This is a genomic window from Micromonospora sp. IBSANI012, from assembly GCF_052814045.1.
In genome coordinates, this window is sequence record NZ_CP199933.1 from 5,160,166 (window position 1) to 5,214,890 (window position 54,725).

59 protein-coding genes (2 of these 59 only partly in view) are annotated in these 54,725 nt (G+C 73.3%); 13 read left to right on the forward strand and 46 right to left on the reverse strand.

Translation table 11 applies throughout. The features are described 5' to 3' along the window. Nucleotides 1-859 carry the 5' portion of a DNA repair protein RecO gene (gene recO, locus ACTWM8_RS23765; RefSeq protein WP_377610522.1) on the reverse strand. Its footprint begins 17 nt before the window's first position, so only the first 859 of its 876 coding nucleotides appear in the window; the start codon lies at nt 857-859; its stop codon lies off the left edge, out of view. A 102-nt stretch (nt 860-961) separates the two neighbouring features. Between recO and ACTWM8_RS23770 the strand changes: the two genes are divergently transcribed. Continuing rightward, on the forward strand, nt 962-1,738 hold the full coding sequence (locus ACTWM8_RS23770) for a DUF4097 family beta strand repeat-containing protein (protein ID WP_446210962.1): 777 nt from the start codon (nt 962-964) through the stop codon (nt 1,736-1,738). Here the strand turns inward: ACTWM8_RS23770 and ACTWM8_RS23775 are convergent. The 8 genes from ACTWM8_RS23775 to ACTWM8_RS23810 form a co-directional block, all read right to left on the reverse strand. Further along, nucleotides 1,725-3,143, reverse strand: a complete 1,419-nt coding sequence (locus tag ACTWM8_RS23775; RefSeq protein ID WP_446210963.1) for an acyltransferase family protein — start codon at nt 3,141-3,143, stop codon at nt 1,725-1,727. The two genes, ACTWM8_RS23770 and ACTWM8_RS23775, sit on opposite strands and share 14 nt — an antisense overlap. 159 nt (nt 3,144-3,302) lie before the next feature. Beyond that, complete coding sequence (era, locus tag ACTWM8_RS23780; RefSeq protein WP_446210964.1) at nt 3,303-4,199, reverse strand: GTPase Era; 897 nt, start codon at nt 4,197-4,199, stop codon at nt 3,303-3,305. Next, entirely contained in the window at nt 4,196-4,582 is a 387-nt protein-coding gene (locus tag ACTWM8_RS23785; protein WP_088960793.1) for a cytidine deaminase, read from the reverse strand. Before ACTWM8_RS23785 ends, era begins: the two co-directional genes overlap by 4 nt. Next, nucleotides 4,575-5,981, reverse strand: coding sequence for a hemolysin family protein (locus ACTWM8_RS23790; RefSeq protein ID WP_172894588.1), 1,407 nt, complete (start codon nt 5,979-5,981; stop codon nt 4,575-4,577). Before ACTWM8_RS23790 ends, ACTWM8_RS23785 begins: the two co-directional genes overlap by 8 nt. Then, complete coding sequence (gene ybeY / locus ACTWM8_RS23795) at nt 5,957-6,430, reverse strand: rRNA maturation RNase YbeY (RefSeq protein ID WP_446210965.1); 474 nt, start codon at nt 6,428-6,430, stop codon at nt 5,957-5,959. The genes ACTWM8_RS23790 and ybeY overlap by 25 nt, the downstream gene beginning before the upstream one ends. A gap of 15 nt (nt 6,431-6,445) precedes the next feature. Continuing rightward, nucleotides 6,446-7,504, reverse strand: coding sequence for a PhoH family protein (locus ACTWM8_RS23800; protein ID WP_154942499.1), 1,059 nt, complete (start codon nt 7,502-7,504; stop codon nt 6,446-6,448). Nucleotides 7,505-7,709: 205 nt separating this feature from the next. Next, on the reverse strand, nt 7,710-9,083 hold the full coding sequence (locus tag ACTWM8_RS23805) for a serine hydrolase domain-containing protein (RefSeq protein WP_446210966.1): 1,374 nt from the start codon (nt 9,081-9,083) through the stop codon (nt 7,710-7,712). Continuing rightward, nucleotides 9,080-9,439 carry a histidine triad nucleotide-binding protein gene (locus ACTWM8_RS23810; RefSeq protein ID WP_446210967.1) on the reverse strand — a complete coding sequence of 120 codons (360 nt, stop codon included), beginning with the start codon at nt 9,437-9,439 and terminating at the stop codon, nt 9,080-9,082. The genes ACTWM8_RS23805 and ACTWM8_RS23810 overlap by 4 nt, the downstream gene beginning before the upstream one ends. Nucleotides 9,440-9,485: 46 nt before the next feature. Here ACTWM8_RS23810 and ACTWM8_RS23815 point away from each other — a divergent pair, with 46 nt between their 5' ends. Further along, a complete protein-coding gene (locus ACTWM8_RS23815) occupies nt 9,486-10,247 on the forward strand; it encodes an SDR family NAD(P)-dependent oxidoreductase (protein WP_446210968.1) in 762 nt (253 codons plus the stop codon). 143 nt (nt 10,248-10,390) lie between these two features. Here ACTWM8_RS23815 and ACTWM8_RS23820 read toward each other — a convergent pair whose 3' ends face one another. The 3 genes from ACTWM8_RS23820 to hrcA all read right to left on the reverse strand — a co-directional run bounded on the left by ACTWM8_RS23820 (nt 10,391) and on the right by hrcA (nt 13,368). Next, complete coding sequence (locus tag ACTWM8_RS23820; RefSeq protein WP_446210969.1) at nt 10,391-11,125, reverse strand: 16S rRNA (uracil(1498)-N(3))-methyltransferase; 735 nt, start codon at nt 11,123-11,125, stop codon at nt 10,391-10,393. A 1-nt stretch (nt 11,126) separates the two neighbouring features. Further along, nucleotides 11,127-12,269, reverse strand: coding sequence for a molecular chaperone DnaJ (dnaJ, locus tag ACTWM8_RS23825; RefSeq protein ID WP_210778231.1), 1,143 nt, complete (start codon nt 12,267-12,269; stop codon nt 11,127-11,129). Between the two features lie 76 nt (nt 12,270-12,345). Continuing rightward, nucleotides 12,346-13,368, reverse strand: coding sequence for a heat-inducible transcriptional repressor HrcA (gene hrcA / locus ACTWM8_RS23830; protein WP_154942492.1), 1,023 nt, complete (start codon nt 13,366-13,368; stop codon nt 12,346-12,348). Between the two features lie 234 nt (nt 13,369-13,602). On the opposite strand from hrcA, the gene ACTWM8_RS23835 reads away from it, so the two are divergent. After that, nucleotides 13,603-14,238, forward strand: a complete 636-nt coding sequence (locus ACTWM8_RS23835; RefSeq protein WP_446210970.1) for a DUF4870 domain-containing protein — start codon at nt 13,603-13,605, stop codon at nt 14,236-14,238. Nucleotides 14,239-14,281: 43 nt separating this feature from the next. Here the strand turns inward: ACTWM8_RS23835 and hemW are convergent, their stop codons facing one another. Further along, entirely contained in the window at nt 14,282-15,505 is a 1,224-nt protein-coding gene (hemW, locus tag ACTWM8_RS23840) for a radical SAM family heme chaperone HemW (protein ID WP_446214648.1), read from the reverse strand. 19 nt (nt 15,506-15,524) lie between these two features. On the opposite strand from hemW, the gene ACTWM8_RS23845 reads away from it, so the two are divergent. Continuing rightward, nucleotides 15,525-16,307: an enoyl-CoA hydratase-related protein gene (locus tag ACTWM8_RS23845; RefSeq protein WP_446210971.1), complete on the forward strand. Its 783-nt coding sequence runs from the start codon at nt 15,525-15,527 to the stop codon at nt 16,305-16,307. 97 nt (nt 16,308-16,404) lie between these two features. After that, nucleotides 16,405-17,268: a hypothetical protein gene (locus tag ACTWM8_RS23850; RefSeq protein WP_446214649.1), complete on the forward strand. Its 864-nt coding sequence runs from the start codon at nt 16,405-16,407 to the stop codon at nt 17,266-17,268. 67 nt (nt 17,269-17,335) lie between these two features. On the opposite strand, the gene ACTWM8_RS23855 is transcribed toward ACTWM8_RS23850, so the two are convergent. The 9 genes from ACTWM8_RS23855 to ACTWM8_RS23895 form a co-directional block, all read right to left on the reverse strand. After that, complete coding sequence (locus tag ACTWM8_RS23855; protein ID WP_446210972.1) at nt 17,336-17,980, reverse strand: MOSC domain-containing protein; 645 nt, start codon at nt 17,978-17,980, stop codon at nt 17,336-17,338. 120 nt (nt 17,981-18,100) lie between these two features. Beyond that, the gene (locus ACTWM8_RS23860; RefSeq protein ID WP_446214650.1) at nt 18,101-18,934 is read right to left on the reverse strand and encodes a carbohydrate ABC transporter permease; all 834 of its coding nucleotides are present in this window, start codon (nt 18,932-18,934) and stop codon (nt 18,101-18,103) included. Nucleotides 18,935-18,945: 11 nt separating this feature from the next. After that, a complete protein-coding gene (locus tag ACTWM8_RS23865) occupies nt 18,946-19,932 on the reverse strand; it encodes a carbohydrate ABC transporter permease (RefSeq protein ID WP_179801357.1) in 987 nt (328 codons plus the stop codon). Beyond that, complete coding sequence (locus ACTWM8_RS23870) at nt 19,929-21,218, reverse strand: sugar ABC transporter substrate-binding protein (RefSeq protein WP_446210973.1); 1,290 nt, start codon at nt 21,216-21,218, stop codon at nt 19,929-19,931. Before ACTWM8_RS23870 ends, ACTWM8_RS23865 begins: the two co-directional genes overlap by 4 nt. A 196-nt stretch (nt 21,219-21,414) precedes the next feature. Continuing rightward, complete coding sequence (locus ACTWM8_RS23875; RefSeq protein WP_446210974.1) at nt 21,415-21,702, reverse strand: GlsB/YeaQ/YmgE family stress response membrane protein; 288 nt, start codon at nt 21,700-21,702, stop codon at nt 21,415-21,417. 256 nt (nt 21,703-21,958) lie between these two features. Continuing rightward, the gene (locus ACTWM8_RS23880) at nt 21,959-22,246 is read right to left on the reverse strand and encodes a GlsB/YeaQ/YmgE family stress response membrane protein (RefSeq protein ID WP_210778207.1); all 288 of its coding nucleotides are present in this window, start codon (nt 22,244-22,246) and stop codon (nt 21,959-21,961) included. A gap of 297 nt (nt 22,247-22,543) precedes the next feature. Further along, nucleotides 22,544-24,421, reverse strand: coding sequence for a translation elongation factor 4 (gene lepA / locus ACTWM8_RS23885; protein ID WP_446210975.1), 1,878 nt, complete (start codon nt 24,419-24,421; stop codon nt 22,544-22,546). A gap of 283 nt (nt 24,422-24,704) precedes the next feature. Next, nucleotides 24,705-25,241 carry a DUF4240 domain-containing protein gene (locus tag ACTWM8_RS23890; protein ID WP_446210976.1) on the reverse strand — a complete coding sequence of 179 codons (537 nt, stop codon included), beginning with the start codon at nt 25,239-25,241 and terminating at the stop codon, nt 24,705-24,707. Further along, nucleotides 25,238-25,843, reverse strand: coding sequence for a DUF4240 domain-containing protein (locus ACTWM8_RS23895; RefSeq protein ID WP_446214651.1), 606 nt, complete (start codon nt 25,841-25,843; stop codon nt 25,238-25,240). The genes ACTWM8_RS23890 and ACTWM8_RS23895 overlap by 4 nt, the downstream gene beginning before the upstream one ends. A gap of 86 nt (nt 25,844-25,929) precedes the next feature. On the opposite strand from ACTWM8_RS23895, the gene ACTWM8_RS23900 reads away from it, so the two are divergent. Continuing rightward, nucleotides 25,930-26,955, forward strand: a complete 1,026-nt coding sequence (locus tag ACTWM8_RS23900; protein WP_446210977.1) for an aminoglycoside phosphotransferase family protein — start codon at nt 25,930-25,932, stop codon at nt 26,953-26,955. Nucleotides 26,956-27,068: 113 nt separating this feature from the next. Continuing rightward, nucleotides 27,069-27,335, forward strand: coding sequence for a 30S ribosomal protein S20 (gene rpsT / locus ACTWM8_RS23905; RefSeq protein WP_238450815.1), 267 nt, complete (start codon nt 27,069-27,071; stop codon nt 27,333-27,335). A gap of 170 nt (nt 27,336-27,505) precedes the next feature. On the opposite strand, the gene ACTWM8_RS23910 is transcribed toward rpsT, so the two are convergent. From ACTWM8_RS23910 to ACTWM8_RS23925, 4 genes are all read right to left on the reverse strand, one after another. Continuing rightward, nucleotides 27,506-27,961: a hypothetical protein gene (locus ACTWM8_RS23910; protein ID WP_446214652.1), complete on the reverse strand. Its 456-nt coding sequence runs from the start codon at nt 27,959-27,961 to the stop codon at nt 27,506-27,508. Nucleotides 27,962-27,975: 14 nt separating this feature from the next. Continuing rightward, nucleotides 27,976-28,956, reverse strand: a complete 981-nt coding sequence (gene holA, locus ACTWM8_RS23915) for a DNA polymerase III subunit delta (RefSeq protein ID WP_446214653.1) — start codon at nt 28,954-28,956, stop codon at nt 27,976-27,978. A gap of 142 nt (nt 28,957-29,098) precedes the next feature. Then, nucleotides 29,099-31,516, reverse strand: a complete 2,418-nt coding sequence (locus ACTWM8_RS23920; RefSeq protein WP_446210978.1) for a ComEC/Rec2 family competence protein — start codon at nt 31,514-31,516, stop codon at nt 29,099-29,101. Nucleotides 31,517-31,533: 17 nt separating this feature from the next. Beyond that, nucleotides 31,534-32,445 (reverse strand): helix-hairpin-helix domain-containing protein, encoded by a 912-nt coding sequence (locus tag ACTWM8_RS23925; RefSeq protein ID WP_446210979.1) that lies wholly within the window; start codon nt 32,443-32,445, stop codon nt 31,534-31,536. Nucleotides 32,446-32,659: 214 nt separating this feature from the next. Here ACTWM8_RS23925 and ACTWM8_RS23930 point away from each other — a divergent pair, with 214 nt between their 5' ends. Further along, complete coding sequence (locus ACTWM8_RS23930; protein ID WP_446210980.1) at nt 32,660-33,211, forward strand: hypothetical protein; 552 nt, start codon at nt 32,660-32,662, stop codon at nt 33,209-33,211. A 552-nt stretch (nt 33,212-33,763) separates the two neighbouring features. Next, the gene (locus ACTWM8_RS23935; protein WP_446210981.1) at nt 33,764-33,988 is read left to right on the forward strand and encodes a GntR family transcriptional regulator; all 225 of its coding nucleotides are present in this window, start codon (nt 33,764-33,766) and stop codon (nt 33,986-33,988) included. A 36-nt stretch (nt 33,989-34,024) separates the two neighbouring features. Here the strand turns inward: ACTWM8_RS23935 and ACTWM8_RS23940 are convergent, their stop codons facing one another. The 6 genes from ACTWM8_RS23940 to pepN form a co-directional block, all read right to left on the reverse strand. Then, the gene (locus ACTWM8_RS23940; protein ID WP_446210982.1) at nt 34,025-34,786 is read right to left on the reverse strand and encodes an SDR family NAD(P)-dependent oxidoreductase; all 762 of its coding nucleotides are present in this window, start codon (nt 34,784-34,786) and stop codon (nt 34,025-34,027) included. Nucleotides 34,787-34,807: 21 nt separating this feature from the next. Further along, entirely contained in the window at nt 34,808-35,656 is an 849-nt protein-coding gene (locus ACTWM8_RS23945; protein WP_446210983.1) for a DegV family protein, read from the reverse strand. A 48-nt stretch (nt 35,657-35,704) separates the two neighbouring features. Next, nucleotides 35,705-36,334 carry a histidine phosphatase family protein gene (locus tag ACTWM8_RS23950; RefSeq protein ID WP_446210984.1) on the reverse strand — a complete coding sequence of 210 codons (630 nt, stop codon included), beginning with the start codon at nt 36,332-36,334 and terminating at the stop codon, nt 35,705-35,707. Further along, a complete protein-coding gene (rsfS, locus tag ACTWM8_RS23955; RefSeq protein WP_446210985.1) occupies nt 36,331-36,741 on the reverse strand; it encodes a ribosome silencing factor in 411 nt (136 codons plus the stop codon). Before rsfS ends, ACTWM8_RS23950 begins: the two co-directional genes overlap by 4 nt. A 110-nt stretch (nt 36,742-36,851) precedes the next feature. Continuing rightward, nucleotides 36,852-37,448 carry a nicotinate-nucleotide adenylyltransferase gene (gene nadD / locus ACTWM8_RS23960; RefSeq protein WP_357921847.1) on the reverse strand — a complete coding sequence of 199 codons (597 nt, stop codon included), beginning with the start codon at nt 37,446-37,448 and terminating at the stop codon, nt 36,852-36,854. Nucleotides 37,449-37,519: 71 nt separating this feature from the next. Beyond that, nucleotides 37,520-40,036: an aminopeptidase N gene (gene pepN, locus ACTWM8_RS23965; RefSeq protein WP_446210986.1), complete on the reverse strand. Its 2,517-nt coding sequence runs from the start codon at nt 40,034-40,036 to the stop codon at nt 37,520-37,522. 66 nt (nt 40,037-40,102) lie between these two features. On the opposite strand from pepN, the gene ACTWM8_RS23970 reads away from it, so the two are divergent. Further along, nucleotides 40,103-40,321, forward strand: coding sequence for a DUF397 domain-containing protein (locus tag ACTWM8_RS23970; protein WP_067312494.1), 219 nt, complete (start codon nt 40,103-40,105; stop codon nt 40,319-40,321). 104 nt (nt 40,322-40,425) lie between these two features. On the opposite strand, the gene ACTWM8_RS23975 is transcribed toward ACTWM8_RS23970, so the two are convergent. Next, entirely contained in the window at nt 40,426-40,827 is a 402-nt protein-coding gene (locus ACTWM8_RS23975; protein ID WP_172894237.1) for a hypothetical protein, read from the reverse strand. A 225-nt stretch (nt 40,828-41,052) separates the two neighbouring features. On the opposite strand from ACTWM8_RS23975, the gene ACTWM8_RS23980 reads away from it, so the two are divergent. Further along, the gene (locus ACTWM8_RS23980) at nt 41,053-42,300 is read left to right on the forward strand and encodes a cytochrome P450 (RefSeq protein WP_446210987.1); all 1,248 of its coding nucleotides are present in this window, start codon (nt 41,053-41,055) and stop codon (nt 42,298-42,300) included. A gap of 23 nt (nt 42,301-42,323) precedes the next feature. Here ACTWM8_RS23980 and ACTWM8_RS23985 read toward each other — a convergent pair whose 3' ends face one another. From ACTWM8_RS23985 to ACTWM8_RS24020, 8 genes are all read right to left on the reverse strand, one after another. Further along, the gene (locus ACTWM8_RS23985; RefSeq protein ID WP_446210988.1) at nt 42,324-42,782 is read right to left on the reverse strand and encodes a hypothetical protein; all 459 of its coding nucleotides are present in this window, start codon (nt 42,780-42,782) and stop codon (nt 42,324-42,326) included. A 1-nt stretch (nt 42,783) separates the two neighbouring features. Next, nucleotides 42,784-45,216, reverse strand: coding sequence for a molybdopterin oxidoreductase family protein (locus tag ACTWM8_RS23990; RefSeq protein ID WP_446210989.1), 2,433 nt, complete (start codon nt 45,214-45,216; stop codon nt 42,784-42,786). Nucleotides 45,217-45,219: 3 nt separating this feature from the next. After that, nucleotides 45,220-45,777: an HPP family protein gene (locus tag ACTWM8_RS23995; protein ID WP_446210990.1), complete on the reverse strand. Its 558-nt coding sequence runs from the start codon at nt 45,775-45,777 to the stop codon at nt 45,220-45,222. 54 nt (nt 45,778-45,831) lie between these two features. Next, entirely contained in the window at nt 45,832-47,010 is a 1,179-nt protein-coding gene (locus ACTWM8_RS24000) for a zinc-dependent alcohol dehydrogenase (RefSeq protein ID WP_446210991.1), read from the reverse strand. After that, nucleotides 47,007-47,648: an SRPBCC family protein gene (locus ACTWM8_RS24005; RefSeq protein WP_446210992.1), complete on the reverse strand. Its 642-nt coding sequence runs from the start codon at nt 47,646-47,648 to the stop codon at nt 47,007-47,009. The genes ACTWM8_RS24000 and ACTWM8_RS24005 overlap by 4 nt, the downstream gene beginning before the upstream one ends. A gap of 418 nt (nt 47,649-48,066) precedes the next feature. Next, nucleotides 48,067-48,750, reverse strand: a complete 684-nt coding sequence (locus ACTWM8_RS24010) for a DUF3618 domain-containing protein (RefSeq protein ID WP_377610450.1) — start codon at nt 48,748-48,750, stop codon at nt 48,067-48,069. Next, complete coding sequence (locus tag ACTWM8_RS24015) at nt 48,747-49,211, reverse strand: phage holin family protein (protein WP_446210993.1); 465 nt, start codon at nt 49,209-49,211, stop codon at nt 48,747-48,749. The genes ACTWM8_RS24010 and ACTWM8_RS24015 overlap by 4 nt, the downstream gene beginning before the upstream one ends. Before the next feature lie 31 nt (nt 49,212-49,242). After that, entirely contained in the window at nt 49,243-50,022 is a 780-nt protein-coding gene (locus ACTWM8_RS24020; protein ID WP_446210994.1) for a hypothetical protein, read from the reverse strand. 196 nt (nt 50,023-50,218) lie between these two features. Between ACTWM8_RS24020 and ACTWM8_RS24025 the strand changes: the two genes are divergently transcribed. Both ACTWM8_RS24025 and ACTWM8_RS24030 read left to right on the forward strand, forming a co-directional pair. Continuing rightward, nucleotides 50,219-50,701, forward strand: coding sequence for a DUF4383 domain-containing protein (locus ACTWM8_RS24025; RefSeq protein ID WP_446210995.1), 483 nt, complete (start codon nt 50,219-50,221; stop codon nt 50,699-50,701). A gap of 90 nt (nt 50,702-50,791) precedes the next feature. After that, nucleotides 50,792-51,451 carry a DUF6766 family protein gene (locus tag ACTWM8_RS24030; protein WP_446210996.1) on the forward strand — a complete coding sequence of 220 codons (660 nt, stop codon included), beginning with the start codon at nt 50,792-50,794 and terminating at the stop codon, nt 51,449-51,451. A 7-nt stretch (nt 51,452-51,458) separates the two neighbouring features. Here the strand turns inward: ACTWM8_RS24030 and ACTWM8_RS24035 are convergent, their stop codons facing one another. The 5 genes from ACTWM8_RS24035 to ACTWM8_RS24055 form a co-directional block, all read right to left on the reverse strand. Next, entirely contained in the window at nt 51,459-51,908 is a 450-nt protein-coding gene (locus ACTWM8_RS24035; protein WP_446210997.1) for a GNAT family N-acetyltransferase, read from the reverse strand. A 70-nt stretch (nt 51,909-51,978) separates the two neighbouring features. Continuing rightward, a complete protein-coding gene (obgE, locus tag ACTWM8_RS24040) occupies nt 51,979-53,454 on the reverse strand; it encodes a GTPase ObgE (protein ID WP_446210998.1) in 1,476 nt (491 codons plus the stop codon). 90 nt (nt 53,455-53,544) lie between these two features. Further along, nucleotides 53,545-53,799 (reverse strand): 50S ribosomal protein L27, encoded by a 255-nt coding sequence (gene rpmA, locus ACTWM8_RS24045; RefSeq protein ID WP_088975624.1) that lies wholly within the window; start codon nt 53,797-53,799, stop codon nt 53,545-53,547. Nucleotides 53,800-53,810: 11 nt separating this feature from the next. Beyond that, complete coding sequence (gene rplU, locus ACTWM8_RS24050) at nt 53,811-54,125, reverse strand: 50S ribosomal protein L21 (protein ID WP_088960746.1); 315 nt, start codon at nt 54,123-54,125, stop codon at nt 53,811-53,813. Between the two features lie 167 nt (nt 54,126-54,292). Further along, nucleotides 54,293-54,725 carry the 3' portion of a hypothetical protein gene (locus ACTWM8_RS24055; RefSeq protein ID WP_346538653.1) on the reverse strand. 68 nt of this gene lie beyond the right edge of the window, so the window shows 433 of its 501 coding nt (coding positions 69-501); the start codon falls outside the window, past its right edge; its stop codon occupies nt 54,293-54,295.

Consider the following 54,725-nt stretch of genomic DNA (forward strand, 5'->3'; position numbering starts at 1 on the left):
TGTCCACGCCGTCCACGCCGGCCCCGACGCCGGGCGGCGACGGAACCGGACCGGCCACGCCACCGCCGGGTGACGGGACCGCGCCGGCCGCCGGGGCACCCCGGTCGACCAGCGGCAGCGAGCGTAGCGCGCGCTCCAGGTGCCACTGCAGGTGCGCCGCGACCAGGCCGCTGCACTCCCGGCGTACGCCGGTCTCGGTGGCGTCGGCGACCCGCCAGTCGCCACTGGTCAGCGCGGACATCAGGTCGATGGTGGCCGGGGCGGGGTGGGCCGCGCCCGGCGGCCGGCAGTCCGGGCAGACGGCGCCGCCGGCCGGCACGGAGAAGGCCCGGTGCCGCCCCGGCGTGCCGCAGACCGCGCAGGCGATCAGCGCCGGCGCCCAGCCCGCCAGCGCCATCCCGCGCAGCAGGTACGCGTCGAGGACCAGCGTGGTGGCGTGGCTCCCGTCGGCCAGCGCCCGCAGCGCGCCGAGGGTGAGCTGGAACAGCCGCAGCGAGGGTTCCCGCTCGACCGGAGTGAGCCGCTCCGCGGTCTCGGCGATCGCGCTGGCCGCGGTGTAGCGGGGGTAGTCGCCGAGGAACCGCTTGCCGTAGAGGTCGATCCCCTCGACCTGGCTGACCGTGTGCAGCGAGCTGCCCAGGTTGCCCTTCGGGTCGCCGGCGAGCTGCACGTCGACGTGGCCGAACGGCTCCAGCCGAGCGCCGAACTTGCTGGTGGTGCGCCGGATGCCCCGGGCCACGGCGCGCAGCCGGCCGTGCCGGCGGGTCAGCAGGGTGATGATCCGGTCGGACTCGCCCAGCTTCTGCACACGCAGGACCACCGCGTCGTCGCGGTAGAGCTGGCGGCGGTACCCGGGCATCGGGCCATTCTCCCTCGGGGTGGGAAATCAGGGTCGGTTCGGGGTGGACCGGCGTCGCGTCCCCGATGTGCGGCGGACGGGGCCGGCCGTAGGTTGCTGACCATGGCTCTTCCCCGCACCGCCGTCGCCCTGGGCGCGGCCGCCACCGTCATCCTCGCCGCCGGGTGCGACACGCTCTCCTTCCGGCGGCTGGACTTCGACCACACCGAGGCGGTGCGGATCAGCACCGTCACCGTACGGCCGGGCGCGGGCGACGTGGTGGTCCGGGCCACCGGGCCGGCCACCGAGGTACGCATCAAGCGGGTGCTGCGCTACCAGGGCGAACAGCCGCGCACCACGTACGAGGTGCGGGGCGACGAGCTGGTGCTGGACGCGGAGTGCGGCCCCCGCTGCTCGGTGTCGTACGAGGTGACCGCCCCGGAGGGGGTCCGGGTGCGGGGCGAGACCGGCTCCGGCGACGTCGAGCTGACCCGGGTCGGTGTGGTGGAGCTGGCCCTCGGCTCGGGCAACATCCGGGTGGCCGGCGCCACCGGCCCGGTACGCGCGACGACCGGCTCCGGGAACATCGAGGTGGAGGACGTGGCCGCCCCGGTCGAGCTGCGCGCCTCGTCGGGCGACATCACCGGGCTGCGGCTGCGGGGCCAGGTGAACGCCGAGGCGGAGTCCGGCAACGTCACGATCGAGCTGGACGAGCCCGCCTCGGCGCGGGCGCACGCCTCCAGCGGCGACGTGGAGGTGCTGGTGCCCGCCGGCCGGTACCGGGTGCGGTCCAGCACCGGGTCGGGCGACAGCGACCTGGGGGTGCCGAACGATCCGGGGGCGTCGCTGGTGCTCGACCTGAGCACCGGCAGCGGGAACGTGCGGGTCAGCCAGCGTTGATCTCGACGGTGGCCAGTTCGGCCACCCGGGGGGCGGGGACCACGGCCCGGCCGGCGGCGCCGACCGTCGACCGCTCGCGCCGCTTTTCGCCGGGCCCGGTGGCCGGCCGTCCGGCCGTACCCGCCGGGCCGGCCGGCACGCCGAGCGTCCGGACCGGGCGGGCCGGCGTCCGGGGGCCGGCCGGCGCGGGGCTCACCGGCACGGCGGGTACGCCCCGGTCGGCGGCCACCGGCGCCGAGCGCGGCACGGGTACGCCTCGGCGGGCGGCCACCGGCGCCGGGCGCGCCGGCCCGGCGGGCTCCTGGCGGTCGTCGCCGTCACCGAGACAGAGGCCGACCGCTCGCGGCGGAAGGGCACCGGCCGTCGGCTCGACGGTGTGGGCCGGCCGGGGTGCCGGCGCACGCCGCCGCCCGCCCGGCACCAGCTCGGGCCGGCGCCGGGCGGCCACGTCCTCCACCCAGCCGACCAGCAGGGTCACCACCCCGACCAGGGCGAAGACCAGCACCACCCGAACGGCCAGGCCGAGCGGGTCCTCGTGCGACCAGCCGACCACGTCGACCAGCGGGGTGAGCAGCACCACGAACGACATGTGCCACAGGTAGACGGTCAGCGCCCGGCGGTTGAGCACGGTGACCGCCCGGCTGAACAGCGGGCTGCGCTCGATCCAGTGCGCCGTGGCCGGAGCCCGGCCCAGCAGGACCAGGATGAACGCCGCGGACCAGAGCGCGTTGCCCAGGTCGATGTCGTTGAGGTCGAAGCCGCGCGGCCCGGGATGGGTGACGATCCAGGCGGCTCCGGCGCCCGCCAGGGCCAGCGCGATCGGCAGCAGCACCCGGTTCGAGAGCCGGCGCAGCAGGCCGTCGTGGTGGGCGAAGCCCAGCAGCCAGGCGCCGAAGTAGACGCCGAACTCGCGCAGCGGGACCGGCGCGGCGGGCAGCAGGCCCAGCTCGATCACCAGCAGCAGCGCGTACGGCAGGGCCAGGGTGGCGACCGGCGCCCGGCGAAACAGCCACAGGGCGACCGGTGAGGCGAGCAGGAACCAGAGGTAGTCGCGCAGGTACCAGATGGGGCTCAACGCCAGCGCGCCCCAGTAGTTGGCCGGCGGGTCGGCGACCGGGAAGAGCCAGAGCAGCACCTTCGGGCCCGGCGGCAGGCCGGTCATCAGCATGGCGGGCACGAGGACGACCGCGACCACCCAGAGCGAGGGCAGCAGGCGACGCAACCGGCGCAGCAGCGCGGCCGGACCGGAGCGGTCCAGCGAGGCGGCCATCAGCGACCCGGCCAGGGCGAACATCACCGCCATCGCCGGGAAGACGAGGGTCAGCGACGCCCACCCGGTGACGTGGTAGACCACGACCCGGATGATGGCCAGGAAGCGGAGCAGGTCCAGGTATCGGTTGCGCATCAGCCTGCATCTATGTCGGGGGCGGCGGAGCAGAAACGCTCCCTACCCTCCGACTTCACCCCGCCAAACGGCCGTCGCCCCCGGCCGGACGTGAACCTTCCCATACCGCCGCCGGACCGGTGACCGACCGGACATCGTCGGTCACCGCCCGCGGTGCGGTCAGAAGCCGAGCTTGCGCAGCTGCTTCGGGTCCCGCTGCCAGTCCTTGGCCACCCGTACGTGCAGGTCCAGGTAGACCCGGCTGCCCAGCAGCTCCTCGATCTGCTTGCGGGCCGCCGTGCCGACCGCCTTCAGCCGGCTGGCCTTGTGACCGATCACGATCGCCTTCTGGCTGGGCCGCTCGACGTAGACGTCGGCGAAGATCTTGATGACCTGGCCCTCGGGGACCATCTCCTCGACGACGACCGCGATCGAGTGCGGCAGCTCGTCCCGGACCCCCTCCAGCGCCGCCTCCCGGATCAGCTCCGCGACCATCACCTGCTCGGGGTCGTCGGTGAGCATGTCGTCCGGGTAGAGCTGCGGCGACGGCGGCAGGTACTTGGTCATCACATCGACCAGGGTGTCCACCTGGTGCCCGGAGACCGCGCTGACCGGCACCACCTCGGCGAACTCGCCCAGCTGGCTGACCGCCAGCAGCTGCTCGGCCAGGCGCTTCTTGTCGACCAGGTCGGTCTTGGTCACCACGGCCAGCACGGTGGCCTTCAGCTCGGCCAGCTCACCGGTGATGAACCGGTCGCCCCGGCCGATCGGCTCGTCCGCCGGGATGCAGAGGCCGATCACGTCGACCTCGCTCCAGGTCGAGCGGACCAGGTCGTTGAGGCGCTCACCGAGCAGCGTCCGGGGGCGGTGCAGGCCGGGGGTGTCCACCAGCACGAGCTGCGACTCCGGGCGGTGCAGCACGGCCCGGATGACGTGCCGGGTGGTCTGCGGCTTGTTGGAGGTGATCGCGATCTTCTGACCGACGATCGCGTTGGTCAGCGTCGACTTGCCCGCGTTGGGCCGCCCGACGAAACAGGCGAACCCGGCCCGGTACGGACGCTCCTCGGTGCCGGTCACTCGACCACCGTGCCGAGGACCGTGCCGTCCGGCGCCGCGACGTGGATCGGCGCGTCGGCGGAGAGGTCGCGCACGGCGGCGTGCCCCGCCCCGTCCAGCGTCGACGCCTCGGTCACCACCACGGCCGCCTCCAGCCGGCTCGCGCCCGCCGCCACGGCGGAGGCGACGGCGAGCTGGAGCGCGGTGATGGTCAGCGAGGGCAGCGAGACGCTCGCCGCGGCGTACGTCCGACCGTCCTGGTCACGCACCGCCGCGCCCTCCACGGCCGCGACCCGGCCACGGGCGCCCCGCGCCAGGACGACCAGCTTGCCGTCCTCGGCGCTCAGTTCGGCCGGGTCGGACGGGGTGGGCCGGGCGGCCGGTACGGCGGGTGACTCAGGCATCGGCGGGTTGCCTCTCCTCGGTTCTGGTCTGGTTGTTGCGGGTCTCGGCCTGCTCGCCGCGCCCCGCCCCGTCCGGCGCGTCACTCGGTTCGACCCGGCTGACCAGCACGGTGTCTATCCGGTTGCGCCGCCCGGTGGTGCCCTCGGCGATCAGCCGCAGCCCGGCCACCTCGGCGCGGGCGCCGGGGATCGGCACCCGGCCCAGGGACTGGGCCAGCAGGCCGCCGACGGTCTCCACCTCGTCGGTGGGGAGCTCGGTGTCGAACAGCTCGCCCAGGTTCTCCACGGGGAGCCGGGCGGTGACCCGCACCGCACCGTCCTCCAGGTGTTCCACCGGCGGGCGTTCGACATCGTACTCGTCGGTGATCTCACCGACGATCTCCTCCAGGATGTCCTCGATCGTCACCAGGCCGCCGGTGCCGCCGTACTCGTCGACGACGATGACCAGGTGGTTGCGGGCGGCCTGCATCTCCGAGAGCAGGTCGTCGACCGGCTTGGACTCGGGCACGAAGGTCGCCGGGCGCATCAGCTCGGAGACCGGACTCTGGTGGGCCCGCAGGTCGCCGCCCCGGGTACGCCGGATGAGGTCCTTGAGGTAGAGCACGCCGAGCACGTCGTCGACGCTCTCGCCGATGACCGGGATGCGGGAGAAGCCGGAGCGCAGGAAGAGCGCCAGCGCCTGGGAGAGCGTCTTGCCCTCCTCTATCCAGACCATCTCCGTGCGGGGCACCATCACCTCGCGGGCGATGGTGTCGCCGAGCGCGAAGACCGAGTGGATCATCTGCCGCTCGCCGTGCTCCACCACGCCGCGCTGCTCGGCCAGGTCGACCAGCTCGCGCAGCTCCACCTGGCTGGCGAACGGCCCCTCGCGGAAGCCGCGCCCCGGGGTGACCGCGTTGCCGATCAGGATCAGCAGCGAGGCGAGCGGGTTCAGCGCCCGGCCCAGCCAGCGGACCAACGGCGCCACCGCCCGGCCCACCGCGTACGCGTGCTGCCGGCCGATGGTGCGCGGCGCCACGCCGACCACGACGAAGCTGACCACGGTCATCGCGCCGGCGGTGACCAGCGCCGCCCGCCAGCCCGCGCCGAAGGTGTCCACCGCGACGAGGGCGACCAGCGTGGTGGCGGTCAGCTCGGCCAGTAGCCGGAGCAGCAGCAGCAGGTTGAGGTGGCGGACCACGTCGCCGGCGACGGCCTGGAGGGTACGCGCGCCGCGCGCCCCGTCCCGGGCCAGCTCGGCGGCCCGGGCCGGGGAGACGGCGGCGAGCGCCGCCTCGGTCATCGCGATCAGACCGGCGAGCACCACCAGCCCCGCCGCGAAGAAGATCAGCTGGAGGTCGGGTAGGCCGGCGGCGGCCGCCGCCTGGGTGGTCATCACCGGGTCCGGGTCGACCGCCAGCTGGCCAGCAGTCGGGCCTGGAGCGTGAACATCTCCCGCTCCTCCTCCGGCTCGGCGTGGTCGTACCCGAGCAGGTGCAGCACGCCGTGCACGGTGAGCAGGTGCAGCTCGTCGGCGGTGGTGTGGCCGGCGGTGACGGCCTGCTTGGCCGCCACCTCCGGGCAGAGCACGATGTCGCCGAGCAGGGCCGGCTCACCGCCGGCCGGGGCGCTCTCCCCCGGACCGTGGTCGACGCTGCCCTCGTCCATCGGGAAGGCGAGCACGTCGGTCGGCCCGTCCCCACCCATCCAGCGGTGGTTCAGCTCGGTCATGTATTCGATGTCGACCAGCAGCACGGAGAGCTCGGCGAGGGGGTTGACCCCCATCTCGTCGAGGGCGTGCCGGGCGACGGCGAGCACGGCGTCGGTGTCGACGTCGACACCGGACTCGTTGGCGATCTCGATGGACAACTGTCTTCCTCTGAGTTAGCGGCGCCGGCCGGCCCGGCCGCCCTGGGCGGTCCGCCCCGGCACGGCGTGCACGCTCTGCGCCTGCTGGTTCTCCCGCTCGGCGTCCCAGCGGGCGTACGCGTCGACGATCTCGCCGACCAGCTTGTGCCGGACCACGTCCGAGCTGGAGAGCTGGGCGAAGTGCACGTCCTCGACGTTCTCCAGGATCTCCCGGACCACCCGCAGACCGCTGGTCGTCCCGCCGGGGAGGTCGACCTGGGTGACGTCACCGGTCACGACGATCTTGGAGTTGAAGCCGAGTCGGGTGAGGAACATCTTCATCTGCTCGGGCGTGGTGTTCTGCGCCTCGTCCAGGATGATGAACGCGTCGTTGAGGGTCCGGCCCCGCATGTACGCCAGCGGCGCGACCTCGATCGTGCCGGCGGCCATCAGCTTGGGGATGGACTCCGGGTCGAGCATGTCGTGCAGCGCGTCGTAGAGCGGCCGCAGGTACGGGTCGATCTTCTCGTTGAGGGTGCCGGGCAGGAAGCCCAGCCGCTCCCCCGCCTCGACCGCCGGCCGGGTCAGGATGATCCGGTTGACCTGCTTCGCCTGGAGCGCCTGGACGGCCTTCGCCATGGCGAGGTAGGTCTTTCCGGTGCCGGCGGGGCCGATGCCGAAGACGATGGTGTGGGTGTCGATCGCGTCGACGTAGCGCTTCTGCCCGAGCGTCTTGGGGCGGATGGTGCGCCCGCGCCGGGAGAGGATGTTGAGGGTGAGGACCTCGGCGGGCCGCTCCGCGCTGCCCTGCTCGAGCATGCCGACGGTACGCCGGACGGCATCAGTGGTCAGGGTCTCGCCTTTCTCGATCAGTTCGAGCAGCTCGCTGAAGAGGCGCTCGGCGAGGGCGTTGTCGGCGGGGGCACCGGTGATGGTGATCTCGTTGCCGCGCACGTGCACGTCACTGTCGACCGAGCGTTCGACGAGTCGCAGGATCTCGTCACCCGCGCCGAGCAGGTTGACCATGATCTTGGAATCGGGAACCGTGATCCTGGTCTGCACCCGGGGCGGGCCGGGAGGTGGGGTGCCGGTCATAAATCGGGCCGTCGGGCCCTGCGCCACCTGCTTCCGATCTCGGCCGCCGGCCCTGCTGGCGCGGCGTGCGGACGTTACACCCATCGTATCCGCTCAACACCCGCGGCACCGCGTCCATTTCCGCCGCCCCCGGGGCGGGCGCAGGGCGGGCGATACCTCCCGGCGGCACCCACACCACGCACCCGCGCCCAGGGCGGGGGCCGGGTCAGCCGGCGCGGAAGTCGTACCGGTCGAAGGCCTCCTGACGGCGGGTGAAGCGGTAGGTCGCCCAGTGCATCCGGACCACCGTGCCGTGCTCGTCCCGGGTCAGCCGCAGCAGCTCGCCGACCTCCCGACCGGCGACCGTCCGGAAGACGTCCGGAGCGTCCGGCAGCGGCGCGAAGACCGCCGGGGGCTTCCCCGCCGGGTCGTCGGCGCCCCGGGCGCGCAGCGCCCCGTCGTGCCAGCTGAAGACGTACTCGAAGCCCTCGCCCCACCAGCGGCCCAGCATCCCGCGCAGCGGCCCGGGGGCGGGTTCGCCCGGCCGCCACGGCGTGACGTCGGCCGGGTCGTGCTCGGCGGACGCGGCCAGCAGCCGGTGCGGCAGGTCGAAGACCTCCGCCGCGGTGCCGGAGGAGCCGAGCACCGCGCAGCCCATCGCGCCGGCCGTGCCGTCGCCGCCGCGCCGGCCGTAGACCGCGGCGAGGAAGCCCGGCATGGCGCCGTCGTGCCCCACGTGCACCACCCGGTCCGGGTACGGCACCAGGATCAGGCCGAGCCCGAAACCGGCCGCCCAGAGCGTCTCGTCGGTGGTGGTCAGCGGCCAGCGCATCTCGTCCAGCGAGGCCGGGGCGAGAACCGCGCCGGCCGGGTCCAGCGCCACCGGGTCGGCCAGGAAGGCCGCCCAGCGGGCCATGTCGGTCGCGGTGCTCCAGAGCTGGGCGGCCGGGGCGATCGCGCCGAAGTCGGTCGGCGGCTCCGGGTGTGCCTCGTCGGAGTAGGCGTCGACCAGGAACCCGGTGGCCGCCGCCGGCCCCGGCGTGACCGAGGTGGCGGCCAGGCCCAGCGGGGTCAGCACCCGTTCGGTGAGCACCTCGGCCCAGGAGCCGCCGCGCAGCTCGCCGACCAGCCGACCGAGCAGTGCCATGCCCAGGTTGGAGTAGTGGTAGCGGCGCCCGGTCGGCAGCACCCGCTCGGCCCGGGCCAGCTCGGCGACCAGCTCGTCCGCGCCGGGGGCGCGCAGCGTGTCCCAGACGTCGCCGTACGGCTCGCGTTGCAGGCCGGCGGTGTGCGACAGCAGCCGGCGTACGGTCAGCTCGCCGTGCGCGGGTAGCGCCAGGTGACGGCCGATCGGGTCGTCCAGGTCGAGCAGGCCGTCGTCGCGGCACTGCATCACCAGCACCGAGGTGAAGGTCTTGGTCACCGAGCCGATCCGGAACCGGGTGCCCGGGCCGAGGTCGGCGTCGGTGCCGGTGCCGCCGGCCTCGCAGGTCCACAGCGGCCGGTCGGCGCGGTGCAGGGCCGCCGCCAGGGCCGGCACCCGGGCCTGCGCCTGCACCCGGCGCACCATCCGGGCCAGCCGGTCGGGCCCAGCCGTCACGCGACGTTCCGGGCCAGCATCGGGCCGAGCGGCGCGCCGCCGAGCAGGTGCGCGTGCACGTGGAAGAGCTCCTGGCCGCCGTACGCGCCGGTGTTGAACATCAGCCGGAAGCCGTCCCCGAGCAGCCCCTCGTCCTCCGCCACCGCGGCCGCCGTGGCGAGCAGGTCGCCGGCGAGCTTCGGGTCGCCCTGGCCCAGCGTGGCCACGTCGGCGTAGTGCTCCTTCGGGATGACCAGCACGTGCACCGGCGCCTTCGGGGCGAGGTCCCGGAAGGCGAGGGTGGTGTCGGTTTCCCGGACGATGGTGGCCGGGATCTCCCCGGCGGCGATGCGGCAGAACAGGCAGTCGGATCCCATCGGGGCATGGTAAGGCGTGCCGAGGGCCTCGGGCATGATGTGCCGCGTGACTTCACGAGCGGTACTGGTGACGGGGGCCTCGCGCGGCATCGGCCGCGCCGTGGCGCGGGCGTTCGCGGCGGACGGGGACCGGGTGGCGATCCACCATCGGGACTCGGCCGAGCTGGCCGAGGCGCTCCGCGCCGAGCTGCCCGGCGACGGCCACGTGGTGGTCCGCGCGGACCTCACCGACCCGGCGGCGGTCAAGACCATGGTGGACGACGCCGCCGCCCGGCTCGGGGGGCTCGACGTGCTGGTCAACAACGCCGGCGTGTACGGCGAGCGGGACGCCCCGCACCCGGTCTTCGGCGCCTCGTACGAGCAGTGGCAGCGGCAGTGGCGGCGGGTGCTGGAGACCAACCTGACCGGGGCGGGCAACGTCACCTGGTGCGCAGCCCAGCACATGCGGGAACGCGGTGGCCGGGTGGTGAACGTGTCGTCGCGGGGCGCGTTCCGGGGCGAGCCGGACCAGCCCGCGTACGGCGCCAGCAAGGCCGGCCTGAACGCGCTCGGGCAGTCCCTCGCCGTCGCGCTCGCGCCGTACGGCATCGCGATCGCCACGGTCGCCCCGGGCTTCGTGGCGACCGACATGACCACGGAGCACCTGACCGGCGAGCAGGGCGACGCGATCCGGGCGCAGAGCCCGTTCGGCCGGGTGGCCCGCCCCGAGGAGATCGCCGCCGCCGTGCACTGGCTGGCCAGCCCCGAGGCGCAGTGGGCCTCCGGCACCATCGTCGACCTCAACGGCGCTTCCTACCTGCGTACCTGACGCCGGCCGGCCCTCGCCAAACGGTGGGCAAGGATCCGGCGGTGGTCGGCACGCCCGACCCGCTGATCATCGGCCCGGCCGGTCTGGACCTGCGGCCGGAGGAGGAGCCGGTGCCGGTCTTCCCCCGCCCCTGACCGAGCCGGCTACCAGCGGCCGAGGCGGGTGGCCAGCACGCTCAGCGCGGCCACCCCGGCCGTGGAGGTGCGCAGCACCGACGGACCGAGCCGCACCGGGCGGGCGCCGGCGTCGGCGAAGGCGGTCAGCTCGACCGGGGCGATGCCGCCCTCCGGGCCGACCACCAGCACGATCTCGCCCGTGTCGGGCAGCTCGGCGGTGGTCAGCCGCTCCTCGGCCTCCTCGTGCAGCACGAACGCGGCGCCGGCGCCGGCGATCCGCCGGACCACGGTCCCGGTGGACTCGTCCGGGGCGCCGGCCACCACCGGCAGCCAGGGCCGGCGGGCCTGCTTGGCCGCCTCCCGGGCGGTCGCCACCCACTTGTCCCGGGCCCGTACGCCCCGGTCGCCGCGCCACTGGGTCACCGAGCGGGACGCCGCCCAGGGCACGATCTCGTCCACCCCGACCTCGGTCATCGCCTGCACGGCCAGCTCGCCCCGGTCCCCCTTGGCGATGCCCTGCACCACCACGATCCGGGGCACCGGCGCGTCGGCGTACCCGCGGGAGGTGACGCGCAGGTCGAGGGTGCCCCGGCCGACGGTGGTGACCACGGCGGCGGCCGTGCCGCCCCGGCCGTCGGCCAGCAGCAGCTCCTCACCGACGCGCAGCCGCTGCACGGTGGCCGCGTGGTGGCCCTCCGGGCCGTTCAGGGTCAGCGTGTCGCCGGTGGGCAGCGCCTCGACCAGGAACAGCGGCGCGGACACCTCAGGCGTGCCCGTTGAAGGCGTCGCGCATCCGGGAGAAGAAGCCGCCCTGCTTGGTCAGCTCGGCGACCTCCTCGCCCCGGGTCTTGGCGAAGTCGCGCAGCATCTTCTCCTGGTCGGCGTCGAGCTTCGTCGGGGTCCGCACGTCGAGGTGGACGTAGAGGTCGCCCCGGCCGGTGCCGCGCAGGTGCGGCACGCCCCGGGCCCGCAGCCGCAGCGTGCTGCCCGGCTGGGTGCCGGCCTTGACGTCGACCGTCTCCTCGCTGTCCAGCGTCTTGATGGTCAGCCGGGTGCCGAGCGCGGCGGCGGTCATCGGCACGGTGACCCGGCAGTGCAGGTCGTCGCCCTTGCGGGAGTACACGTCGTGCGGCCGCTCGTGGATCTCCACGTAGAGGTCGCCGGCGGTGCCGCCACCCGGGCCCACCTCACCCTGCTGGGCGAGCCGGATCCGCATGCCGTCCTCGACCCCGGCGGGGATCTTGACGGTCAGCGAGCGGCGGGTGCGCACCCGGCCGTCGCCGGCGCAGGTCGGGCAGGGGTGCGGGATGGTGGTGCCGTACCCCTGGCAGACGGTGCAGGGGCGGGCGGAGACCACCTGGCCGAGAAAGGTGCGCTGCACCGACTGCACCTCGCCCCGGCCGCCGCACGCCTCGCAGGTGGCCAGGTGGGTGCCGGCGGCGGTGCCGGCGCCGGCGCAGGTGGTGCAGAGCACCGCGGTGTCGACCGTGATCGGCGCCTCGACGCCGAACGCGGTCTCGTGCAGGTCCAGCTCCAGCCGCAGGATCGCGTCGGCGCCCGGCCGGGTACGCGGCCGCGGCCCCCGGGCGCCGCCCGCGGCGCCGCCGAAGAACGCGTCCATGATGTCCTGGAAGCCGACGAACGGGCCCGCGCCGCCGGGGCCGCCCGGCCCCGCGCCGCCGCCACCCGGGGCGAGCGGGTCGCCACCCAGGTCGACGATCTGCCGTTTCCGGTCGTCCGAGAGGACCTCGTACGCGGCGTTGATGTCCTTGAACTTCTCCTGAGCCTCCGGGTCCGGATTGACGTCCGGGTGGAACTGCCGCGCCAGCTTGCGGTAGGCGCGCTTGATCTCGTCGTCGGAGGCTTCCCGGCTCACGCCGAGAATGCCGTAGTAGTCCCTGGCCACTGCGTTCGGTGTCCTCATGTTCGTCTCGCGTTGCGCCGGTCGTCGGCCGGAGCCGGGTGCCGGCCCCTGCCCTGGATCAGTTCTGGGCCAGCAGCTCGCCCACGTAGCGTGCCACGGCCCTCACCGTGGCGATGGTGCCGGGGTAGTCCATCCGGGTGGGCCCGAGCACGCCCAGACCGCCGACGATGGTCGCGCCCGGGCCGTACCCGGTGCTGACCACCGAGGCGGCCCGCAGGTTGTCGATCTCGTTCTCGTCGCCGATGAGCACCCGGGTGGTGCTCGGCTCGGCCTCCCCGATGAGCTTGAGCAGCACGACCTCCTCCTCGAGGGCTTCGAGGATCGGGCGCAGCGAGCCCTGGAAGTCGAGCAGGCCGCCCCGGGTGAGGTTCGCGGTGCCGGCGAGCGCGATGCGCTCCTCGTGCCGTTCGACCAGGGTCTCCAGCAGCACGGTGGAGAGCGTGGTCATCGCCCCGCGCAGGTGCGGCGCGGACTCGTCGACCAGCGCCTGGACCAGCGGCGGGGTCTCCGACAGCCGGCTGCCGACCAACTTCTCGTTGACCAGCCGGCGCAGGTCGGTGACGTGGTCGGCGGGGATCGGCGCGGGCAGCTCCACCAGCCGCTGCTCGACCCGGCCGGTGTCGGCGATCATGACCAGCATCAGCCGGGTGGTGGAGATCGGCACCAGCTCCAGGTGGCGCACCGAGGAGCGGGCCAGCGACGGGTACTGCACCACGGCGACCTGCCGGGTCAGCTGGGCCAGCAGCCGCACGGTGCGGTGCACCACGTCGTCCAGGTCGACCGCGCCGACCAGGAAGCGCTCGATCGCCCGGCGCTCGGCCGGGCTCAGCGGCTTGACCCGGGAGAGCCGGTCGACGAAAAGGCGGTAGCCACGGTCGGTGGGCACCCGGCCGGCACTGGTGTGCGGCTGCCGGATGTAGCCCTCCTCCTCCAGCACGGCCATGTCGTTGCGCACCGTGGCCGGCGAGACGCCGAGCTGGTGCCGCTCCACCAGGGCCTTGCTGCCGACCGGCTCCTGCGTGGCGACGTAGTCCTCGACGATCGCGCGCAGCACGGCGAGCTTGCGGTCGTCGAGACCCATCTCCCCACCTCCTGACGCACGTCGGCCCGGGGCGGCTGAGGCGCCCCGGGCGAGCGCACTGGCACTCGACTGTAGCGAGTGCCAGTCTACGTCGGCGTCCCCGCTGACGCGATGATCAGCGACGGACCACGGGTGCGCCCCGCCGCCCGAACGGCGCGCCAGGGCCGATCATCCGGACATCCGGGGCGGTGTCGCTCTGGTGAGGGCTTGCCGGCAACCCCTACCGTGACGTCCATGACTGAACCACCTCGCCCTCCCGGAGCGGGGGACCCCGGCGACCGCCCGGACCCGACCGCCCCGTCCGGCTCGTCGTACGAGCCGCCCACCGCACCACTGTCCGGGGCGCCCGGGGCGGGCGGCTATCCCCCGCCCGGTGGCTATCCGCCACCCACCGGTGACCAACCGCCGTCGGGCGGCTACCCACCGCCGGGCGGTTACTCCGCGCCGGGCGTCGGCTATCCGACCGCCGGCGGGTACGGCGCTCCCGGCGGCGGGTACGGCGCCCCGGGCGCCGGCTACGCCACCGACGACGACAAGACCTGGTCGCTGATCGCGCACTTCGGCGGCCCGGTCGGCGTGATCGTCGGCGGCAGCCTGCTCGGCTGGGTGGCGCCGCTGATCGCACTCTCCGCCAAGGGCCAGCAGTCCCCGACCGTGCGGGCGCACGCCACGGCCTCGCTGAACTTCCAGATCACCTGGGCGATCGCCAACATCATCGGCTTCGTCCTGGCCATCGTCACCTGCGGGGTGCTCTTCTTCATCCCGATCCTGACCGCTCTGGTGCCGATCATCTTCGGCATCATCGGCGGGGTGAAGGCCACCGAGGGCGTCGTCTACCGCTACCCAGCGAGCTACGCCTTCAAGAAGTGACCGGTCCCGGCCGGCCCACCCGGGCCGGCCGGGCCGCACGGGATCAGGGCAGCAGGTCGCGGACCACGGCGTCGGCCAGCAGCCGCCCGCGCAGGGTGAGCACCGCCCGCCCCGCCGCGTGCCCCGCCGGGTCCAGCAGGCCGTCGGCCAGCGCCCGCTCGGCAGCCGCCCGACCCGCCGGGTCGAGGGCGTCCAGCGGCAGGCCGGAGGCGAGCCGCAGCCGGAGCATGACGTCCTCCATGTGCGCCTCGCCGGCGGTCAGCACCTCCCGGGCCAGGCCCGGCGACTCCCCGGCGGCCAGGCGCTTCGCGTACGCCGTGGGGTGCTTGACGTTCCACCAGCGCACCCCGCCGACGTGGCTGTGCGCCCCCGGGCCGAGGCCCCACCAGTCCGCGCCGGTCCAGTAGAGCAGGTTGTGCCGGCACCGGGCCGCCTCCGAGCGGGCCCAGTTGGAGACCTCGTACCAGGAGAAGCCGGCCGCGCCGAGGGCGGCCTCCGCGGCCAGGTACCGGTCCGCCGCCACGTCGTCCGACGGGTACGGCAGCTCGCCGCGCCGCATCCGGGCGGCGAGCCGGGTGCCGTCCTCCACGATCAGGGCGTACGCGCTGACGTGGTCCACCCCGGCGGCGACCACCTGGTCGAGGCTGGCGGCGAAGTCCGCCGCGCTCTCCCCCGGCGTGCCGTAGATCAGGTCCAGGTTGACGTGCTCGAACCCGGCGTCGCGGGCCTCCAGTGCGGCGGCGACCGCCCGGCCGGCGCTGTGCCGGCGATCGAGGATCGCCAGCACCCCGGGCGCCGCGGACTGCATGCCCAAAGAGATCCGGGTGTAGCCGGCCGCGCGCAGGGTGCGCAACGACTGCGGGGTGACCGACTCGGGGTTGGCCTCGGTGGTCACCTCGGCGTCGGCGGCCAGCCCCCAGGTGCGGTCGATGCCGTCCAGGATGCGGGCCAGGTCGTCGGCGGGGAGCAGGGTCGGCGTGCCACCGCCGACGAAGACGGTGTCCACCCGGGGCGGCGGGGTGTCGCCGAGGACCCGGGCGGCCAGCGCCAGCTCGGCCGGCACGGTGTCGGCGTACGACTCCCGGTCGGCGCCGCCGCCGAGCTCGGCCGCCGTGTAGGTGTTGAAGTCGCAGTAGCCGCAGCGGCTGGCACAGAACGGCACGTGGACGTACACGCCGAAGCCGCGCGCGCCGACCGCGCGCAGGGCGGTGGCGGGCAGCGACCCGTCGACGGGGACGGTCTCGCCTTCTGGAAGGACGCCGGGCATGGCCACTAGTGTGCCCGGCATGACCTCTCCCGACCGCCTCGTGCGGGCCGCCACCGCCCGCGGGGTGACCACCCTCACCCTGGACAGCCCGCACAACCGCAACGCGCTCTCCACGCCGCTGATGACCGAGCTGCTGGCCGGGGTCGCCGCGGCGGTCGCCGACGACGCCGTCCGGGTGATCGTGCTGGACCACACCGGGCCGGTCTTCTGCTCGGGCGCGGACCTGAAGGAGACGGCCGCCGCGTACGCCAGCGGGAGCGTGCCGGCCGGGATGCTCGGCGACGTGCTGGCGGCGGTCTGGGAGTGCCCGAAGCCGGTGCTGGCGAAGGTGGCCGGGCCGGCGCGGGCCGGCGGGCTGGGCCTGATCGCGGCGGCCGACCTGGCGGTCTGCGCCGAGGAGGCGACGTTCGCCTTCACCGAGGTGCGGATCGGGGTGATCCCGGCGGTCATCTCCGCCACGGTGCTGCCCCGGCTGCACCCGCGCGCGGCGGCCGAGCTGTATCTGACCGGGGACACCTTCGACGGTCGGCGGGCCGCCGAGATCGGCCTGGTGACCGCGGCGGTGCCGGCGGACGGGCTCGACGCGGCGGTGGAGCGCTACTGCGCTTCGCTGGTGCGCGGCGCGCCGGGGGCGCTGGCCGGGGCGAAGGGCCTGCTGCGCCGCCCGGCCCCCACCGACCTGCGCGGCGAGATCGCCGAGCTGTCCGCCCTCTCCACCGGCTACTTCCTCTCCGAGGAGGGCCGCGAGGGTGTGCTCGCCTTCCGCGAGAAGAGGAACGCCGCCTGGGTGCCGGTGGATTAGGCGCGTTTCCTTCCTTTGCTCCCGAAAATGTGAACCGGTCGGCCGACCCGGCTCGCCTTTTCGGGCACGTACGCTGGGGATGACCGTGAAACAGGAGGTGCGGGTGCGAAGTCGGGCAATTGTCGCAGTCGGTGTCGTGTTCGCGGTCGTCGCTCTTCTCGGGGTCTGGGTCGTCGTCCGTCAGCTCGGCGGCGAGCTCCGGCTCCCCGTGGCCAGCCGTACCTGCACCGTCCAGGCCGACGGCACGGTGCTGCTCGACGCCGACCAGATGGCGAACGCGGCGACCATCGCGGCGATCGGCATCCAGCGGCAGATGCCCGAGCGGGCGGTGGTGGTCGCGCTGGCCACCGCGTACCAGGAGTCGGGCCTGCGCAACCTCTCCGGCGGCGACCGGGACTCGATCGGCCTGTTCCAGCAGCGGCCGAGCCAGGGCTGGGGCACCCCGCAGCAGATCCGCGACCAGCGGTACGCGGCCAACCGCTTCTACGCCGCGCTGAAGAAGGTGCGCGGCTGGGAGGAGATGCGGGTCACCGACGCGGCCCAGGCGGTCCAGCGGTCGGCTTTCCCGACGGCGTACCAGAAGTGGGCGGACGAGTCCGAGGTGCTGACCCGGGCCCTGCTCGGCGAGGCGACCGGCGCGGTGGCCTGCACGGTGAGCCGCACGCCGGTCATGCGGGGCGAGGCGGCCGCGGCGGCGCTGACCCGCGGCCTGACCCTGGACTGGGGGCTGCCGGGCACCGGCACGGTGGCCGCCCTGACCGGGCTCACCGTGCCCGCCGCCGACCGTCGCGACGGCTGGCGGTACGCCCACTGGCTGGTGTCGCACGCGCCCGACCACGGGGTGAAGCGGGTCCGCTTCGCCGGCCTGGAGTGGACCGCCGAGGACGGCACCTGGGCCAAGGTCTCCGACGGCCGCCCGGCCGACGGCCAGGTGCTGGCGGAGGTCTTCGCCGAGGGGTGACCCCGGCACCTCGCGGCCCGGCCAGGACGCCGGCCCAACGGTGTGGCCCGCCCGAGGCCCCACCGGGTCAGGGGCGGCTGCCGGCCACCCGGCGACGGACCTTCTCCATGACCGACTCCGGCAGCTCCGCGGCGTCCAGCAGCCGGGGCAGCAGCTCCGGTTCGAGGTTCATCGCCCGGAACACCTCGCCGATGGTGACCCCGTGCGCGGGCCGGTCCACCAGCTCGACCGGGTCGCCCGCGCCGACCTCGCCCTCGCGCAGCACCCGCAGGTACGCCCCGGGCGCCGCCCGCACCGTGAACCGCTTGATCAGGTCGGGTACGCCCCAGAACCCGGCGAAGGTGGTGCAGGGGGTGCGCGGCTTGGTCACCTGGAGCACGGCCGAGCCGATGGCCCACAGCTCGCCGATGACCGCCCCGGTCACGTCCACCGCCGAGGTGGTCAGGTTCTCGCCGAACCCGCCGGGCGGGACGGTGCGCCCCAGCTCCGCCGACCACCACTCGGCGTCCTCCCCCGCGTACGCGTAGACCGCCTGGTCGGGGCCGCCGTGGTGGGCCCGCTCGCCGATGAAGTCCCCGGCCACCCCGTCGGCGCGCAGCAGCACCGGGACGTCGACCGGTCGCTTGTCGATGCCGGTGCGGCCGCTCGCGTCGCCCGCCCACTCCGCCTCGGTCACCACGCCGAGGTTCGCCGCCGCCAGCCTGCCCGTCATGGCGCAGAGCCTAGCCGTGGACGCCCGGTCCGGGGCACCCGCCGATCCGCCGTCGGCTCAGCCCTTGACGGCGCCGGTCGACCCTCGACGAGCGCGGGGCTAAGCCCTTGACCGCGCTGCTCAGCCCTTGACGGCGCCGGCGACCAGCCCGGAGACCATCCGGCGCTGCACCAGCAGGAAGAAGACGACCACCGGCAGGGTGAACAGCGTCGAGGCGGCCATCACGGACCCCCACGCGGTGTCGTCCCGGCCGAAGAAGAAGGTCATCGCCACCGGCAGGGTGTACTTGTCCTGGTCGTTGACGAAGGTCAACGCGAAGATCAGCTCGTTCCAGGCGGTGATGAAGGAGAAGATGCTGGTCGCGACCAGGCCCGGTGCCACCAGCGGGAAGAGGATCCGGCGGAAGATCTGGGCCCGGCTGGCCCCGTCGATCGCCGCGGCCTCCTCCAGCTCCTTGGGCACCGCGGCCACGAAGCCGCGCAGCATCCAGACCGCGAACGGCAGCGAGAAGCCGAGGTAGGTTAGGATCAGGCTGGGCAGGGTGTTGTAGAGACCGAGCCGCTGGATCATCAGGAACAGCGGGATGACCAGCGCCTCCAGCGGGATCATCTGCACCACCAGCAGCATGATCAGGAAGCTGGTCCGGAGCGTGAACCGAAACCGGGCCACCGCGGTGGCCGCGAGCAGCGCGACCAGGCCACTGAGCAGCACCGTGCTCACCGCCACCAGGGCGCTGTTGAGGAAGAAGTCGGCGAACGTCACGCCCGGGATCAGGTTGCCGGTGAGGATCTCCCGGTAGTGCTCCAGGGTCGGTTCGGCCGGCACCGGCCGGGGCGTCGACGAGAAGATCTCCCGGTTGGGCTTCAGCGACGTGGCGACCATCCAGTAGACGGGGAAGGCGGCGAAGAGCGCCACCAGCAGGCCCGCGCCGTTGAGGGCGATCCGCTTCACCACCGCGCCGCGCCTCACGCGTCCTCCTCCTGCTTGAGCACCATGCGGACGTAGAGACCGGTCACCACCAGCAGGATCAGGGTGAGGATGACCGCGATCGCGGAACCCACGCCGTACTTGGGCGGCGGCGAGAAGGCCTCGGCGTACGAGTAGATGGAGAGCATGAACGTCGGCCGGTCCTGGGTGCCGCCGGCGAGCACGAACTGCTGGGTGAAGACCTTGAAGTCCCAGATGGTGCTGAGCACGATCAGGATCCCGAAGACCGGCCGCAGCAACGGGAAGGTGATCTTCCAGAACACCTTCCACGGCCCGGCCCCGTCGACCCGGGCCGCCTCGTGCAGCTCGCTCGGCACGCTCTTGAGCCCGGCGAGCACGCTCACCGCGATGAACGGGAACGAGTGCCAGACCACCACCAGGGTGAGGATGGCGAAGAAGAGCAGCGGCGAGTTGAACCAGCCGTACCCGGTCCAGTCGCTGCGGCCGAAGAGCGTGGTCGACAGCCCGTCGGGCAGCTTGTTGAACAGCCAGGTGACCAGCCCGCTGGTGTCGTCGAAGATCCACTTCCAGACGATGGTGCCGGTCAGCGCCGGGGTGGCCCAGGCGAGCATGACGCAGCTCGCCACGAAGGTGGCCATCCGCCGGCCGAGCCGGTTGAGCAGCAGCCCGACCAGGGTGCCGAGGATCATCGTCAGCACGACGTTCGCGGCGGCGAAGAGCACCGTGTTGCGCAGCACCGTACGGAAGAACGGGTCGCCGAGGATCTGGGTGTAGTTGCCCAGCCCCACCCACGGCCACTCGCGGTCGCCGCGCAACTGCCGGACGCTGTCCAGCTTGTAGAACGACATCGCCACCACCTGGCCGAGCGGCCAGAGCAGCAGCACCCCGATGACCACCAGGCAGGGCAGCAGGAGCAGGTACGGCAGGCGGTCCACGCGGGGCCGCCGCCGTGCGGAGGTCTTCCGCACGGCGGCAGTCCCGGTGTTCTTGGTCAGTAAGCTCACTTCTTGTTCAAAATGCCTTCCATCTCGGCGGCGGCGTCGGCGGTGGCCTGCTCGACCGTCTTCTGACCCTTCATCACCGAGCTGTTCATCGCCTGGGTCACCGTCTTGGTGCGGCTGACCTCCACCCACTTCGGGGTCAGCGGGGTGACCTTGGTGTTCTGCATGGTCGTGGCGAACGCGGCCATGATCTTGTCGCTGGCGTACTCGCCACCGCTGACCTGGTCGGAGTACACCGGGAAGAAGTTCAGGCTGCTGGCGAAGGTCTTCGCGTTCTTCTTGTTCAGCAGGACGGTGAGGTAGTCCCACGCCAGGTCCTGCTTCTTGCTGTCCTTCCAGAGGGCGATGTCGGAGCCGCCGGCGAACGCCGGGGCCGGCTTGCCGTCCGGGCCGGGGATCGGGAAGGTGCCCCAGACCTTCTCGATGTCGGGGTTGTCCTTCTTGATGGCGCCGCCCTGCCAGCTACCGGCGAAGGCCATCGCCGCCTTGCCGGTGGCGAACTGGGTGCGGGCGTCGATCTCGTTCCAGCCGGCGGCGGCCGGCGGGGCGACCTTGTGCACGGTGACCAGGTCGGTCCAGAACTTGACCGCCTTCTGCGCCTCCGGCGTGTTGTAGCCGGACTTCCAGGTGCCGCCCTGGTTGGTGGCGATCTCGCCGCCGGCGCCCCAGAGGAACGAGTAGAAGGGCAGCTCGGAGTTGCCCGGCAGCGCGATGCCGTAGGTGCCCGGCTTCTTGGCCTGCACGGCCTTGGCGGTGGCGACCAGCTCGTCCCAGTTCGTCGGCGTCTTAACGCCGGCCTCGGCGAACCAGTCGGTGCGGTAGTAGATGGCGCGGACGCCGGCGTACCAGGGGACGCCGTACTGCTTGCCGTCGAGCTGGGCGTTCTTCACCAGGTCGGGCAGGATGTCCTTGCTCTCGGCCCAGCCGGACATCTTCCCGGTGACGTCGGCGAGCGCCTCCTGGGCCGCCCAGCCCTGGGTCTCGGTGTTGCCCAGCTCGGTGACGTCCGGCCCCTCACCGCCGGCGAGCGCCGCCTGGAACTTCTTCGGCGCCTCCAGCCAGGGGATGTACTGGACGACCACGTCAGTGTCGGGGTGCTTCTGCCGGAACTCGGTCTCGACGCCGTCGAGGAACTTCGTCTGGGCGTCGCTGCCCTCGCCCATCATCCAGACCGTGAGCTTGCTCTTGTCGGCCGCTTCGTCGTCGCCGGAGCCCCCGCAACCGGCGAGCACCATCGCGGCCGAGGCCACGACGGCGGTGACCGGAGCCAGCCGCTTCCACCTGTTCACGCCACTTCTCCCTCGCGCCGTCTGGCAGTAACCTTCTCTGCCGCACCCTAGTAGGAAAAATTCCTTTACGACAGGGGCGGGTTCCGGGCGAGGCGACGGTACCGCAGCCGGCGGGTCGGGGAGCAGACCCGTTCCGGGTACGCGGACGGGCGCCCGACCTTGAGGTCGGGCGCCCGTCGAAGAGCGTTGTCGCTGCTTACTGGTGGGTGACGCCGCGGCGACGACCCACGCCGGCCACCAGGGCCACGGCGATGGCGGCCAGCACGACCTGCACCAGCAGTTCCATCCAGTCGATGCCGGCGGTCTCGGTGGCGATGCCCATGGCCCGCGCCAGCACGGTGCCCAGCAGGGCGGCGCCGATACCGATCAGCATGTGCAGCCAGATCGGCATGTTCTGCCGGCCCGGCACGAGCAGGCGGCCCAGCGCGCCGACGATGAGACCGACGACGATGGCGGTGATGATGCCCCAGACGGTGAGCTCCACGACCGTCCTCCTTCTGTAGGTATGACACACGATGTGTGGTTCTTGGCGTGATCGATAAGGTTCCCGATCCCGCGATTTTCCAAACCGACTCCGGGAACGATCTGGTCGAGACTCGCCGTGACCTGCCCTTTCGTCGCAGCACTGTCAGGCTTCGGCAGCCGACGTGAGTTGGGCGTCGGCCGGATCCGGGCGCAGACGCGAGCGGGCGCCCGCCCCCGAGGGGTACGGGCGCCCGCCGAGCGTGCGCTGCGCTGGATTACCGGTGCGTGACGCTGCGGCGACGACCCACGCCGGCCACCAGGGCCACGGCGATGGCGGCCAGCACGACCTGCACCAGCAGTTCCATCCAGTCGATGCCGGCGGTCTCGGTCGCGATGCCCATGGCCCGCGCCAGCACGGTGCCCAGCAGGGCCGCGCCGATACCGATCAGCATGTGCAGCCAGATCGGCATGTTCTGACGGCCCGGCACGACCAGGCGGCCAAGAGCGCCGACGATGAGACCAACAACGATCGCGGTGATGATGCCCCAAACGGTGAGCTCCACGGTCGCCCTCCTTCTGAAGATTGAGTCACACGGTGTGTGTGTGGTTCCTGTCGTGACCGCTAGATTCCCGACCGTCCGAAAATCCAAACCGACTCAGCGAAACAGCTGTCGCCCCCCGTCGATACGCGACCCCCGCGTCGATTGCCGCGCAGCACAGCAAAGCCGCAGCTCAGGCCGCATGGGCCGACACCGGGCGGGGCCGCCGCGGCCATCGGAAATTTCCCGGGTACGGCCCGGCGGCGGGCACGCGAAACGGCCGGCACCCCCGCGGGAGGATGCCGGCCGTCAGCCGTCGCGCTACTTCTTGCCGGGCGCCTTGGCGTCGCCGGAGTCGGAGGAGAGGGCGGCGATGAAGGCCTCCTGGGGGACCTCCACCCGGCCGACCATCTTCATCCGCTTCTTGCCTTCCTTCTGCTTCTCCAGCAGCTTGCGCTTACGGCTGATGTCACCGCCGTAGCACTTGGCGAGCACGTCCTTGCGGATCGCCCGGATGGTCTCCCGCGCGATCACCCGGCTGCCGATGGCGGCCTGGATCGGCACCTCGAACTGCTGGCGCGGGATCAGGTTGCGCAGCTTGGCCGCGATGGTGACCCCGTAGTTGTACGCCTTGTCCTTGTGCACGATCGCGCTGAACGCGTCCACCGGCTCGCCGTGCAGCAGGATGTCGACCTTGACCAGGTCGGACGCCTGCTCGCCGGAGGGCTCGTAGTCCAACGAGGCGTAGCCCTTGGTGCGGCTCTTCAACTGATCGAAGAAGTCGAAGATGATCTCCGCGAGCGGCAGCGTGTAGCGCAGCTCCACCCGGTCGGCGGAGAGGTAGTCCATGCCGAGCAGGCTGCCCCGGCGGCCCTGGCAGAGCTCCATCACCGCGCCCACGTAGTCGTTCGGGGTCAGCACGGTGGCGCGCACGACCGGCTCGTACACCTCGGCGATCTTGCCGGTGGGGTACTCGCTCGGGTTGGTTACGACGATCTCCTGGTCGTCCTCGGTGATGGCCCGGTAGACCACGTTCGGCGCGGTGGAGATCAGGTCGAGGTTGTACTCCCGCTCCAGCCGCTCCCGGATGATCTCCAGGTGCAGCAGGCCGAGGAAGCCGCAGCGGAAGCCGAAGCCGAGCGCACCGGAGGTCTCCGGCTCGTAGTCGAGCGCGGCGTCGTTGAGCTTGAGCTTGTCCAGCGCCTCACGCAGGTTGGGGTAGTCCGAGCCGTCGATCGGGTAGAGGCCCGAGTAGACCATCGGCTTCGGGTCCTTGTAGCCACCGAGGGCCTCCTTCGCCGGCCGCGAGTTGATGGTGACCGTGTCACCGACCCGGGACTGGCGGACGTCCTTCACGCCGGTGATCAGGTAGCCGACCTCGCCGACGCCGAGCGCCTCGGCCTTCACCATCTCGGGCGAGATGACGCCGATCTCCAGCAGCTCGTGCACGGCACCCGTGGACATCATCTTGATCCGGTCGCGGGCGCTGATCCGCCCGTCGATCACCCGGACGTAGGTGACCACGCCCCGGTAGACGTCGTACACCGAGTCGAAGATCATCGCCCGGGCGGGCGCGTCGGCGTCGCCGACGGGCGGCCGGAACTGTCGGACGATCTCGTCGAGCAGGTACGGCACGCCCTCGCCGGTCTTGCCGGAGACCTTGATGCAGTCCGCCGGGTCGCCGCCGATCAGGTGGGCCAGCTCCTCGGCGTACTTCTCCGGCTGGGCGGCCGGCAGGTCGATCTTGTTGAGCACCGGGATGATGCGCAGGTCGTTCTCGAGCGCGAGGTAGAGGTTCGCCAGCGTCTGCGCCTCGATGCCCTGCGCGGCGTCGACCAGCAGCACGGCACCCTCGCAGGCGGCCAGCGAGCGGGACACCTCGTAGGTGAAGTCGACGTGGCCGGGGGTGTCGATCATGTTGAGCACGGCCTGCTCGCCGGCCCGGTCGCCCTCGCGGATGGTCCACGGCATCCGGACGGCCTGGCTCTTGATGGTGATGCCGCGCTCGCGCTCGATGTCCATCCGGTCGAGGTACTGCGCCCGCATCTGCCGGGGGTCGACCACGCCGGTGAGCTGCAACATCCGGTCGGCCAGGGTCGACTTCCCGTGGTCGATGTGGGCGATGATGCCGAAGTTCCGGATGCGGCCGGGGTCGGTGGCACCAGGAGCGTTCGCGCCGGGATCGAGCTTCGGTGGCACAGCGGTCCGTTCTGGTCGGCTGACGTGAGCGGGCCGGCGCGCCGCCGGCCCCCTCTATGCTCCCACGTCGCTCCGGACGCGGTCCGATCACACCTGGGTGCCGCGGCTCACCGCCGGGCGGTCCACCCCCGGCCTTCCCCGGCCGAGCCGGGTCACTCCTCCCACGGCCCGCCCGCCGGTCGCTCAGCCCGGCGGCCTCCCCCGGCCCGGCCGGATCACTCCTTCCACGGCCCGCCCGGCCCGTGCCGGCGCTCGGCCCGGCGGCCACCCCCGGCCGGGCGGGTCACTCCTCCGGCGGCTCCACGAAGAGCGCCGCCAGCCGGGGCAGCCGGCGCCGGGCCTCGTCCTCGTCGTCGAAGTCCCAGAATTCGTTGAGGTCGGGCACCGCGACCGGGTCCCGCTCCGCCGGCAGCTCGGTCGCGGTCGCCTTCCGGTACGCCTCCCACGGCACCGCGAGCATGTCCTCGCACTCGAACTCCTCGCCGCTGAGCGCGGCGGACCGGACCCGGGGCAGCTCCGCCAGGGAGTCCGGGTCGGCCACCGCCCGGGCGAACACCGCCCGGCCCTGGGTCATCAGCCAGCCCCGGAAGTACTCGAAACCGTCGTCCGAGGCGCCCCCGTTGATCAGGTAGGCCGCGCCCCAGAGGTCGACCCGGTAGGAGGCGGACAGCACCCGCTGCTGGTGGCGCGCGTACCCGACGATGTCCTCCGGGTCCCGCTCGGCCAGCAAAGCGACCGCGCGGGCGGCGACCGCGTCGCCCTCTCCCCCGGCCCCGGCCCGCGCCTCGTCGATCAGCTGCCAGAAGTCGTCGGTCCTCATGGCCTGGCAGTCTCCCAGACCCGCTCCCGGCGGCGATCCGGCAGCGGGAACATGGCGGCGAGTCGCGGGTACCGGCGGGCCAGCTCGGCCCGGTCGCCGAGATCCCACCGCTCGTCGGCGGGCTCGGGCGAAGAACTCAGCTCCCGCCCCCGGGCCTCGACGGCCTCGTCCAGGCCCTCCTCCTCGCCGGTGACCCGCTCGTACGCCTCGTCCGCGACGTAGTCCAGGCACTCCCACTCCGGCCACTCGTCCTCCGCCCACTCGCGCGGGTGCCGCCCCGCGAGACGACGCACCTGCGGGACTTCGGCGAGCGCGTCCGGGTCGTCGGCGACCCGCTCGAAGGCCACCCGGCCGAGCCCGACCAGCCAGGCCTGGAAGTAGTGGAAGCCGTCGTCGGAGCAGAGGCCGCCGCAGATCAGCAGCGCCGCGCCCCAGTGCCGCCAGGTGTCGACCCGGCCCCGCAGCTCGTCGAGCCGGACGGCGAAGTCCACCGCCTCGCCGGCGGGCCGCTCGGCCAGGCGGTCGGTGAGCCAGGTCAACCGCTCGTCAGGGATGGCGGTGACGGCGGCAGACCGCTCGATCAACGCCCAGAACTCGTCCATGCGCACGGGGCGGATGCTGCCAGCGCGGTACGACAGGAAGCCGGGACGGGCCGCGCGGCTGGGCGGGGGCGCACCGGCAGGGCAGCATGGTGGGCGTGCCCGCGCTCCCGCCGCCCCCGGTGCCGTACCACGCCACCGCCGTCCGGCCGGACTGGTCAGCGCTGCCCGCCGGGCTGCGCGCCGCGGTGGCCGCCCGGTTCGGCGCGCCGGTGGCGTCGGCGCGGACCGCGACAGCGGGCTTCACCGGCGGGTTCGCCGCCCTGCTGACCGGCGCGGACGGCCGCCGGATCTTCGTCAAGGCCGCCGACCTGACCCACCAGCGACGCCTGGCCGACTGGTACGCCCGGGAGGCGGCGGTCCTCGCCCGGCTCCCGGCCGGCCTGCCGGTCCCCCGCCCACGCTGGGCGCTGACCGCGTCCGGCTGGTACGCGCTCGCCCTGGACGCCGTCGACGGCCGCACGCCCCGGCTGCCCTGGGACCGGACCGAGCTGGACGCCGTGCTCGCCGGGTACGCCGAGCTGGCCGCCGCGCTGGCCGACCCGCCCGCCGAGCTGCTCGCCCTCGGCCTGCCCCACCTGGCAGACCTGGCCCGCGACGACATCCTGTGGTGGGGCGAGGTGGCCGCCGGGCGCGAACCGGTGCCACCGATGCCGGCCGCCGCGCACGGCCGCCTGCCCGAGCTGGTCGCGCTGGAGTCCCGGCTGCCCGGGTACGCCGCCGCCGGCCACGGCCTGGTCCACGGCGACCTACGGGTGGACAACGTGCTGCTCGACGCCGGCGGGCGGGCCTGGTTCTGCGACTGGAACTGGATCTGCCACGGCCCCGCCTGGTTCGACCTGGCCGGCCTGCTGATCACCGGGTACGCCGACGGGCTGCCCGTGGACGCGATCTTCGCCGGCCATCCGGCCGCGGTCGGCGCCCCGCCGGACGCCCTCGACGTGACGCTGGCCGCGCTGGCCGGCTACTACCTCACCTCCGCCGCCGCCGGCCCACCACCGGCCCCACCCGCCCCGCGCCCCGCGCCGGCGGTCTCCCCGCACCTGGGGGCGCACCAGCGGTTCAGCGGGGAGCAGGCGCTGCGCTGGCTGGCTGCCCGGCGGGGCTGGAGCTGAGTCGTTTTGGCTCGTCCCGGCCGACCTGGTAACCTGGCTCTTCGCGCAGCGATGACGCCTGCTTGTCGCGCGCAGAAGCAGACCAAACCGAGCTATCAAGACGAGGCTGTCGCGTGGCGAACATCAAGTCCCAGATCAAGCGCAACCGGCAGAACGAGAAGCGCCGGCTGCGTAACAAGTCGGTCAAGTCGTCGCTGAAGACCGCCATCCGGAAGTTCCACGAGGCTGCGGAGGCCGGTGACGCCGAGAAGGCCACCGTTCTCATGCGTGACGCGGCCCGCAAGCTGGACCAGGCCGCCAGCAAGGGCGTCATCCACGCCAACCAGGCGGCGAACCGGAAGTCGGCGATCTCGAAGCGCGTCGGCTCGCTCTCGGCCTGACCGAGCGACCCCAGACCTGACCTGAAGCCCCGGGCTACGCCCGGGGCTTCAGGCTGTCTGTGTTCCGGCGGCCGGTTGATCGACTCCATTCCGCCGACATGGCGGCATCCGGACCCCGCGACACCACCATGTCCCGTACCTGGAGCTGGTCGCGGGCGACCGCGGGCCGGTCAGGGTCGGTCGACGGGATCGCCGGTCGGGCCGGCGGGTCCGCGCGCTCCCCAGGGCCGGTCCGACGTGCCGTGTCGCCAGGCGGGAGCACCGGGCGGTTCGGTGGCGACCACCATGCCGGGCAGAGTGCGGGGCACCCGCGCCCGCCCGACGACCGGCTCCATCTGCCGCCGGAACCGGTCCCGCTCCTGCTCCGGCACGAGCGCCGCCGAGCGGACGACCCGCTCGGCCACCATGTCGTTGAGCTTGACCATCAGGGCCACGGCGGCGGGCAGCACCACCACGGCCCACCAGCTCACCAGCTCGGCCAGGGCGAGCAGCACGGCGAGCGCCACCGCGCCTTCGAAGAAGAGGAAGCAGAGCACCCCACCCGGGTTGACGACGCGCAGTCCGAGCGCCCGGGCGTAGAGCGGGCGGTACCGCTCGTCCTCGCCGGGCACGGTGCTCCACGCCATCCGGGTGGGGCGGGTCACCGGGCGCCGCCCCGCCGGGCGGCCGCGACGGAGAAGACCGCCTTCTCCAGCGCGTACGCCCGGTCGTCCGCGCCGCCCTTGACCGCCGCGTTGCACTCGGCGGCCGCCCGCATCGCCTCGACCAGGCCCTCCGGCGTCCAGCCCCGGGCCCGTTGCTGCGCATTCTTGATCTTCCAGGCGGGCATGCCGAGGGTGCTGGCGAGCTGGTACGGGTCGCCCCGGCCGGCGGCGGCGACCCGGGCCACGGTGCGCACCCCGTCGGCGAGGGCGTCGGCGATCGGCACCGGGTCGACCCCGACGTGCAGGGCCCAGCGCAGCGCCTCCAGCGCCCCCGGGACGTCGCCGATCATGGTCGCGTCGGCGACCGTGAAGCCGGTCACCTCGACCCGGCCCCGGTAGTACCGGGCCACCGTGTCGGCGCCGATCCGCCCGTCGGTGTCGGCGATCAGCTGGGAGCAGGCGGCGGCCAGGTCCCGCAGGTCTCCGCCGACGGCGGCGATCAGCGCCTCGGCGGCGTCCTCGGTGCACTTCCCGCCGCCCCGGCGGATCTCGTCCCGAACGAACGCCACCCGATCCCGGTGGGCCTTGAGCTTCATCGCGGGCACCACGGTGGCACCGGCCGCCTTCAGCCCGTCGGCGAACGCCTTGCCCTTCGCCCCGCCCACATGCAGCACCACCAGATGGACGTCCGGGTCCGGGTTCTTCGCGTACGCGAGCAGCGCGGTCGCGAGATCCTTCCGGGCGTCCTGGCCGGCCCGGAGCACCAGCACCCGCCGCCCGCCGAAGAGCGAAGGGCTGAGCATCTCGGCGATCTCGCCGACCGTCAGCGACCCGGCCTGGTACTCCCGGACGTCCACGTCGGCGTCGACGCTGCGGACCTTCGCCACCGCTTCCGTCACCGCGCGCGTGGCGAGCAGCTCCTCGTCGCCGAGGACGAGCAGAATGGGAGGAAGGCTGGCGGCGGTCACGCCGCCCATCTTGGCACGGTCCACCGCGGGATCGTGCCTGGTCATGGGCGGCTGTGACGGCGGACCCCGCACTCAGCGCAAATCCAGACATTTACGTTAATGCAGGCTCAGCCCCACAATGCGCCTCGATCCGGCGATCCCCTCGACCCGGTCACCGTCGTCCCGGCGCAACTCCCCGCGTCACCACCGCCAGGCCGTGCCGACCGGTCACCACCGCCACGTCCCCGTCCGTGTCGGTACGCAGCACCCGCACGCCGCTACGGGCCAGCCGGGCCAACACCGACGGGCTGGGGTGCCCGTAGTCGTTGTCGACGCCGACCTCGACCAGCGCGACGGCGGGCCGGACCGCGTCGAGGAACGCAGGATCCTGGTACGCGCTGCCGTGGTGCGCGACCTTGAGCACCACGGCCCGCAGGCCGGCGGGCGGCACCCGGTCCAGCAGGGCGCGCTGCTCCTCGGTCTCGGCGTCCCCGGCGAGCAGGATGCGCACCCCGGCCACGGTGGCGCGCAGCACCAGGGAGTTGTTGTTCGGGTCGGACCGGGTGCCGTGCAGCGGGTACGGCGGACCGAGCGCCACCAGCTCCACACCGCCCGCCCGGTACGACCAGCCGGCCGCGGCAGCTCCGAGTACGACGGCGCCGGCCGCCGCGCCGGCGACGAGGGCACGCCCGGCCGCCGGCTCGGCGAGCCCCGGGGTACGCACCTCGACCACGCGCCGCCCCCGGAAGACCCCGGCGACACCGCCCACGTGGTCGGCGTGGAAGTGGCTCACCACCAGCAGCGACACCTCCCGTACGCCGAGCCGGCGCAGGCAGCCGTCCACGGCGGACGGTTCCGGGCCGGCGTCGACCACCACGGCCCGACCGGCCGCCACCGGCAGCACCAGCGCGTCGCCCTGGCCCACCGCGCAGCCGACGACCACCCAGCCGGACGGCGGCCACCCGCTGGCGAGGATCCGGACGGGCAGGGTCCCGAGGATCACCGCGGCGGTGCCGACCGCCACCAGCCGGCGCACCACCGGCCGCCGGGTGGCGAGCAGCAGCGCCACGGTCAGACCGGCCAGCAGCAGCGCACCCGGCACCCCGCCGGGCCAGGGCAGCGTGCCCGCCGGCAACCGCGCACCGACCCGGGCGACAGTCACCAGCCACCAGGCCGGCCAGCTCGCCAGCCAGGCGGCGAACTCCGCGCCGGCCGGCCAGACCGGCGAGACGGCGGCGGCCAGCACCCCGAGCACCGTGGCGGGCGCGATGGCAGGCACCACCAGCAGGTTCGCCGGCACCGCGACCAAGCTGACCGTGCCGGAGATGCCGGCCACCACCGGCCCGCAGGCGAGCTGCGCCGCCGCCGGGACGGCCAGCGCCTCGGCCACCCCCGCCGGTACGCCCCGCCGCCGCAACGCGTCCCGCCACCTCGGCGCCAGCAACAGCAGTCCTCCGGTGGCCAGCACGGAGAGCGCGAAGCCGGCGTCCCCGGCCAGTTCAGGGTCCGCCAGGACCAGGACAGCCACCGCGGCGCTCAGCGCGGGTAGCGCCGCCCGGGGCCGCCCGGCGGCCAGCGCGGCCAGGCCGATCGCGCCCATGGTCGCGGCCCGTACCACGCTCGGTGAGGGGCGGACCAGGATCACGAAGCCGACCAGGGCCAGGCCGCAGAGCACGGCGGCCACGGCCGGGCCGGCCCGCGCCCAGCGGACCAGGAGCAGCACCGCACCCACCACGATCGCCACGTTGGAGCCGGAGACGGCGTTGAGGTGCGTCATGCCGGTGGCCCGGAAGTCCTCCTCCACCGTGGCCGGCAGGCGGCTGGTGTCCCCCACCACCAGGCCGGGAAGCAGCCCGCCCTGGTCGTCCGGGAGCGGGGCGCAGGCTCGTTGCAGGCCGGCGCGGAGCGTACCGGCGGCCCGCTGGAGCCACGGCGGTGGTCCGTGCGCCGCCGGCGGGCCCGGCACGATCAGCACGGCGGCGGTCAGGTCTCCCCCGCGCGGCGCGGTCAGCCGCCCCTCGGCGGTGAGCCGCTGCCCCGGCAGCCGCCCCCGCCAGGCCGGGTCGGTGGCCAGCACCAGCACCCGTGCCGGGGCGCTCACCCGTCGGCCGTCGGGGTCGGTGAGGTAGATCAGCTCGGCGGCCACCAGCAGCGTCGCAGGCCGACCGGGAGCGCCGCGGATCGGACGGGGATCGTCGCGGAGCACCAGCTCGGCGGTGACCCGGGCCCGCTCGTCGACCAGCGCGCGCAGCGGGGCGGCGTCGCGGACGTGCAGGCGGGCGGCGGTGGCGCTGGCGCCGCAGACCACCCCGATCAGCACCGCGACGGCGATCCAGCCGTAACGGCGGACGGGCCCGGCCGGACGGCCGAGCACGCCGAGCAGGTGCGCGGCCGCCAGGGCGGCGAGACCCGCGGCGGTGGCGGCGAGCAGCGCCGCCGTCGGCGCGGTGAGGTGCAGGCAGACCAACGCGGCCAGCCACGCCGCCACCGCCAGGCCGGCGAGCCTCAGGTCCGGCGGCTCGCCGGACGACTGCACACCGAAGGTCGAACCACCGGCGCGATCCGTCCGGTGCCCGGCCACGCCGGACATGGCATCCGTTCCCCGGCTCACACCGTCACCAGGTCCTTGAGCTGTTCGTAGCGGGCGTCGCCGATGCCCTCGACCTGGCGCAGGTCCCCGACCGAGCGGAAACCGCCGTGCTGGTCGCGGTGGGTCAGGATGCGCTGGGCGAGCACCGGACCGACCCCGGGCAGCCCGTCGAGCTGCGCCAGGGTCGCGGTGTTGAGGTTGACCAGGCCGCCCGGGACGGCCGGGTCACCGGCGGCCGGCGGCGCGGCGGCGCCGGGCTGGCCGGACGGCGCGGCGACCCCGACCAGGATCAGCTCCCCGTCGGCCACCTTGCGGGCCGGATTGAGCAGGGCCACGTCCACGCCGGGAAGCGCGCCGCCGGCCGCCTGCACCGCGTCGGCGACCCGCGCGCCGGCCGGCACCCGGACCAGGCCGGGCCGGCGTACCTTGCCGGCGACCGCGACGACCAACTCGCCGGGGGGAGTCACGGTCGCCTCGGGGGCGGTGGACACCTCGGGCGCGGCGACCGACGCCGCCGGGCGGACCGGTTCGGCCTGCGGCCGGGACCGCCAGGCCCAGAAGCCGGCCCCGAGCACCACGAGCGCCGCGCCGGCGGCCAGCGCCCGGACGCCACGGCGACCCGGATCAAAGGCCCCAGGGCCGGGCAGCCGGGACGGCGGGGCGACAGTGAGAGCATCCTCGGCGGGTAGCGGCATCCCGTGATCGGCCTCGCCGACGGGCGTCCGCGGCCGGCCAGACAGGGACGGCGGCGCGGCGACGTCGGTGGACGGGCGAAGCGGGACAGCAGAAACCGAATCGGCGACCGGAGCGGACTGGAGCGCCGGAGCCGGTTCGGCGGGCGGGACATGCGCCGCCTCACCCCCGGACGGCACCGCCGGGACCAGCCGGAACAGCCGCTGTCGCACCATCGTCTCCTCGTCACGTGACACGCGGCGAGGCTAGGAGGGAAAGGGCCCGCGCTACCGGCCGACGGTCACGACCTGTGGACGAGGCAGAGCCCTGTGGACAACGGCCTGATCATGCAACATCGTGCTATGTGAAGCGCGGTGACCAGCTACCACGCGGGCCAACTCGCCAGCCAGGCGGCGAACTCCACCAAAGTCTCTGGTTCGACCCGAGTCGATCTACGGTAGCCTCGCCGGCATGGGTGCGACCTGGTCTACGGTGAAGCGGCTCGGCCTCTTGTGGATCGTTGCAGTGCTGCTCCTTGTGCTGTTTGCGCACGGATTGCGTGCCGAGTACCTCCCGATCGAGGCGCTCACCGTCACCGTCTGGGCGGCGCTTCTCGGCCTGGGCGCGTTCCTGGCGAACCGGATGGTGAGGCGGGGGCACGCCAAAGGCGCCATCGTGCTGCTCTGCGTCGCGACCCTGGTCGCCAGCGACGTGGCGGTCGTCGTCGATAGTGCGTTGATCTACGACGTGGCCGGTTACTGGACGCTCAACGATGGTGTCGGGCTGCCGTATCCGTCCGCGCCGCTGTGGTACCCGGCCTCGCTGCTGCCGTCGATGGACATCCTCGGCGTCGATCAAACGACTATCACCGCAGGCGACGTCGAGTGGCAGACGGAGCACGTCGCTCCTGTTGCCGCAGTGCTGACCATCGCGTCAGCCGCCTTCAGCGCTCCCGTGGTGCGGGCGCTGTTCGGAAGCCGGCAGGCCGGCCCGGGGCTCCGACCGGGACGGGCCAGTTCATAACTCTGTCGACGGCCACCGGGGAAGGAGTGGTGGATGCCGCCCACCCGCCCGGAGATCCTGGTTGAGCTGGAGCTGTGCGGGTCGACCGGCCGGCCTCCTACTTCTGGAACATGACGGAAGCAACATCCGCCATAACGCCTAGAGCCCAATCGAGCTGACGACAGTTGTCCCGATCCCGGCACTCGAGGCATCCCCCTGCTCGCCATGGCTGGTCAAGTGCCCGGCTCCAATGAGCGTCGATGATCCTCATCATCGCGAACAGCTCATCTGCGGAAGTGATGTCGCCGTCATCCATCGGCACGCCGGGCACCTTCCGTCACATCACGATGAAGGCCCGCCCTGGGGGCAGAGTCCGTGCGTCGTGCTCCCCAGAGCGGGATGGCCCGGATACCTCGGATTGCTGAAGCCCAGAGCAGCCGGACACTGTCTCACTGTATCCACAGTCTCACTGTAGTTAAGTTTTCACTGTGCTCACTTTGCCGGGTTGTCCGCTTGTCCTGATCATCTTCAGGCTGGAAACATGATCTCCGCTGAAGCCCAGGAGAGCCGATCATGCCAACCAGACCACCGCACTACCGGCGGGTCGCCGATGACATCGAGGCCAAGATTCGTTCTGGCGAGTACGGGCCTGGGCAACAACTGCCATCGGTTTCCGAGATCGGCGAGATTTACAACGTCGCTCGGTCAACCGCGTACCGGGCCGTCAAAGAACTGCACGAGCGGAACCTGATTTACGGGCAACAGGGTCAAGGCGTCTTCGTCGCCGAATCTGACTAGGTCGCACCTTCACCTGCAACGACCATCCGCGGGCGGTCAGCGGGCCTCCGGGTCCAGCCCCAGCACCGCCCGTCCCCCGTCGACCGGCAGGGTCACCCCGTTCACGAAGGTCGCCGAGAGCAGGTACGCCACAGCGTCCGCCACCTCGTCCACGCGACCGGTCCGCCCGACCGGATGCAACCGGGCCAGCTCCGCCTCGACCCACTCCACCTCGGCGGGCTCCCGTTCGGCCAGGAACGCGGCATGCCGCTCGGTGTGGATCGAGCCGAGCGCGACGGCGTTCGTGCGCACTCCCCGGGGCCCGTATTCGACGGCCAGCGCCCGGGTCAGCCCCTCGACGGCCGCCTTGGCGGTGGCGTACGGCAGGCAGCCCGGCACCGGCCGGCGGGCCTGGTGGGACGAGACGTTGACGATCGCGCCTCCGGTGCCGGCGGCGAGGAACCGGCGTACCGCCGTCGTCGCGCCGACCAGGGCCGGCCGCACGTTGAGCCCGATGAGGTCCCACACCTGCGCCGGCGGCGCGGAGTGCACCGAGGCGTCCCGGAACACCGCCGCGTTGTTGACCCAGCCCGCCAGCGGCGCGGCCCGCTCGGCCAGGTCGGCGGCGTGCCCGGCGACCTCTTCGTCCGCCGCGTCGCCGACCACCGGCACCAGCCGGTCGGCGGCGGGGTGCGCCGGCAACCAGCTCAGCGCGTCCGATTCCCGCTCGACGACGACCACCGTGCCGCCGGAGTCGAGCAGCCGCTCCGTCACGGCACGGCCAACGCCCCGGCCACCGCCGGTCACCACGTACGACATGACCCTCCCCATCCAGCAAGATCAGGGGCGGCGGTGCACGACCACGCTGGCCAGGCCCGGCCCGGCGTGGGCGGCGACCACCGCGCCGGCCTCGGAGACGTACGTGTCGTGCAGCCGGTCGCCGAGCCGCTCGGTGAGCGCCGCCAGCAGCTGCGCGGCCCGCTGCGGCGCGGCGAGGTGGTGCACCCCGAGGTCCACCTCGGCGTCGCCGGCCGCCTCGACCGCCAGGTCGACCAGGCGGGCCACGCCCCGGCTGGCGGTACGCACCTTGTCCCGCACCACGATCGCGCCGTCCGGCATGTGCATGATCGGCTTGACCGAGAGGGCGGTGCCGAGCAGGGCCTCGGCCGCGTTGATCCGGCCGCCCCGGCGGAGGAACTCCAGCGTGTCGACGTAGAAGTAGATGGTGGTGCGGTCGACGGCGTCCAGCGCGGCCTGCCGTACCTCGGGGAGGTCGGCGCCGGCCGCGGCGGCCGTGGCGGCGGCGAGCACCGGGAAGCCCAGGCCCATGCCGGTGGAGCGGCTGTCGACCACCTCGACCCGGTCGCCCAGCTCGGCGGCGGCCAGCTGGGCCGCCTCGACGGTGCCGGAGAGTTCCGCCGACAGGTGCACCGACACCACGGCGTCCGCGCCACCGTCGAGCAGTTCCCGGTACGTCCGCGCGAACTGCTCCGGGGCCGGGCGGGAGGTGCTGACCGAGACCCGCCGGCCGCCGAGCACCCGGGTGGCATCGGCGGGGAAGGTCTCGATCCCCTCCAGCCCCTCCGCGCCGTTGAGCACGACGGTCAGGGGCACCACGGTGAGCCGGTGCGCCCGCACCAGCTCGGGCGGGAGGTAGGCGGTGGAGTCGGTGACGACCGCGACGGGCATGCCCGGCACGCTAGCCGATGCCGCGACCGAGTGCCCGCGCCGGATGACTCAGACCGGCTCCCCGGGTGCCGGCCGGGTGATCAGCCCGACATTGTGGGCGCGCAGGTGCCAGCCCCGGACGTCGTCGTGGCGCAGCTCGGTCCAGTGGCAGTTGGCCAGGGAGCCGATGGTGCGCAGCACGGTGTGCTCCCAGCCGAGCAGCTGACCGACGCCCTGGCGGGCCGCGCCGCCGTGGGTGGCCACCACGATGGTGCCGCCGGGTACGAGGTCGGCCGCGTCCTGCAGCGCCGCGCCGACCCGCTTGCCGAGGTCGTCGAGGGTCTCGATCTCCGCGCCCGGGTCCGGGTCGCCGGCCCGCCAGCGCGCGTACTCCTCGGGGAAGCGGGCGGCGGCGTCGGTGAGGGCCAGGCCCTGCCAGCGGCCGAAGTGGCGCTCACGCAGCCGGGCGTCGGCGCGGACCGGAAGGCCGGTGAGGGCGGCGAGCGCGGCGGCGGTGGCGGTGGCCCGACTGAGGTCGGAGGCGACGATGGCGTCCGGACGCAGGGCCGCGAGCAGCGGCGCGGCACCGCGCGCCTGCTCGTGGCCCAGGTCGTTCAGCGCCACGTCGGTCTGCCCCTGGACGCGGCTGGCGGCGTTCCAGTCGGTGTTGCCGTGCCGCCAGACGATCAGGCGGGTCATTCCGCGCTGGCGGTGCCGGCGGAGGCGTCCGCCTCGACCAGGTCCCGATCCACGAACGGGATCTGGGGGCAGTCCTTCCAGAGCCGGTCGAGGGCGTAGAACTCCCGCTCCTCGGTGTGCTGCACGTGCACGACGATGTCGACGTAGTCGAGCAGCACCCAGCGGCCGCCCCGCTCGCCCTCGCGGCGCACCGGCTTGGCCTTCTCCGGCAGCTCGAGCAGCCGCTCCTCGATGGCGTCGACGATGGCCAGCACCTGACGCTCGTTGGGGGCCGCGGCGAGGACGAACGCGTCGGTGATGGCGAGTTGGTCGCCCACGTCGATGATGACGATGTCCTGCGCCTTCTTGTCGGCCGCGGCCTGGGCGGCGGCCATCGCCAGCTCGTGAGCGCGTTCGGAAACTGTCACCGTTCTCCTTCGATCAACCGTACGACCCTCCAAGCGTCTCATACCCGGGGGCACGACGACTTGTCAGTTCTGGTCGATTATCCGGACAGACCCTCACATACCAGGCCCAGTCACTGCTGGTAGAGCCGGCGTTTCGCGATGTACTGCACCACACCGTCCGGCAGCAGGTACCAGACCGGCTCCCCCCGGGCCACCCGCTCGCGGCAGTCGGTGGAGGAGATCGCCATCGCCGGGACCTGCACCAGGCTCACCGTGTCGGCGGGCAGGTGCTTGTCGGTGAGCTCGAACCCGGGGCGGGTCACCCCGATGAAATGGGCCAGCTCGAAGATCTCGTCCAGGTCCTTCCAGGAGAGGATCTTCTCCAGCGCGTCCGCGCCGGTGATGAAGTAGAGCTGCACCTTCGGGCCGTACTCGGCGTGCAGGTCGCGCAGGGTGTCGACGGTGTAGGTGGGGCCAGTGCGGTCGATGTCCACCCGGCTGACCTGGAAACGCGGGTTGGAGGCGGTGGCGATCACCGTCATCAGGTAGCGGTCCTCGGCGGGGCTGACCGGCTCGTCCGCCTTCTGCCACGGCTGACCGGTCGGGACGAAGACCACCTCGTCCAGGCCGAACCGGTCCGCCACCTCGCTGGCCGCCACGAGGTGCCCGTGGTGGATCGGGTCGAAGGTGCCGCCCATGATGCCGATCCGCCGGATGTCTTCCTCCACCCGACGATCGTAGGCCGGGGACGGCCGGCGGCCCGTCGGGGCCGCCGCGCCGTCCCAACCTCCGGCCCGACTCAGGCCGACGCGGCGGCCACCGCCGTCCGCGCGACCAGCGCGCGGCGCAGGTCGTCGTCCAGGTCGGTGACCCAGCGGCGCAGCCCGGGCGTCAGGTCGTCGCGGGCCAGCAGCGCCGCGGCCAACTCCCGGGTGGGTTGCGCCACGGCGTACCGGGGGAACGCCAGGGTGGTCACCCGGTCGGCCGTCCAGGCGGTACGCAGCCGCGCGGCCGCCGGCATGTCGGCGAAGTACCGCTCGACGTACGGCGCGGTCAGCTCGGCCTGCTCGGGCTGCCAGAAGCCCTCGGCGGTCGCCTCGACCAGCCGGTTGGACAGTTCGGTGCTGGTGGTGACGATCTCCCAGGCGACCCGCTTGCCCTCGGCGTCCGGCAGCGCCGCCCGGCAGCACGCGGCCCGTTCCGCCCCGGTGGCGCTGCGGTCGGCGGCCGCCTGCGCGGCGATCTCCGGCTCGCCCGCCGCACCCAGCACCACCAGCCGCAGTAGCAGTGCCCAGCGCAGGTCGGTGTCCACCGCCAGCCCTTCCGGCACCCCGTCCCCGGCCAGCCAGCCGGCGAGCAGCCCGGTGTCGGTGCTGGCGGCGATCAGGCCCCGCGCGGCGGCGAGCTGCAACGAGCCGCCGGCCGGCGCCCCGGCGAGCAGCGCGGCGCACGCCCCGGCGACCCGCAGCAGCGCGGCCTCGCGGGCCAGTGGGTCGAGGTAGCGGTCGATCAGGCCGCGGCTCAGCGTGAGCACGTCCTCGGCGATGATCACCTCGGTCTCGGCGGGCAGCGCCGCCGTGATCAGCGCGACCACGGCGGCGACCGGGCGCTCGCCGTCCCGGGCGGCGTCCAGCGCCTCACCCCAGAGCAGCGCCCGGGCGAGCGGATCGCCCAGCCCCGGCAGCACCATCGGCACCGCGTCGGCGGAGGCGGCGTCGAGGCGGATCTTGGCGAAGGTCAGGTCGCCGTCGTTGGGCAGCAGCAGGCCGGTGGCGGGCTCGCCGATCAGCGCGGTCAGCTCGGTACGGCCCTTGTCGGTGTCCGGGTCGAGGTCCACCTCGAGGCGGTGCACCGTGCCGTCGGGGGCGTACCGGCCCACGCCGACCCGGTGCGGGCGCAGCACGGGGTGGGCGTCCGGAGCGGTCTGCACCAGGGCGGCGTCGACCCAGCGGCCGTTGGCGTCCACCGCCGTCTCCATCCGCAGCGTGTTGACCTGGGGGCGGCGCAGCCAGCGCTCCGCCCAGTCGGTGAGGTCCCGGCCGCTGGCCGAGCTGAGGCTGGCCAGCAGGTCGGCCAGGGTGGCGTTGCCGAACCGGTGGGCGGCGAAGTGGGCGTTCAGGCCGGCCAGGAAGGCCTCGTCGCCGAGCCAGGCGACCAGCTGCCGCAGCACGCTGGCGCCCTTGGCGTACGAGATGCCGTCGAAGTTGAGCAGGCCCTGGGCGGCGTCGCGGACCTCCTCCGGGGCCACCGGGTGGGTGGAGGGACGCTGGTCGGCGGTGTATCCCCAGGCCTTGCGGCGCATCGCGAAGGTCGTCCAGGCCTGGTCGAAGCGGGTCGCCTCGGCGGTCACCCGGGTGCCCAGGTACTCCGCGAACGACTCGTTCAGCCACAGGTCGTCCCACCACCGCATGGTCACCAGGTCGCCGAACCACATGTGCGCCATCTCGTGGGCGATGGTGGTGGCCCGCAGCTCCCGCTGGGTGTCCGTGACCGCCGACCGGAAGACGTAGTCGTCCCGGAGGGTGACCAGGCCCGGGTTCTCCATCGCGCCGGCGTTGAACTCCGGCACGAACGCCTGGTCGTACTTGGCGAACGGGTAGCGCTCGGCGAAGAGCTGGTGGAAGCGGTCGAAGCACTGCCGGGTGACGGTGAGGATCTCGTCGATGTCGGCGTCCAGGTGCTCGGCCAGGGAACGCCGGCAGTAGACGCCGAGCGGGATGCCGTCGTGCTCGGCCCGACGCACGTGCCAGGGGCCGGCGATCAGCGAGACGAAGTACGTGGCCAGCGGCGCGGTCGGGGCGAACTCCCAGCGCCCCGGCCGGGGGTTGGCGGCGAGCTGCCCGTTGGCGGCGACCGTCCACTCCGGCGGCGCGGTGACGGACAGGGTCACCGGCGCCTTCAGGTCGGGCTGGTCGAAGGCGGCGAAGAGCCGCTGCACGTCGTCCAGGAAGGACATCGCGTAGAGGTAGGTCTCGCCGTCGGCCGGGTCGACGAAGCGGTGCATCCCCTCGCCGGTGTTCGAGTACGCCATCTCGGCGGTGACCGTCAGTGTGTTCTCCTCGGTCAGCCCGGTCAGCGGCAGCCGGTTGTCGGCCAGCGAGTCCGGGTCGAGGTCCCGGTCGTTGAGGCGCGTCCCGAGCAGTCGGGCGGGTTTGACCTCGACGAAGGTGTCGGCACCGGGGGTGGCCCGGAACCGGATGGTGGCGGTGGAGCGGAACCGCTCGGCGCCGCCGCTCAGGTCGAGGTCCACCTCGTAGGACTCGACGGTGATCAGCGCGCGACGCGCGGTCGCCTCTACACGGGTCAGGCTCGGCATCCGCTTATCCTGCCCGACGGGGAACCGGACGGGCTCCCCATGCTGCGCGGTGATGGAGGACGAACAATGGGTCAGCACCCCAAGGGCGATTTCGACCTGTCCCGGGCGGTCTGGCAGCGAGCCGAGGGCGACACCTCCGACAGCGCGGTCGAGGTGGCCTTCGTCGACGACCTGATCGGCATGCGCAACTCCGCCGAGCCGGACGGGCCGGTGCTGGTTTTCACCCAGGCCGAGTGGGACGCCTTCGTCGCGGGCGCGCAGGACGGCGAGTTCGACCTGGACTGAGCGCCGCGCGCCGCGGGCCGGGGCGCGCCTGGCTCGACGTCGGGTCGGCGGCCCGGCGGTGTCGCCCGCCATCGGGACACCGCCGGTCGCCGGCCCGCCGCGGTTCACCCGTCGCCCTCGCCCCAGCCGAGGCCACCGGGGCCCGCGGCGTGGTGGAAGCCCGGATGGCCGGCCACGTCGGCGCAGCGCTCACCGTCCGGCCCCGGCGCGCCACAGAAGAGCCGCTCGGCCCGGTGCCAGGCGTCGGCCGGTGAGAGGGCTGCCGCGCCGAGCACCAGCTCCGGGCGGAGCAGGCTCAACGCCTCGGCGTACGCGACGGCGAGGTCCCGGGCCTGCTCCGGCCCGTCCGCCTCGAAGCCGAGGTGGGCGGTGAAGCGCCGGGGCGGCCGGGGCGCCCGCCGGGCGGCGGTGATCAGCGGTGAGCCGTCGGCTCCGCCGGACCGGCCGCTCCCGAACGCCTCGACCACCCGCCGCTGCCGCCAGTACGGCGGCCTGTTGTCCCGCATCGGCCCTCCCCGTCGTCACGCCGGCCGCACACCCGTGGCCGGCCCGGAGACGAGGAAACCAGGTTTCCGGCGTCCTGGGAGGGGCCAGCGGACGGCTCGTCGACTGGCCCACACCCCCGGGCCGCACCGACGCCGGCCCGGGCGGGATTCAGTGGCTCCGACCTGGGTAACGCCATCCGGTCGACCAGTGCGGCCGGCCGCTGTCACCCGCGTCAGGAGAGTCCGATGGTCACCACTCCCGTCGACCGCAGCCCGGAGGGCACCCTGGCGTTCCTGCGCGAGGGATACCGGTACATCGGCTCCCGCTGCGACCGCTACGGCAGCGACATCTTCCAGGCCCGGCTGCTGCTGGAACGGACGATCTGCCTGCGCGGCCGGCCGGCGGCGGTGCTCTTCTACGACCCGGATCGGTTCCAGCGCGACGGCGCGATGCCCCTGCGGGGCCAGCGGACGCTGACCGGCCGGGGTGGCGTGCAGGGGCTGGACGGGCCGGCGCACACCGACCGCAAGGGCATGTTCCTGTCGATCATGACGCCGAGCGCGGTGCGGCAGCTCGGGCAGCTCTTCGCCGACGAGTGGACCGCCCGCATCCCCGTGTGGGAGCGGTCCGGCCCGGTGGTCCTCTACGACGAGGTCGGCCGGATGCTGACCCGGGCGGTCTGCGCCTGGGCGGGTGTCCCGCTGGCCAGCAGCGAGGTGGTCCGGCGCACCGACCAGCTGCACGCGATGATCGACGGGCCGGTGGCGCTCGGGCCCCGGCACTGGCGCGGGCTGCTCGGCCGCCGCCGGGGCGAACGGTGGGCCGGCGACGTGGTGGAGCGGGCCCGGGTCGGCACGCTGACCGCGCCGGAGGGCAGCGCGCTGCGGGCGATCGCCGAGCACCGGGACGCCCAGGGCCGGCTGCTGCCCCGCCGGATCGCCGCGGTGGAGCTGCTCAACGTGCTGCGCCCCACCGTCGCCGTCGACCGGTACGTGGTCTTCGCCGCCCTGGCCCTGCACGACCACCCGACCTGGCGGGAGCGGGTCCGGGCCGGCGACGAGGCCACCGAGTGCTTCGTGCAGGAGGTCCGCCGCTACTACCCGTTCTTCCCGGTCGCCGCCGCCCGGGTCCGGCGCTCCTTCGACTGGCAGGGCCACCACTTCCCGCGCGGCCGGCGGGTGGTGCTCGACCTGTACGGCACCAACCACCACCCCGACCTCTGGCCCGAGCCGGAACGGTTCCGCCCGGAACGCTTCGCCGGCTGGCGCGACGACCCGTACGGCTTCGTGCCGCAGGGCGGCGGCGAGCACCTGGGCGGGCACCGCTGCGCCGGTGAGTGGATCACCATCGAGCTGATGAAGCGCGCGGTCACCCTGCTGACCACCGCCATGCGGTACGTGGTGCCACCGCAGAACCTGGCGCTGAACCTGGGCCGGATGCCGACCCTGCCGCCCAGCGGCTTCGTCATCGACGACGTGCGCCGCACCGACTGAGCCCCGGCCGGTCCGCCCGACGGTCAGTCGGCGACCACCAGGGCCTGCGGGGCGGCCTGCTTCATCCGGGTCCGCAGCCACTTGAGCTGGTTCGCCGTCTCCCCCTCGCAGGCCCGCACCACCGCCAGCAGCTCCTCGTCCCGGACCCCGTACGCGGCCTGGCCCACCACGGTCCAGCTGATGTCGCACTCCGCGGCCATCAGGTAGAGGTCCTGGAGGTCGCGCAGCAGCCCGATGCCGCCGGTGCGGGTGCCGGCGAAGAGGTCGGAGTGCAGCCGGTCCGGTTCGGCGGGGGCGTCCTCGGCGTACCGGCGGGCGAACGGCACCAGCCGCTCCGCGTGCCCGCGGCACTGGGTGGCCAGCTTCTGGCAGCTGTGGAAGACGTCCGGCTCGTCGCGGTGTGCCGTGCCGACCTCCTCGTAGGCGTCGCCGAGCCGGCACTGGGCCTTGTGCAGCAGGCCGAGATAGTGCGCCAGATGCATCTCACGCCACCTCCGAGTGCGCGTCGGCCGCCGGTCCGCCGACCGTGGCCGGGACGTCGGCGCCCGCCACCGGGGCCGGCCCGCCGACCGTCGGCGCGGGTGAGGGTCGGCCGCCGGAGTCCGCCTCGCGGACCACCCGCACGGCGGCCACCTTGAAGATCGGCTGCTTGGAGACCGGATCCCAGGCGGTGATGGTCAGCTCGTTCGCCGCCCGGGTGTGGCCGTCGGCGTCCGGCGCGTCCCAGTAGCCGTAGTGGAAGGGGACGAAGACCACGCCGGGGCGTACCCCGCAGATCCGGGCCCGGCCCCGGACGGCGCCGCGCGGCGACTCGACCCGGACCAGGTCGCCCTCCCGCACGCCGAGCCGGTCCGCGTCGGCCGCGCTCAGCTCGACCCAGGTCTCCGGCGCGGCGTCCGCCAGCTGCGGCGCCCGGCCGGTCTTGGTACGGGTGTGGAACTGGTAGACGGTCCGGCCGGTGGTGAGCAGCAGCGGGTACTCGTCGCTGGGCACCTCGGGCGACGGCTGGTACGGCACCGCGTGCAGGAACGCCCGGCCGCCGGGCTGCTTGGCGCGGTACTCGTCCGGCAGCAGCTCCGCCCCGGTGACCAGGTCGTGGCCGTACGTCTCGCAGTAGTCCGGGTCGGTGTTGAACACCCCGTCGGTGTAAAGCCGTTCGGTGCCGTCCGGGCGCTCGTCCGTGCACGGCCACTGGATGCCGCCGGCGCGCAGCCGCTCGTAGGTGATCGCGGTGTAGTCGCAGGGCCGGCCGCGCGAGCACTCCTTCCACGCCTCGAAGACCTCCTCCGGCCCCGTCCAGCGGATCAGCGGGTCGCCATCCGAGTCCCGGAAGTCCATCCGCCGGGCGTAGTCGAGGAAGATGTCCAGGTCGGCGCGGGCCTCGCCGGGCGGGTCGACCGCCTTCTCGGAGATGTGCACGGTCCGGTCCACGCTGGTGAAGGTGCCGGTCTTCTCACCCCAGGTGGCGGCGGGGAGCACCACGTCGGCCAGCTCGGCGGTCTCGGTGCGGAAGAGGTCCTGGACCACCAGGAACAGCTCCGGCTTCGCCAGGATCCGGCGGATCCGGGCCAGGTCGGGCAGGCTGACCGCCGGATTGGTGGCCGAGACCCAAAGCAGCTTGATCGAGCCCTGCTCGGCGTACCGGAAGATCTGCATGGCGTGCGTCGGCGGCGACCAGTGCGGGATGGTGTCGACCTCGACGTTCCACAGCCGGGCCAGCTCGGCCACGTGCTCCTCGTTCTCCCAGTTGCGCAGGCCGGGCAGGTCGCCGTCGGCGCCGCACTCCCGGTTGTTCTGCGCGGTCGGCTGGCCGTTCATCTGGTAGAGCCCCGCCCCCGGCCGGCCGATCATGCCCCGGATCAGGTGCAGGTTGTTCACCTGGCAGGCCGCCGCCGTGGCCTGGTTGGACTGGTAGAAGCCCTGGAGCACGGTGGAGAGCAGCCGGGACGACTGCCCGAGCAGTTCGGCGGCCCGCTCGATGTCCCGCGCCGGCAGGTCGCAGATCTCGGCGACCGTCGGCACCGGGTAGTCCTCGACCACCCGGCACAGCTCCTCGAAGCCGATCGTGTGCGCCCGGACGTACTCCTCGTCGTACCAGCCCCGGTGGATCAGCTCACGGAGCAGGCCGTTGAGCAGCGCCATGTTGGTGCCGTTGCGTAGCGCCAGGTGCACGTCGGCCTCCCGGGCCACCGGGGTGGCGCGCGGGTCGACCGCGAGCATCGCCGGCGGGTTCGGCCCGCGCCGGCGGTCCAGCATCCGCATCCACAGCACCGTCTGGGTCTCCGCGACGTTGTGCCCCCAGAGGGCGATCGCGTCGCAGTGGTCCACGTCGGTGTACGAGCCGGGCTGCCCGTCGGTGCCGAAGCTCGCCTTCATCGCGGCGGCGGCGGTGGCGGTGCAGAGCCGGGTGTTGCCGTCCATGTGCGGGGTGCCGATGCCGGCCTTCCCGATCACGCTGAGCGTGTAGTACTCCTCGAGGAAGAGTTGCCCGCTGGTGTAGAAGCCGAAGTGGCCCCAGCCGCCCGGCCCGTCCAGCAGCCCCTTCGAGCGGGCCACGATCCGCCCCATCGCCGTGTCCCAGTCGGTCTCGACCAGCCGGTCACCCTCGCGGACCAGGGGACGGCGCAGCCGGTCCGGACTGTGGTTGGCCTGCCAGCCGTACAGGTCCTTGGGATCGACCCGGCCGTGGTTGATCCGGTCCCCGGCCCGGCCCCGGACCCCGATGATCCGGCCGTCCCGCACGGCGATGTCCATCGCGTCGCCGTTCGAGTGCAGGATGGAGGCCGTCGGCACCCAGCGCTGCACGTCCGCCTCGGTGTGCCCGTCGGCCAGGAAGCTGTCGACCCGCACCGGCCACGGCTGTCCCGGCCCGTACGGCGTGCGCGGCCCCCACGGGTCGGCGATCCGGTCCACCATCTCTCAGCCCTCCTCCGCTTCCCCACAGCTCATGACGGCCCCCCGCCACAGCGGCATCTGCCGGCCGGTGGCCCGGTTGAACAGCAGATCCACCAGCGTCACCAGCAGCACGGCGGCGCCGGCGATCACCAGCTGCGTCGGGGTGCGCAGCAACCCCAGCGCGACGATCAGCGTGGTGGCGCCGGCCGGCGGGTGGGCGGCGTCGAGCAGGGCCAGCACCGCCGCGGTGACCGCCAGCGAGCCGGCGGCGGCGACGATCCGCGGCACCGAGACGCCCTCCTGGAGCGCGGACGGGTGGTCGGTCAACCCGGTCAGTTCCAGGAGGGCGTACCCGGCGAGCAACGCCACCAGGTGGCCGATCACGGTGTTGCGCGGCGACGACTCCGGCCGGCCGGGCTGCTCCACGTGCAGCATCACCGCCGGTCCGAGGCTCGGGAAGAGCCACGGCTGCCGGGTCAGCAGGGCGACCGTGCCGGCCACCACCAGGGCGACGGCGCTGCCGCCGAAGGCCCGCGTCGCGTCGGCGGCGCGGAACGGGGTCTCATCGGTCTCGCCGGCCATGTCGGCTGCTGTACCCCGGTCGCCCGGCGACGAATCGACGCACGCGCACGCCGGTCAGGCCATCGCCGGGTGCAGGACGCTGCGCAGGCAGGCGTCCTGCTTCTTCTCGAAGATCTCGTAGCCGCGCACGCCCTCCTCCAGCGACATTGGGTGGGTGGCCAGGTAGCCGGGGTCGATCTCGCCGGCGGCGAGGCGGTCCAGCAGCATCGGGATGTAGCGCTGGGCGTGCATCTGCCCCATCCGCAGCACCAGGGCCTTGTTCATCGCCGCGCCGAGCGGGAACTTGTCGACCAGCCCGCCGTAGACGCCGACGATGCTCACCGTGCCGCCCTTGCGGCAGGCCATGATCGCCTGGCGGACGGAGGTGGGCCGGTCGGTGGTCAGCCGGGCGCTCTGCTTGGCCTTGTCGTAGGCGTACGCCGGGCCGACGTCGTGCGCCTCCATGCCGACCGCGTCGATGCAGGCGTCCGGGCCCCGGCCCGCGGTCATCTCCCGCAGCGCCTCCAGCACGTCGGTCTCGGCGTAGTTGATCGTCTCCACCCCGAGCCGGTCGGCGGCCGTGGCGAGCCGCTCCGGCAGCCGGTCGATGACGATGACCCGCCCGGCGCCGAGCAGCTGGGCGGCGCGGGCGGCCATCTGACCCACCCCGCCGGCGCCCCAGACCGCCACCACCTCGCCGCCGGAGAGACCGCAGAAGTCGGCCCCCATCCAGCCGGTGGGCATGGCGTCGGAGGCGAAGACCACGGCGTCGTCGGGCACCCCGGCGGGGACCTTGAACGCGCCGATGTCACCGAACGGCACCCGGATGTACTCGGCGTGGCTGCCGGAGTAGCCGCCGCCGGCGTGCGAGTAGCCGAGGATGCCGGCCGGCGAGTGGCCCCACAGCTTCTCCGGCATGACCGGCTGCGGGTTGGAGTTGTCGCAGAGCGAGAACTGCTCGGTGCGGCAGTACCAGCAGCCGCCGCAGGCCACCACCGAGCCGACCACCACCCGGTCGCCGACGCGCAGCCGGCCTACGCCCGGCCCGGTCTCCACCACCTCGCCCATGAACTCGTGGCCGAGGATGTCGCCCTCCCGCATCGCCGGCAGGAAGCCGTTGATCAGGTGCAGGTCGGAGCCGCAGACGCTGCTGGCCCGGACCTTGACGATGATGTCCCCCTCGGCCCGGACGCGCGGCTCGGGCACGTCCCGGACCGCCAGCTTGCCGACCCCTTCCCAGCACAGCGCCCTCACGCCCGTCCTCCCGTCGTCAGCCGCTCGCGGACCTGGTCGGTCGCGGCCTCCTGCGCGGGGCTGCGCCCGGAGGGGTCGCGCCGGGTGTCGATCACCTGGCCGGCCTCGATCAGCGACTTGATCCGCCGCAGCGCGTCGCGCAGCGCCAGGTCGGGTTCGTCGCCGCGGGCCAGGGCCAGCAGCCGGCCCAGCGGGCCGCCGGTGCGGTAGCGCAGCTCCGCCCGGATCTCGGTGCCCCGGTCCTGCGGCGCGGGGGCCAGGTCCACGTGTCCCTGCTGCGGCACCGGGCCGTCGGTGACCCGCCAGCTGAGCCGGCCCGGACCGTCGACGCTGATCTCGGCCCGCCATTCGGTGCCGCCACCGGCGGGGTCGCTGGCGACGCAGCGCCACCGGTTCTCGTCGAGCTGTTCGAGGGTGGCCCACTCGGCCAGGGCCCGGTCCAGTCGTTCCCGGTCGGTCCAGAAGCCGATGACGGCGTCCATCGGCCGGTCCACGGTGATCCCCCGGCGCACCACGTACCAGCCGCCCTGCCGGTCCGGCTGGTGCCGGCGGCGCCGCCGGGCCACCAGCCGGCCGACCCCGACCGCGGTCGCCGTGGTGGCGCCGAGCAGCACCCACCTCGTTCCGTTGCTGGTCATCACGTCTCCTCCGCCCGAGCGCCCGGAGATGGCGCCCGCATCCCGGTGCGCTACCCGGCGTGAACGCGTCGAAACGCCCCGTTTGATCCCTCAGGTTCCGGGCATGCCGTCCCGAACACCGTTTTCCGGGAGGCGGCGTTGCCCTTCGACGCGAGCGCGTACGGCCGGCACATCCCCGCGGACGGCTACGACCTGGCGTTCGCCCACCTCTCCCCCGACGCGGCCGTGGACCGCCTGGCGGCGCCGGGCCGCCCACTTCGAACACACCCTCCGCCGCCGCCTCACCGCGCGCTGATCCCCGGCGCCCGCACTGGCGCGGACGCGGAGCGGATTCAGCCGTCAAAGACAACTCGCGGCCACGTCCCGGCGGAAGCCGGGAGTGGCCGCGAGCTGCGGTGTACGACGTAGGTGCCCCAGGTCAGTACCGCACCTGTTCGCGGGACTGCTGCGCCTGGTCCTTCACGTCCTGGGCGGCCGACTTGCTGTCGTCCTTGACGGCGTGGACGGCGTCCTGGGCGGTGGCCTTCACCGACTCGGTGGCCCGCTGCGCGGGCTCGCGCAGCTCCTCCTTGATCTCGCTGGCGACCTCGCCCAGCTTCTCCTTCACCACCCCGCTGTGCTCGGTGGCCTTCTCCTTGACCTGGGCGGCCAGCTCCTGCTCCCGCCGGGTGGCCGGGATCAGCGAGGACACCAGCATGCCGACGCCGAAGGCGATCAGGCCGGCGGCCACCGGGTTGCCCTCGGACTTCTGCCGGATCACCTGCGGCGCCCGCTGCGCGGCGTCACCGACGGTCGAGGCGGCCGAGTGGGCCTTGTCGCTGACGGTCGAGGCGGCGGAGTGGGCCTTGTCGCTGACGGTGGAGGCCGCCGAGGAGGTACGGTCGCCGACCGAGTGGGCGGCGTGGCCGGTGCTGTGGCCGAGGTCGGAAGCGCTACCCATAACCTTTTCCCTCACATTCTGCAGCGCGCTACGCACCCGCTGCTTACGGTCGTCGACGATGCGGCCGGGGCTGACCTTGTACGCCAGCGCGTCCACGTCGGAGCTCAGGCTGTTGCGGGTCGCCTCGATCTCCCGGCGGATCTGGTCGGGATCGGTGCTCATCGGGTGACTCCCTCCGGGTGGGGCTTCAGCGCGTCGGGGATGCGCTGCACGCTGTCGTTGGTCTGCTTGAGGCCGCGAATCCGCTCGGCGTTCTTCTTGGCCATGGAGTAGAGGACGGCGGCGATGACCGCCCAGATCACGGCGACGATCAGCGCGGCCAGGCCCGAATCCATCACGTTGTCCAGGGCCTGCCACAGCGCGATGGACAGGAACAGCGCCACCATGTAGCCGCCGAAGCCGGCGCCGCCGAAGAGACCGGCGGCCTTGCCCGCCTTCTTCCCCTCCTGGCGGATCTCGGCCTTGGCCAGGTCCACCTCCTGCCGCATCAGGGTGGACAGGTCGGTGGTGACCTGACGCATCAGCTCACCGAGGGAGCTGCCCCTGACCTCGTCCGCGGTGTGCGGCGCACCCGCGGGGTGGTACCCGGAGTCCAGTCCGGACCCCTGCGTCGGCATGCTCATGCCGCCGCCTCCCTTCGGATGACTCGTACGCTCACGGACGCGGGGTGCCGGTGCCGCTGGACGGCACGCCCGGCAGCGGGTCGGTCTGGGTCACCGGGGGCAGCGGCTGGCCCGTGCCGCCCGCCGGGTCGGCGTAGCTGGTGGTGCCGCCGTTGTCCGGGTAGGCCGTGCCGGAGTAGCCCGGGGTCGGGTCGAGGTAGCCGCCGTTCGGCACCGCGCGCTGCACGGGCGGAGTCGGGATGACCGCGGTACGGTCCGGGTCGGCGTAGCCGCCGCCGTACAGGCCGTGGCTGCCGGTCTGGTCGTCGCCGGCGGAGGTGATGCCCTTGGTCAGCCGGCCGGCGAGCACGCCCAGCAGGGCGGCCCCGACCAGGAAGGTGCCCGGGTTGCGGCGGGCGTAGGTCTTGACCTCGTTGAGCAGGTCACCCGGCTCGCGCTCCTCCAGCCAGCCGGCCACGCCGTGCACCCGGTCGGCCGCCTGGTGGGCCAGCTCGGTCACCGGGCCGCCCGCGCCGCCGTTCTGCGCCATCGAGCGCATCTCGTCGGCCAGCGAGCGGAGCCCGCCGGCCGCGCGGCGCTGCTGCGCGCCCGTCTGGCTGGCGAGCTGGTTGCGGGCCTCGCCGTAGAGGCTGCGGGCCTGCCGCTTGGTCTCGTCGACCACCTCGCGACCCTGCTCCTTGGCGGTCTGCGCGACCGCGCCACCCGCGTTGGCGGCCTCGGCGCCGACCTGGCGGGCCTGGTCGCGGACGCCACCGCCGTTGTTCTGCTCGCTCTCGTAGGTGGAGGACGAGGATGAGAGATCGTAAGTCATGGTTTTCCTTCCGCTCGGCACTCGTGCGGCTCTGCGCTCGGGGGATCGCCGACCGTCACATCGGCGCAGCCTTTGACTACCCCCGGTCGTCGGGTCCATGCCTGATTCGCCATTTCTCTACGGTCCGTGTCCAGATGGCTACAGAATTGAGGATCGTCCGGCTGTGACCGGCAGCTGCTGCGTGGAGGTGACATCGATGGCACGAGACGTGCGCGGGCGTGGCACGGCCGGGCCGAAACCCCGGGTCCAGCTGGTCGCGCTCGTGGTGGCCGTGATCTTCCTGCTGCTCGGGGTGCTCGGCTTCGTCCCGGGCGTCACCACCGGGTACGACGACCTGGCCTTCGCCGGTCACCACTCGCTCGCGAAGCTGTTCGGCGTGTTCCGGGTGTCGATCCTGCACAACCTGCTGCACCTGCTCTTCGGGCTGGCCGGGCTGGTGATGGCCCGCCGGGTGGCCGGCGCCCGGCTGTTCCTGGCCGGCGGCGGCGCCGCCTACCTGGGGCTCTGGCTGTACGGCTTCCTGCTCGACCGGGACGCCGTGGCCAACTTCATCCCGCTCAACGGCGCCGACAACTGGCTGCACCTGGGGCTCGGCTTCGGCATGCTCACCCTCGGGCTGCTGCTCTCCAAAGACGCGGGCACGGGCGGGCGGCTGGACACCCCGATCGACCGCCCCTGAGGCAGGCCGCCCGGAGCGCCCGGCGTGTCCGAGTTTGATCCTTGGCGGAACCGGGCACCGAAGCGTCAGGCACAGGACGAGGAGGTCACGATGCCGCGGTGGATCAGGAACAACGCGCTGAGCATCGCCATGCTGGGCGCCTTCTTCGTCTTCCTGTCGCTGCAGAGCGTCTTCGGGTGGCAGACCCACAACGAGGAACTGGCGGAGTACGGGGCCCAGCCGATCGGCTGGCTGGCGTACCTGGGCACGGGGCACTTCGCCGAGTCCGTCTTCGAGAACTGGGAGTCGGAGTTCCTCCAGATGGGCGGCTACGTGCTGCTCACCGCATACCTGGTGCAGCGGGGGTCGGCCGAGTCGAAGCCGGAGGGCCAGACCGACCGCCCGGAGGACGACGAGCGCCGGGCCGGCCCGGACTCACCGTGGCCCGCGCGGGTCGGTGGCCTGCCGCTGATGGTCTACCGCAACAGCCTCTCGCTGGCCCTGCTGCTGATCTTCGCCGGCTCGTTCGTCGGCCACCTGCTCGGCGGCGCGGCCCAGTACAACGAGGAGCAGGCGCTGCAGAGCGGTGCCGCCCCGATCAGCGCCTGGCAGTTCCTCGGCACCAGCGACTTCTGGTTCCAGTCCATGCAGAACTGGCAGAGCGAGTTCCTGGCCGTCGGCGCGCTGATCCTGCTGAGCATCGTCCTGCGCCAGCACGGGTCGCCGGAGTCGAAGCCGGTCACCGTGGAGCACGCCCAGACCGGCGCCTGACCCACCCTCAGGCGGCGACCGGCAGGCGCTTGGCGAAGCAGACGCTGTACGGGTTGTCGACGTACTCGCCGTAGACCGGGATCGGCTCGTACCCGCACGAGGTGTAGAGCCCGATCGCGGCCGGCAGGTACACCCCGGTCTCCAGGCACACCACCGAGTGACCCCGCTGGAAGGCCAACTCCTCCAGCGCGGTCAGCAACTGCCGGGCGATACCCCTGCCCCGGTACGCGGGACGGACGTACATCCGCTTGAGTTCCCCGGTGGCGGCATCCAGCGACTGGATCCCGCCGCAGGCCACCGCCCGGCCGTCGACGACCACCGCGAGGTAGCGGATGTCGTCGTGCGCGACGGTGACCTGCCCGTCCAGTCCGCCGTCGGCCTCGCGCAGCTCACGCTGCTGGGCGACGACGAGGGCGTCGATCTCCGGGTCGGTGGAAGGACGGGACTCGATCAGCATCCGACCACGCTATGCCGGGTCGATTTCACGGAGGTTTCCGGCGAACGACCCGGACACGGACATGACCGAGCTATTCGAGGTCGTCGTCGTCCAGGTCGTCGGAGAGGTCCGCGTCCAGGCCGCCGGCCTCCAGCTCGTCGGCGGGGCGCTGCCGGCGCGCCTTGCGGGCGGCCAGCCGCTCCGCGGCCGAGGCCCGGGCCGACTTCTCCTCCAGCCGCACGTCCGTGCCCCGGTTGCCGGGCACGAAGTCGACGCCGGCGTAGAGGGTGGGCTGCCAGTCGAACTCCCGCTCGCCGATGCGCACCAGGTCGCCCGGCTTGGCGCCGACCTTGGCGAGCTTCTCCTCGACGCCGAGGCGGGCGAGCCGGTCGGCGAGGAAGCCGATCGCCTCGTCGTTGTCGAAGTTCGTCTGCCGGACCCAGCGCTCGGGCCGGACACCGCGCACCGTGAAGGAGCCGTCCTCCTCCACGTCGATGGTGAAGCCGGCGTCGTCCACCGCCTTCGGGCGGATGACGATCCGGGTCGGCTCGGCCGGCGGAGCCGCCTGGCGGCTCTGCTCGACCACCTCGGCCATCGCGAACATCAGCTCCTTGAGCCCTTCGCGGGTGGCCGTGGAGACCTCGAACACCCGGAAGCCGCGCGCCTCCAGGTCCGGCCGGACGATCTCGGCGAGGTCCCGCCCGTCCGGTACGTCGATCTTGTTGAGGGCGACCAGCCGCGGCCGGTCGGCGAGGCCGCCGTACTGGGTGAGCTCGGACTCGATGGCGTCGATGTCGGCGAGCGGGTCGCGGCCCGGCTCCAGCGTCGCGGTGTCGACCACGTGCACCAGCACGGCGCAGCGCTCGACGTGGCGGAGGAACTCCAGCCCCAGCCCCCGGCCGGTGGCCGCGCCCGGGATCAGGCCCGGCACGTCGGCGACGGTGAAGGTGTGGTTGTCGACCCGGACCACGCCCAGGTTGGGCACCAGCGTGGTGAACGGGTAGTCGGCGATCTTCGGCTTGGCGGCGGAGATCACCGCGATCAGCGACGACTTGCCGGCGGACGGGAAGCCCACCAGGCCGACATCGGCGACGCTCTTGAGCTCCAGCACCACGTCCAGCCGGTCGCCCGGCTCGCCCAGCTCGGCGAAGCCGGGAGCCTTGCGCCGGGCGTTGGCCAGCGACGCGTTGCCGCGACCGCCGCGACCGCCCCGCGCCGCCTCGAAGGTGGTGCCCACGCCGACCAGGTCGGCCAGCACCTCGCCGTCGATGGTCTGCACCACGGTGCCGTTCGGCACCTTGATCACCAGGTCGTGGCCGTTGGCGCCGTCGCGGTTCGATCCGGCCCCGCCCTTGCCGTTCTCGGCCTTCAGGTGCGGGCGGAAGTGGAAGTCGAGCAGCGTGGTCACCTGCGGGTCGACCACCAGCGACACGCTGCCGCCGTGCCCGCCGTTGCCCCCGTCCGGGCCGCCGAACGGCTTGAACTTCTCCCGGTGGATCGAGGCACAGCCGTGCCCGCCGTCGCCGGCCTGCATGTGCAGGACGACCCGGTCAACGAACGTCGTCACGACGCCAATCCTTCCAGCGGGGTACGCCCCCGCACGCGAAAAGACGAAGCGGGCCGGGACCCGAGGTCCGCGGCCCGCTTCGCCGGAGAATTACTGCTGCGGCACGATGCTGACGGTCTTGCGACCGCGCTTGGTGCCGAACTGGACCGCACCGGCAGCCAGCGCGAAGAGCGTGTCGTCTCCGCCGCGGCCGACCAGGTCACCGGGGTGGAACTTGGTGCCCCGCTGACGGATGAGGATCTCACCCGCGCTGACAACCTGACCACCGAAGCGCTTCACGCCGAGTCGCTGGGCCGCGGAGTCACGACCGTTACGCGAGCTGGACGCACCCTTTTTGTGAGCCATTGGAGGACGACCTACTTCCCGCTGGAGATGCCGGTCACCTTGACCTGGGTCAGCGGCTGGCGGTGACCCTGGCGCTTGTGGTAGCCGGTCTTGTTCTTGAACTTGTGGATCCGGATCTTCGGGCCCTTGGTGTGCGCGGCGATCTCGCCGGACACCGCGACCGAGGCAAGCTTCGCCGCGTCGGTCACCAGGTCGTCACCGTCGACGAGGAGCACCGCGGTGAGCTTCACCGCGTCGCCGGGGGCACCGGCGAGCTTCTCGACCTCGATCACGTCGCCCTCGGCGACCTTGTACTGCTTGCCGCCGGTCTTGACGATCGCGTACATCGGAGGCGGACTCCCTGTCGTTGAGGCTGCTGGCTGGTCGTTCCCACGGCGACTCGCCGGGTAGCAGTGACACCGGCGGCGCGGGCACGCGGGAACTCGGCACACCAAAGTGCGCCGCAGGCAAGCGTACGCCATGGACCGGGTGACACCCAAACCGGGCCCGCCGGTCAGCGCCCGCAGAGCTGGTCGAGGCGCTGCTGGAGGCGGTCGAGCTCGGTCTCGTCGATCGACTCGACGTCGGCGCCGAGCGTGCCGACCTCGGTGGCCAGGTCGGTGAGCAGGGTCTTCAACTGCGGGTCGGTGGCCCGGGCGGACTGCTCCTGCAGCGCCGACCGCCAGCTGGTCAGCGCCGACTCTGCCCGTTTCCGGGCGGTTTCCGCCCCGGTGCTGTCGTTCGCGCCGACCGCGGCGATCATCTTGCCCAGTTCCTCGACGTACGTCCGCACGGCCGCCGAGGAGGCCTGCTCGGCGGCGGCGCAGACCTGCGGCCCGTTGCCTCCCGCCGGGGCGACGCTGACCGGGGCGGACGGCAGCACGGTCGAGGTGGCCGACGGCCCGGTGGACGGGCCGGGGGTGGCCGGGGCGGCCTCGTCGGACCGG

Excerpts from the sequence above, each read along its gene's own strand:
- ACTWM8_RS23770 (WP_446210962.1), top strand. The coding sequence starts at position 962 with ATGGCTCTTCCCCGCACCGCCGTCGCCCTGGGCGCGGCCGCCACCGTC.
- ACTWM8_RS23775 (WP_446210963.1), bottom strand. The coding sequence starts at position 3,143 with ATGCGCAACCGATACCTGGACCTGCTCCGCTTCCTGGCCATCATCCGG.
- ACTWM8_RS23785 (WP_088960793.1), bottom strand. The coding sequence starts at position 4,582 with ATGCCTGAGTCACCCGCCGTACCGGCCGCCCGGCCCACCCCGTCCGAC.
- ACTWM8_RS23800 (WP_154942499.1), bottom strand. The coding sequence starts at position 7,504 with ATGACCGGCACCCCACCTCCCGGCCCGCCCCGGGTGCAGACCAGGATC.
- ACTWM8_RS23810 (WP_446210967.1), bottom strand. The coding sequence starts at position 9,439 with ATGGGATCCGACTGCCTGTTCTGCCGCATCGCCGCCGGGGAGATCCCG.
- hrcA (WP_154942492.1), bottom strand. The coding sequence starts at position 13,368 with ATGGGTCTCGACGACCGCAAGCTCGCCGTGCTGCGCGCGATCGTCGAG.
- ACTWM8_RS23835 (WP_446210970.1), top strand. The coding sequence starts at position 13,603 with ATGACTGAACCACCTCGCCCTCCCGGAGCGGGGGACCCCGGCGACCGC.
- hemW (WP_446214648.1), bottom strand. The coding sequence starts at position 15,505 with ATGCCCGGCGTCCTTCCAGAAGGCGAGACCGTCCCCGTCGACGGGTCG.
- ACTWM8_RS23845 (WP_446210971.1), top strand. The coding sequence starts at position 15,525 with ATGACCTCTCCCGACCGCCTCGTGCGGGCCGCCACCGCCCGCGGGGTG.
- ACTWM8_RS23855 (WP_446210972.1), bottom strand. The coding sequence starts at position 17,980 with ATGACGGGCAGGCTGGCGGCGGCGAACCTCGGCGTGGTGACCGAGGCG.
- ACTWM8_RS23890 (WP_446210976.1), bottom strand. The coding sequence starts at position 25,241 with ATGAGGACCGACGACTTCTGGCAGCTGATCGACGAGGCGCGGGCCGGG.
- ACTWM8_RS23895 (WP_446214651.1), bottom strand. The coding sequence starts at position 25,843 with ATGGACGAGTTCTGGGCGTTGATCGAGCGGTCTGCCGCCGTCACCGCC.
- ACTWM8_RS23900 (WP_446210977.1), top strand. The coding sequence starts at position 25,930 with ATGGTGGGCGTGCCCGCGCTCCCGCCGCCCCCGGTGCCGTACCACGCC.
- ACTWM8_RS23910 (WP_446214652.1), bottom strand. The coding sequence starts at position 27,961 with ATGGCGTGGAGCACCGTGCCCGGCGAGGACGAGCGGTACCGCCCGCTC.
- holA (WP_446214653.1), bottom strand. The coding sequence starts at position 28,956 with ATGGGCGGCGTGACCGCCGCCAGCCTTCCTCCCATTCTGCTCGTCCTC.
- ACTWM8_RS23920 (WP_446210978.1), bottom strand. The coding sequence starts at position 31,516 with ATGTCCGGCGTGGCCGGGCACCGGACGGATCGCGCCGGTGGTTCGACC.
- ACTWM8_RS23930 (WP_446210980.1), top strand. The coding sequence starts at position 32,660 with ATGGGTGCGACCTGGTCTACGGTGAAGCGGCTCGGCCTCTTGTGGATC.
- ACTWM8_RS23935 (WP_446210981.1), top strand. The coding sequence starts at position 33,764 with ATGCCAACCAGACCACCGCACTACCGGCGGGTCGCCGATGACATCGAG.
- ACTWM8_RS23940 (WP_446210982.1), bottom strand. The coding sequence starts at position 34,786 with ATGTCGTACGTGGTGACCGGCGGTGGCCGGGGCGTTGGCCGTGCCGTG.
- ACTWM8_RS23945 (WP_446210983.1), bottom strand. The coding sequence starts at position 35,656 with ATGCCCGTCGCGGTCGTCACCGACTCCACCGCCTACCTCCCGCCCGAG.
- ACTWM8_RS23950 (WP_446210984.1), bottom strand. The coding sequence starts at position 36,334 with ATGACCCGCCTGATCGTCTGGCGGCACGGCAACACCGACTGGAACGCC.
- pepN (WP_446210986.1), bottom strand. The coding sequence starts at position 40,036 with ATGCCGAGCCTGACCCGTGTAGAGGCGACCGCGCGTCGCGCGCTGATC.
- ACTWM8_RS23970 (WP_067312494.1), top strand. The coding sequence starts at position 40,103 with ATGGGTCAGCACCCCAAGGGCGATTTCGACCTGTCCCGGGCGGTCTGG.
- ACTWM8_RS23975 (WP_172894237.1), bottom strand. The coding sequence starts at position 40,827 with ATGCGGGACAACAGGCCGCCGTACTGGCGGCAGCGGCGGGTGGTCGAG.
- ACTWM8_RS23980 (WP_446210987.1), top strand. The coding sequence starts at position 41,053 with ATGGTCACCACTCCCGTCGACCGCAGCCCGGAGGGCACCCTGGCGTTC.
- ACTWM8_RS23985 (WP_446210988.1), bottom strand. The coding sequence starts at position 42,782 with ATGCATCTGGCGCACTATCTCGGCCTGCTGCACAAGGCCCAGTGCCGG.
- ACTWM8_RS23990 (WP_446210989.1), bottom strand. The coding sequence starts at position 45,216 with ATGGTGGACCGGATCGCCGACCCGTGGGGGCCGCGCACGCCGTACGGG.
- ACTWM8_RS23995 (WP_446210990.1), bottom strand. The coding sequence starts at position 45,777 with ATGGCCGGCGAGACCGATGAGACCCCGTTCCGCGCCGCCGACGCGACG.
- ACTWM8_RS24005 (WP_446210992.1), bottom strand. The coding sequence starts at position 47,648 with ATGACCAGCAACGGAACGAGGTGGGTGCTGCTCGGCGCCACCACGGCG.
- ACTWM8_RS24010 (WP_377610450.1), bottom strand. The coding sequence starts at position 48,750 with ATGAGCACCGATCCCGACCAGATCCGCCGGGAGATCGAGGCGACCCGC.
- ACTWM8_RS24015 (WP_446210993.1), bottom strand. The coding sequence starts at position 49,211 with ATGAGCATGCCGACGCAGGGGTCCGGACTGGACTCCGGGTACCACCCC.
- ACTWM8_RS24020 (WP_446210994.1), bottom strand. The coding sequence starts at position 50,022 with ATGACTTACGATCTCTCATCCTCGTCCTCCACCTACGAGAGCGAGCAG.
- ACTWM8_RS24025 (WP_446210995.1), top strand. The coding sequence starts at position 50,219 with ATGGCACGAGACGTGCGCGGGCGTGGCACGGCCGGGCCGAAACCCCGG.
- ACTWM8_RS24030 (WP_446210996.1), top strand. The coding sequence starts at position 50,792 with ATGCCGCGGTGGATCAGGAACAACGCGCTGAGCATCGCCATGCTGGGC.
- ACTWM8_RS24035 (WP_446210997.1), bottom strand. The coding sequence starts at position 51,908 with ATGCTGATCGAGTCCCGTCCTTCCACCGACCCGGAGATCGACGCCCTC.
- rpmA (WP_088975624.1), bottom strand. The coding sequence starts at position 53,799 with ATGGCTCACAAAAAGGGTGCGTCCAGCTCGCGTAACGGTCGTGACTCC.
- rplU (WP_088960746.1), bottom strand. The coding sequence starts at position 54,125 with ATGTACGCGATCGTCAAGACCGGCGGCAAGCAGTACAAGGTCGCCGAG.